The organism is Streptomyces sp. NPDC005266, assembly GCF_040607655.1.
Taxonomy (GTDB): Bacteria; Actinomycetota; Actinomycetes; order Streptomycetales; family Streptomycetaceae; genus Streptomyces.
The window spans coordinates 57,672-114,148 of record NZ_JBEXHC010000015.1; the positions used below are offsets into that span (position 1 = coordinate 57,672).

Genomic DNA, 56,477 nt, shown 5'->3' on the forward strand with positions numbered 1-56,477 from the left:
CCCAAGCCCGCTCACGGTCACCTGCGCCCCAGGCGAACCGCACGCGATATCGGACAGCGTCGGGCGATCATTTCCAAGCACGAAACGATCAATTCCCGTCAACGACGGAGTACTTGATCGCGCCAGTAGCCACTGGCGGTTCACGGAGTATCCAACTCCGCTTGGCGGACGCCGCCCTGACCGTGTTAGATGCGGTTCGAGGTGCATCCGATTCCTGCCCGGAGCGCGATCACCGCAGTAATCCAACCCTCTCGGAGATCATTGAGGAGGCCATGGTGGCCTACCCGTTCGACCCCGCGGCGCAAGGCACCGCGGGGCATCCGCCGATCGTGCTTGAGCTGTACGGATGCAAGATCGGCCGCCGTAATCTGACCCGTATCGCGCGTTACGTGACGCGGCAGTTCGACCCGACCGAGGTCAAGTTCGCGACGGTGCGCAATGTGCCATATCCGCGGCCGTTCGAGGCGGTAACACTGCAAGAACTCCTCAACGACGAGGACGTACGGGACGGTACGCCCGTCGGCGAGCCCGTCGAGCTGGACAATCTGATGATCAAGGGCCAGTCGGTCTCGGGCCGGGCGCTCATCGTGGAGATCACCAGCACCATCGTGACGGTGCGTGTGCGGGGCGGCGACGACGACTGGGAGAGGGGGCGAACCGACGAGCTCCGCAAGGTGCTCACCGAGACCAGGCCCCGGTTCTGCCCGACGTCCGCGCCGTCGCGCACCATCGGGACGATCGCGGGCGCCTTGGGGGGTCTGGGCGCGACAGTTATCACCGGCGTCGGCGTCAACGACCGCACGTTCTGGGGCCTGTTCCTGCTGGCCTGCATCGTCGTCACCTGTCCGCTCGTCGGATGGCTCGTCGCGGATCGCCTCTGCCATCGCATGCAAGTGCGGTTGTACAGCTCGGAGTCGGCTCCGAGCGGCTGGTGGAACCAATGGTCGGTCGCAACCAAAATCACGTTGGTGTCGACCGTCATCTCGCTCCTGGCGCTGGTCGCCTCGGCTGTGAATATCTACGTCTCACACGGGGACGCGGTGCGTAGCCGAGGGCTGCCGGTCACCCACCATCTCATGGAACGTGGTCGTTGATGCCGTCCGGCATGCAGCCTGACCTGGGCCAGGCCGCCGCAGACCTCTTCCGCGGCGGCTCGGGCCTGTCGGAGACGGCCTCGCACTCCGGCGCAGACAACGCAGCTAGCTTCACTGCGTTTTACACGGCGTACTTCGACCGGCTGGTCGCCGAAATGATCGCCCGCACGCGCAGCCGCGAGCGGGCAGAGGAGGCGGTTCAGGACGCCTTCGTGGCCGTCTACCGGGTCTGGGACAACATCGACGCTCCCGACCGGTATGTGCGCACCGTGCTGCGCAACAGCGAGGCGCAGCGGGCCCGCGAGCGGACTGCCTGCATCGTGGTGGGCGACTTCTCCGACCATGGCGGCGTCGAAGGTGATGTAGCCGAGAAGGTCGAGCGGCGGCTCACTGTCGTCGATGCGGTACGGCAACTGCCCGAGCAGCAGCAGCGGGCAATGGCTTTGTACTACTTGGCGGACCGCGACGTCGGAGACGTCGCCGACGAGCTCGGCATTGCCGCGAGCACCGTGCGTGTGCATCTGGCGCAGGCCCGCCGCCGACTGTACGCCCAATTCCGGCCAGAGTCAGTGGCGTCCAGACCTGCCCCCTCTCCCGCATCGGACGATTCGGCGGGCGGCGCCGGCCCACGCCGTTCTCGGGACAACGGGGCTAAGCGGTCCTCGTCGGCTGCCTCAACACGGCCGACGACGAACTTCGATACCGAGCTCTCACGGGCCGACCGATACGATCGGTATAGCGGAGTACTTCGACCGAGGCGACGGCGTGATGGCGGCCCGCGCCACGCGAAAATCCGGACGGATGTCTTGGGCTGCAACGATAGCCACTGCGCAGGGCATTACTTGCAGTCTTCTACGCAAAGAGTGTGGCCCGAAGGATTCCCCGTGCGTGGTGTGTATCGCTGGCCCGATTCAGTAAGCGAAGTACCTAGGTCTTTCGCACATCCCAGATCGCCCCATCCATACCGTGATTCTGGCATGTGGGGTCATCTACGTCTTATGGGTCGGCGCGTGTGCGAGTCTTCACCGGGTACGGGAAGTTCCGGAGGAACCACAATATGTTCTTGTCCCGTCGAGGGCAGGTACGCAACGCATAAGTATCCGTTCCCCTCTCTACGGGAAGTACTGACGCCTGTGAGCCTTGACGGCAGCCACGCGCTGCCGCCGTGTACTGATTGTGTATTCTACGAGCCCCTCCTCGTTTGGTGCGCCGCAGTATTCGGGCCACCAAGAACGCCACGACCTGTCGCCCGGGCCTGCCCAAGATGCACTGCCCTTGCGTCCCGAACAGGGATTGATAAGCGACCTGAGGCTGCCCAGTCACCGCAGACCGGCATCGCCAGGGCTCCCAGCGTTCAACTGATCGCACCAGGCCTCGTTCTCGTGCTGGCGATGCCCGCACTCGATGTTGCCTGCTTCTCCGCTTGCCAGCAGATGTCTGCCAAACCTACTTCTCACGAAGAGCTTGCCGTCGAGCGGGAAGAGTACTGTGCAACCCGCCAGCGCTCCCTGTGGCCGCGGCTGATGTCTGCCTGCTTCTCCAGGTCGCCGCGAGCCCTTTCTGCTCTAGCAGGAGGAGACGCACCATCGCCGTGGCAAGCCCACGAACTGCTCCCGTTCCTGTCAGCGCAAGGCCTGTGGGCCTCAGGTAGTCAGACCAAGCCCTCAACAGGGATCGCCGCTGTCAGCAGCGTAGCCGGGCTTCAGAGCCTGGCTCGATCATGCTGTTGGTTTACCCCGTGGGCATCATCTTGAGGACCATCCCGTGGCCTCGTCACAGCGCTGCGAGGTGAGGGCCGCACAGGCAGCAGGGCAGGGCTGATCAGCCCTGCCCTGCGCACTCAGCCGGTCTGCATCCGATTCTCTTTGCCCGGAGCGCGAATGACAGACCGATCCCTCTAGCGCGCCGCAAAGGCGCACCCGCCAGGCACCCGTTCAAAGGACCTGACGTAGTTAAGAGTACGGGAGAGCCTCAGACGCTTAGTTGGGCCGGAAAATTGTGCTCCGCCTGCGGGTGACATCGCCCGCCAGTGCGAGCATCAGCATCGCCTGGGCCGACAGGCACCGTGCCGCACCCCCGGCATCGCCACAAGACACCTGAGTAGAACGGTGGACCAACGTGCGAGCCATGGACATGCCGTACCGCTTCCACCTGCGCCTCCCGCCCCCAGGCGTTGTACTCAGGGGCAACCTTTCGCGCTTCACAGTGTGATGCGCCGAACAGGCGTCAGGCCCGGTGGAGTGCTGCCCCGCAAACGCCGTTCGCCCACTGTGGACCCACGTCGGAACTGTACTCGGTGGGTGGAGGGGATTTTCGTGTCTGAAGCGACGCCTGGCGATGCCGTGGCCGTGAACGTCGTGGTGGAAAAGAAGCTCGCCGGCAGGAGCGCCGAGATGTTCGTCGAGGTGCAGCGGGCTGACGCGAAGGCGGCGGCGCTGTGCGCAGTCGCAGGCGGCCTGCTGGCCGTCGTCGGCGCCGCGCTGGCAACACTGACACATGGCGCGCATCTGTCGAGTGCCGTCTTGGGGTGCTCCTGCGTTCTCCTCAGCGCGGCACTGGTGACCGCATTGCTGGCCATTCGTCCTGTGCTGCCGCATGGCAGCGCGCTGACGGGGCTGGAGAGGGCGCGCGCCGGGGCAACAGCGGAGGATGTCATGGCGGCATTTCAGGCCATGAGCAGTGGGGATCGCGTGCGGGTTGAAGCGGACCGTCTGTCGTTGCGGGCGAGTCTCGCCCGCAGGAAGTACCGGGCGATCAAGGCCTCTGTGGATCTGCTCATCACAGCCATCATCGTGACCGGAATCGGACTGTTGATCACCTATGCGGAAAGTTGAGAGCATCCCGTCTGTGACGGCCGCCACATGCCAGGGGGGATATGTATCAGCCTCATGCACGCCTCATCGGGGACCAGTTGTGGTCGACGCTACGCGAATTGGCCCCTGAACGCCTGCGCCCGACTAGGAGCATGCTTCTGCGCCAAGGAGACCCGGGCACGCAAGTGATCCTGCTGGCGTCCGGTTCGGCTCTGGTGACCCTGGCCGGCGCGCAAGGGCAGCGGACCCTGCTGGCCGTGCGAGGAGCCGGCGAGTTACTGGGCGAGCTCGCCGTCCTGGACGCGAAACCCCGCACGGCGTCCGTCATCGCCGCCGAACCGTGCCGCGTGCACCTCATCCCGGCTCCCGACTTCCTCGCGTTCGTTGACGAGCACGGGCTTTTGGCTCCACTGCTGCGCCATGCCATCGCCCGGGTCCGTGAGGCGGAGGTGGTCCGGCTCGAACTGGCGACCGCTGCTGTCCCTGTGCGGCTGGCCGCCGCACTGGGCCGGCTGGTTCGCGCAGCGTCCGCCAACGGCCTGCCGTATGCAGTACGGCTAACCCAGGAAGAGCTGTCCCAGCTCATCGGTGCCTCCCGCAACGCCGTGGGCTGCGCCATCAAGCCATGGCGGGAACGGGGCTGGGTCGACACCGAGGCGGGTGGCGGCCTCCTCATCCACGACATGGACTCCATCCAGGCACACGCACACGCCGACGAGCGGAGGTGATGCAGCACACCGTGGTGGTGCCCAGTGCTGGGCACCACCACGAGATCACCCCGGCCAGCATGAGTCGCCCACGGCAACTCATGCTGAACGAAAGGTGACTTCCCCTTGGATACAGCCAATGCTCCTGACGGCTTCGACGTCCCGCCCGAGCACGCTCTCATGGTCGTCGACATGATGCGCTACAGCCAGATCCCCGAAGCGAAGATGGCGGTCGTGCGTTCGGACCTGGACGACATCCTGTCCACCGAGTTCGCCGAAAGCCAGCTGCCCGACCCTCACTCACTAAGCGAGGCATTCAAGGACACCGGCGACGGCGCCATTACCGTCCTGCCCGCCCAGCATCTGGCACGTCTCGTCGACCCGCTGCTCACCAACCTCAACGCCGCCCTCCACCGCTACAACGCGCAGCGTCTGGCCAGCCATCCGGCCATCCGGCTTCGGGCCAGCGTCCACGTCGGACCGCTGACACCCGGGCACCGCGGCGACGCCATCAACGAGGCCTGCCGGCTCGCCGACAGCATCGTCGTGCGCCAGGCCATGGCCGCCGCGGTGGACAACGGCTCCTTCCTCGCCGCGGCCCTCTCGGAAACCGTCTACCGGCGAACGGTCCACGCCGGGCGCACCCGGAACCTCCATCAGCGCCAGTTCCTGCCGACCACGGCGCGGGTAGAGGGCAAGGAAGGTTTCGAGGAAGCCTGCAGGCTCCTCGTCCCCGGCATGGATCCGGTAGCGCTCACGCCCTACCTCACCGATCCGGACAATCAGTCGACCCCGCAGCCACAGAGCCCCGTATTCCAGGAGAACGCCGAGAGGAAGCAGGACGAAAGGCGCCAAGCCGACGTGAGGCAGAAGGGCAAGGCGAGCGGCAAGGCACGGATCGTGCAGGTCGGCGGAAACTACATCACTGGCCCGGAGCGGTCATGACGAGCACCGAGGGCGTCGTGACGATGCCGACCCAGCAGGCGGATGCTTCAGGCAATGCGCGCGTGACGCAGGTGGGCCGTGACTACGTGGAACACGTGCACCGGTACGTGCGCGGACGGGAATACCTGAGCGGAATCAGCATGGACGACCACGAGATGGACCTCGTGGAAAACGCGTTCGTCGATGTCCCCGGCCCCAACGGGCCCGGACAGGTCATACACGCCGTCAGCAAGCTGAAGCGCCCGCACTGTCCGAGCCATGCGCTGGTCCTCCTCGGAGAGACGGGCGCGGGACGACGCACAGCCGCGCTGCGGGTACTGCGCGATGCGGGAGTGCCCAGGGAGCGGATCCGCTGGCTTGTCCTGGACGAGGAACAGCCGCGCACCGAACAGATCCCGCACACAGATGGGCACGGCTTCGTCCTCGACCTGACGAGCTGTTCTGCGCTGCCCGAGGACTTCTACACCGGACTCGCCGACTACCAGAAGGAAGCCGAAGCGGCCGAAGCGTTCCTGATCATCCTGGCGACTCCCAGCACCTGGGATCCACGAACGTTCACCGCCGTGCCCACGGTGCGCTTGGCTCGCCCGCCGGCGAGAGAAATCGCCGAATCCCATCTGCGGCACCTGGCGGACGGCAGGCTGGACTGGCTGACCGGCGCTCCCCTCGACGCACTCCTCGCGGAGACGACCCAGGCATCCGACGCGGCTCGCCTCGCCCGTCTTGTCGCCCAGGCCAACGCAGACGACAAAGATGCGGTCAAACAGGAATTCACCAACTGGCAGGAACACCTGCGCCTTTGGTTCGAGAAACACTCAAAGCCAGAGGACCTGCGCGAGCGCGCGCTCCTGATCACCGCGGCGCTGCTGGAGGCCGCACCGGCCGAGATCGTGCTGGCTGCTGCGGACCAGCTCTTCGCAGAAGTCGGCGGAACCCTGCCGCCGGGCGGCGCGCTGGCTGGCCGGGATCTGAACGCGCGGCTTCGCACCATCCAGGCCGCACGCCTGGACGGCGAGAGCATCTCGCTGGACGCTAAGCGGCACGGACTGGCCCAAGCCGTTCTGAGCTACGTCTGGCAGCAGCGCCCCGCGCTGCGACAGCCGTTGCTGGAGTGGGCCTCGCGCATCACCACACCGCACGGAGTCGCCGTTCGTCATCTGCGACGCATCGCCGATGCCCTCGCTCTGCTGTCCCTGCTGCCCGGCGGCAGGACCGTCTTGGCCGTGGCGACTGACTGGATCGACACCGGCCGGTCAGCGCACCGGGAGCTGGCTGTCGACGTCCTGGAGGCCATGGCGCTCGACCCGGTCACGGGCGCCGGGGTTCGTAAGCAGTTGTACGACTGGGCCCATCAGAAGAGCACAAGCGAAGCGCTCGCCACGGCGGTTGCCGAGATCTGCGCGGGCAAGCTGGGCAAGATGTATCCGCGTGTCGCGCTGACCCGACTGCGCCTGCTGGCCTCACGGGACGACGGCCGAGCCCGCGAAGCGGTGGCCAAAGCGGTACGTGCTTTGGCTAGCATCCCGGAGCAGCGCACGCGGGTGCTGTCGGAGATCGTCGACTGGTCCGAATCCGCCGACGAGACAGTGCGCAGGGCCGGAACGAGCACCTTCCTCGCACTCGCAGAGGACCCGAACAGCACCCCTGCTTCAACAGCCACGGCACAGGAGACAGCCAACGCCTCCGACGAAGCGTTGATCTCGCAGTTCTTCATCCGCGGCTGGCGCGCGGCGCTGCTCGATCGTGCTACAGCCAAGAAGGCCTATGCCCATCTCGCAGGCTGGCTGGACTTCTCGGAGCTGCCAGACGACCAAGTACTCCCGCTCACAGCGGCAATACTGCGCGGGAGCATCGGCCAGGAGGGGCCTGCCGCACTCCTGGTGAGCCACGGGACCGATCTGGGGCGCACTCGACGCAGAACTCTGCTGGACCAACTGTTCGCTGAACAGTCGGCCTCCCTCACCGTCGTCGCCCCGGTCACCGAGCCACGCGGCGATGGCCTGACGACGACAGCGTGAGTCTCCTGCCCCGGCGCCGCAGAGCATCTTCCGTGCCTCCCCGGGCAGGCGGCGAAGGATCGCATCCGCTCGTCGTGAGCGGCGAGCGGATGCCCAGCCACATCGCCAGCGTGTTCTTCACTGTCAGCGTCGACGGTGCATGGCGCCCGACACCCGAGCAGGCACTGGACCACAGCGAACCGGGTGCGATCGCCGGTCATCATCTGCGTCAGCACCTCGCCCCCGTCCTGCGCCGGCACTCCGTCCTCAATCCCGCCGCCGCACGGGACGCCGCCAACACCGCCCTGGCCCGGTGGCTGCCTGCCGTTGCCGGGCTGGAGATCAGCGGGTCGGTACAGCTCACGGTCTCGGCCCGGGACCGCGAACTCGCCCAGGAACACATGCGCCGACAGCAAGCCGCCGATCTCGAACAAGAAGACGAGATGCGTCACCTGGCCCACCTGCAGCGCGTGCTGGCCGATCCAGACCTGCGCCGGGTGTGGTGGATCGCCCAGTACCCCGACCGCCACGAGGACCTCACCCGATTGGCAGACGCGCTAAAAGACCTGCCTCTTCCACAGGAGGCCCGGGACGACGGCATCCGCGGCGACATCCGCCGCTTCACCGACCGGCTCCTCACCACCCTGCACACACCCGAGCAGCGTGAGGTCCTCCTCCAAGCCCTCACCCAAGCCCTGCACACCCTCGGCCACCACGACCTGAAGACCACGGCCACCCACTGGCAGGCCGACAACACCCCCGGGAGCCCACCGGCATGAAGCTGTACACCACACGATGGCTACTGGCGCCCCTGCGGCAACTGCGCACCCGCCGACTCATGGCCCATCACGGACCGACCCTCCCCTACGACACCGCATGGGCCCTCATTACGCTATACACAGCACCCACCGAAACCGACCTCGTGCGAGCCTGGGCCCACGAGAACCCCAGCGCACCGCCGGGAATCCACTACGACCAAGACCACGACCTGGACGATGCGGAACGAGCCCGCCGGCACAGATGGCTACGCCGCCACGGCCACTCCCCCATCCAACTCCTCCACCTCGACACCGAACTGATCAAAGCCGCCGGCATCCACGTCCTCGACTGGGGCCCACCCGCCCACCAGTGACCAGATGCTGGCGCTGGCCGCTTTGGCAGCCGAGAGGGGGCTCCGCCTCGGGCCCGTTCAGGAGCCGGTCACGGGCCGGCCCCAGTCGGGTGTGTGTGGGAGTTGGGCGTGTTCCGTCGTTCCACCGGACGGTGATCTGGTCAGCTCTTGCGCGGGCCCCTCGCTGGAAAGCCCCTGCACTGCGGGGAGACCCTCCCCGCGCGCAACCCTTGGAATTCTCGCGATAGACGCGTGAATCTCAGCAATCAACGGGATTGCAGGTAACAGGACAGAGAGTCTTTGACCAGAGAAATGCCGTCCTCGCCCGAACAGACTCACCCTGGCTGTTCCCCGGAGGCCAGTCCGGCCGCCCGATCAGCGCCTGGGCCATGGGCGAACGGCTCCGCAAACTCGGCATCCGGCTCGCACAGACCCGCTCGACCGCACTCTTCCAGCTCGCCACCGAGCTGCCCGCCGCGGTCCTCGCCCGCACCCTCGGCATCGACATCACCGTCGCCGTCAAATGGCAGCGAGCCGCCGGCGGAGACTGGGCCGCCTACGCCGCCGAGATCAGCAAGCGGAATCAAGGCTGATCCAGGCTTCATCGGCGCCTCGTGGGCAGCACACGAAAGAAGTCTGCCAGCGCACGAATGATCGCTGGCCGTTCGCCGGGAGCCGCACCACGCAGCGTGATCACGAGGCTGATCAGACGGCTCACAGGAGCGATGGCAACGGCAACAAGGAACACGAGCGGATCGATGCTGGAAAGGAAGCCCACAGCAACCCCTTCAGCCTCGTCCAGCTGAAGGGTGAGGAACTCCCTCTGAGCAGGAGCCTCTCGATCTCCAACCGAACCAGGACATGACTGATCGGTTGAAGGTCTCTCCCGCCAGCGATGAGAGCTGACCAGCGGCGCCGGGGAAAGCTACTCAGACCCGTGATGACGACACCGCTGCGAAGGGATACTCCCCTTCCCACATCACGGAAGGTAGCACCACGAGCACACCCTTGGGAGGGTATTCGGACAGTTTCAATACCCGACTCCACCACTACACGTCCAGCAGACCCGCGTCGAGGACGCCTGGGTCGCCGGGACCGAGCGGGCCGCGAAGCGGCTGGAAGGGCTGATCCGATGAGGTGGAACCTGTGGTTGACAGCCGCGAACAAATGTATCTGAAAGGCATCCGAGCTCCAACGCGACCTGGGCGAGCACGGGTTGGTGATCTCGGCCGGGAAGATGTCCGGGCTGTGGTCCGGCCAGCCGGTCTGGCCTCGAGCTCGATGACCTCGACGTCATCTGCGTCGTCCTCGGCTGCGAGATCGGCGACCTGCTGATCCCCGAGCCGGACAAAGTCAGCCATCCAGGCCGGGGCGAGGAGACGGAGCGAGCGGCAGTCGGTGCGGGGACGGCCGCACCAGCTGTGGTCCCCAAGCGCCGGGACGGCCGGTCGCTGCCGCCGGAGTGAGCCGGTGGCACGCTTCCCGAAGGGGTACGTCAAGCCCACTGACTCCTGCGACAGCTGCCTGGCCTGGGGGAACTTCAGCGGCCGCCTCTGCCCGGCGTGCTACATGTTCGGCCGGAGCCATGACACGGCCGCCCGTGCCGGCTGCCGCCGCACCCAGCCGGTCAAGTGGGAATACTGCCGTCTGTGCTGGTGCCAGGCCCGCCTCAGCGCCAAGACCGCCGGCCGGCCGGCGGACGTGTGAAGCTTCTCCTTGTGACTGGACACCTGGAGACTGGGACATGAGGTTCCAGAGGAAGTAGTGCCAGGTGGGTAGTCAGTACTCGAAGCGGTATTCGGAGGAGTTCAAGCGGGACGCGATCGCGTTGGCCCGATCCTCGGACAAGACGATCACGGAGGTTGCGCGGGATCTGGGGGTGAGTGCGGAGAGTCTGTGCGGCTGGGTCGTCAAGCGTCACCGGATCGACCGCGGCGGGGGCATGTCGGGCGAGCTGACCAGTGCCGAGCGCGAGGAGCTCAAGCGGCTGCGCAGGCAGAACGCCGAGCAGCAGAAGACGATCGAGGTGCCGCGTGGCGACATGCCGGAGCCCCGGGGATGTCATGGCGGATTCCCCGGGGCTCTGTGTTGTTTGGCGAGTCAGAGGCGGTGCTGGATCCACCACTCGATCCACCAGAAGCCGAAGCCCACGGCGCCGGTGCCGATGCTGTAACAGGCGCCGCGCAGCACGTGTGCGGCGATGGCGCGTCGGCGTCGGGCGAACCAGCGCACGAGCCGGCCGGTTCGCCGTTTACTTCCCGATGGTTTGGAACTGAAGCTATTCTTCACGGAAGGTGCTCCTCTTTCTGCGGGGGTGCATCGTCGCGAGGGGCCCGTCTCGACCCGTTGGCCTAGGAACCGGGGTCGGTGAGCTGGGCTCCTTGTGCTTTTTTGGGGTGGGTCAGTGGCGGCCGGCGAAGGCGTGGAGCCGGTCGGCGAGCTGCTGGTCGGGGTGGCCTACCAGGCCGCCGTCCCCGTCGCGTTCGGCGAGGCGCTCCACTTCTGCGTCAAGGTCGGCGGTCGGGGCGGTGGTAGCGCCGTCGTGGTGGCGGACGTACTGCTCGAACGTTTTGAAGAACAGGGCGTCCAGGGCCTCGATGTCCTCACTGGTGCTGTCGTCTTGGGTGTTCTGTTCGCGTTCTCGCTTGGCCTGAAGCAGCCAGTGGGCCGCTTCGCGTTCCTCGCCGCGGCTGAGGTGGTGCAGGTGGAGGCAGTAGGCGGCGCCGCGGACGTCGGCGCCGGCGGCCAGTTCCCACCAAAATTGGGCACTTTCAGGATGGCCGGTGAGGTGCAGCAGGCAGGCGAAGACCTGCGCACCATGGACGTCCAGCGGTGCGGTGGTGTCGAGGGGGGTAGGAGCGGTCTCGTCCAGTTCGGTGACGAGCCGGTCGACGTGGGCGGCGGCGTGGGGGCTGGTGAGCCACCAGCGAGCCACGGCGTTCAGCCTCTGTCCGGCCTGCGGCGCTGGCTGTACCTCGATGCCGGGCAGGATGTAGCCGGCCTCCCGCGCCAGGCGCCGTAGTCCGGCGGCCACGTCGAAGCGGTGCTCGCGGACCGGCGGGGCCGCATCGGCCAGCAGCTGGTCAATGGTGGTCATGGGCTACTCCCCCTGGTTCCTGGTCTTGCGCGTGGTCCTGCCGGCCTTCTTCGTCCGGCTGGTCCTGTTGAGCGCCTGGGCCAGGCGCTCGCGGGCCTTGCGGCAGTGATAGTCGACGGTGCTGGTGGTGACGCCCATGTACCAGGCGATGTCCTCGGTGTTCTTGTCCAACCAGCCGCGCAGCACGACGGCGTCGAATTGCTTGGGCGGCAGTTTGGCGAGCGCTTCGTGGACCGGGTGGTCGCTGTTGATGAGCCTGGCCTGGGCGTCGAGGAGGGCCTGGGATATGACGACGCGTCGCATGATGGCCCAGGTCTGCTGCTGAAGGTTGCTCTCCGCCAGCAGCTCGTTCCAGTGCCGCAGGATCTCCAGGAAGGCCCGGTGGACCGCTTCCTCTGCGGCCTCTTCGGTCTTCAGGTGGACCAGCGCGTACTGGTGGTACGCCTCCTGGTTGGTGATGTAGTGCGCCTCGAACTCCAAGGGAAGGGTGAGCGGCGCCCTCACGGACGAGCTCCCGTCCTCGAAATGGTCGTTCACGTGGGTCCTCTTCTTCGAAGACTCGGCGGGGGCGGCGCCCGAACGCCTGGGCGCCGTAGGCCAAAGGGGGCCTGAACACCACCTAAGCCGCATTGACGCGTGGAGACGCATGGGCGAGACAAGAAAAAGCACTACGCGAAACACTACGAATGCGGAAAGTGATATTCGATACCGCTAAGTAACCGCCTGTGAGCTGAGCGTTTGCTTCACGCAAGGTCCAATCCAGAGTCCACGCAGGCACGCCCTGCAGTGGCCCACATCACAGCTTGAGGGGCGCGCACGGTGGCGTACGCGCCCCCTGATACCCCCCGTCCGTGTGATTTTTGCGGCAGCCACCAGCCCTGGGAGGAGCAGCCCGAACGCTAGGGCGAGAGCGGCGGGAGCCCGTGGCCTCTTCGGCCGGCGGTCAAGGGCGCGAACCGCAGGCTCCCTCAGCGCGCCGGACAGTGAGCTCTTTCCATCCTCAGTCTGAGCTGGCCAGGTGCAGGCAGAGGACGGCCTGAACGAGACTCGTGATGCGGGTGGTCGAGCACCGGAGCTTGCGGAGGAGTCGCCAGGACTTGAGGGTGGCGACGGCCTGCTCGACGAGGGCCCGGATCTTTGCGTGGGACCGGTTGACGGCCTGCTGGCCGGTGGAAAGCGTCTCCCACCTGCCGCGGTAGGGAACGCAAACCGTGCCTCCGGCGCCCTGGTAGCCCTTGTCGGCCCAGCAGGGGACGCCGGCCTGGGCCAGCGCGTCGACGATGCCGTGCTCGCGGGCCGCGCGGACATCGTGGATGGCCCCGGGCAGGGCCGGAGATGCCCACAGCAGGCGGCCGAAGGGGTCGGCGATGACCTGCACGTTCATTCCGTGTTTCTTGTGCTTGCCGGAGTAGAAGGGCCGGTCGGCCGCGATCCGGTCGATGGGCAGCAGCGTGCCGTCGAGCAGGACGAACGCCTTCATCGAGGCCATCCGGACCGCCTCGGCGAGTGTCGGAGCGAGGTCGGCCAGGAGGCCGACGGCCTCGGTGATGTAGCGGTAGGCGGTGGCGATCCCGATGCCGAACCCGGCAGCGAGCCGTGCGTAGGTGTCGCCGCAGCGCAGATGCGCAAGAACCAGGAGCGCCTGGCGTCCCGGCGCCAGGCGCCGCCAGCGCGAGCCGATCTCCCGGCGGTGGGCTCTCAGTTGACGAGTGAGGTAGCACAGGTGCGTGTTGGACAGACCGATCGCCGACGGGTAGACAAGCACGCGAAGCTCCTGATGAGCATGGGGGATCGTGGTCGTGAACCCGTCTATAAGGAGCTCCGCTGTTGAGCGTGACCAGGATCAATGAAGAGTCGGCAGGTTGGCAGAAGCTCGCTGTGCCAGCCACTTTGGGATAGGAGCTTCGATGACGGTCTCACGCACTGCGATGCTCACCTTCGCTGTGCTCACCGTCGGAATGGTCGGCTTTTGAACGCCCGCCGGTGGATCGCCGCCGGCTGGGCGGGCTTGTGTCTGGCCGGCGTCGCCGCCACCTCCGCCCTCAACGCTGGGACGCACACGGACAAGCCGGGATCTCGCACCGAGGAGCCGGTACCGACGGGCACGTACGTCGTCGACTGCCAGGCGCTCGCCGACGACATCGAACAAGCCCGAGCCGAGGCGGAGCGGGAGCGGCAGGAAGAGCCCTTGAAGGGCAGAGCCACCTTCAAGGCCGTCTGGGTACCAGAGGAGTGCGCAGACGAACTCGAAGACCGTGGCCTGAAGACACGCTGAGGGTGGCACTTCCCACGACCGTGCGTCCTGGCGCCTCCTGCGCAAGCCACGATGCAGCACCAACCAGATCGCAGACCCGGTCAAAGCCGCCCTCACGCTGCACCCCTGTCAGGTTCAGCGTGAGGTTGGAAAAGGCTCAGTGCTGAGGCAGGCCGCGGCGGCAACCAGGTCGCGTTCCAGCGCCAGGCCGCCCACCAGTCGGCGTCCGCGAACGGCCCAGCCCGGTCTTTGATCATGGCGAGCACCTGGGTGCGGGCGAGTTCCACCGCCTGGTGCCCGGGGTCGATGGCGTACTCATCTTCGTGCTCCACGTGAGGGTGCTCATGTCGGGCACGTGAGGGTGCTCAGGTCGGGGCCGATGACCAGGTCAGGTCGAAGGTGTCCAACCCAACCTTGGTGGCGGCGGGTGGGGTGCTTGAAAATGACGTACCAGTTCCGCAGCCCGGCGGGCGTGTAGAAGGCGTTGATGCTGAACCACGCCACCGGCGGCTTCCATAGCAGCAGCTCGGTGTCCTGCCACGCCGCGGGCGCGAGCTCCCACTCCCCCGTCGCCATCGCGTCGAACGCCTCGGTGTGCACCGCGCAGTCGTCGTCAGCGCGGGCCTTGGCGTACAGCGACGGCCACCGTGCCTCCGCGCCTGGTCGGCAGGTGGTCGCCAGCGCAGCGTCGGTGTCGGCGATGACGCGCAGCGCCTGCTCGCTCTACACCCGGCCGCGGTACATGTCCCGCCGCACGACCGTCTCGCCGATGGTCGAACACCCTCACCTGGTATCCAGCATTACGTGCTCCAAGGAGGCGGGGTCACAGGGGCAGGGCATAGCGGCGGAGCAGGGCGACGTCGGTGGTCATTTCGACGGACCAACCCGCGGTGATGGCTCAGTGCCGATGGCCGCGGTTCCCAGCTTCGTGAGGGGGCCGGTGTCCTCCCGGGCCCGATGACGGCCCAGAGGATTTCGCCGTGCGAAAGGATGCGGTGGACTCGGTCGTGGAGAGCTGGCTGTTGTCCAATCATCGCTAGTCCAGGCGGCAGGTGACGGTCGCGTACGCAGGCTCCGGCAGTTGGCGGAGGTCGTCGCTGGTGAGATCCATCGGCCGCCAAGCCGGAGTGGAATCCGCCTCGGTATCCGGGGCGACCGTGAGGGCGACGGCATGGGGAGCGCACTCGACGCCGGTGGCGCGGCACCCGAGCTAGTCCCGTCCTACGCACTTCACTCCTGCGAGTGAAGATCCGCTGTCCTGATTATCTTGATCTGGCTAGAGTCGAGAAGTCCGCATGCTGAGATTCGATCTCGTTGGCCGCCGGACTTCGATCTCTGCGCCCATGTGCGAAGTATCCGGCTAGTGGCGGTGGAGGTAGCGAGCGAGGGCGCCGCCGCCACTGCCAATGTTGACGGCCGACGTTGAGCAGTCGTTCGCGTTCCTCGAGCGCTAAGAGTGGTCGTCCGTGGCGTCCAGATAGGATCCAAGGGGCTGGAGGGGTGTCCACATCTGCTCAAAATTTGCAGCGAAGTAGGACATGAAGGTACGGTCCTCAACGCTGAAACCGTTCAGTTTCTGGCGGGCACCTCCGGAGAAGGCTAGGAAGACAACACTGTCGTCGATCAGCGCCATATTCAGCCCGTCGGCGGCAACCGGCCACCGCAGGATGCTCGCCTCGTAGTTGAGAATGTCAGCGGTGTCGCTCCGGTGCTGCCGAGCCCACGCGAGCACATCCCTGTCCGGGACACCGTTTGCCTCCGGAATCCCGATGATGCGGCGGACGCTGCGCTGTTCCTCGGTGTCTTCACGCGCCCAGTCCAGGATGGCTGCGAAGTAGTCGGCAGACGCCCTGGTCGTGTACTGGTCGGGCGGGTAGCGGCGAGTATAGGTGACCCTGATCTCCGATCTCGCCGTCCGGACGCGCTTCGCCGCCGCATCGTAGAACTCGGGGTTGCTGCGGTACCAAGTCGCGGCGAGTGTCGCGTGTCTCCCGGCTCCAGGCAGTACCACAGGGCTCGGGCTCCCTGCCTGGTCGGCTGGCCCCCTCCGCAGAGCATCGAGTTGGCGCTTCACATCGCGCCACCGGTCCAGCCAGTCCCTTGGATCTTCTCCGCACGCAGTCACGAATGCCGAGGTCAACTCCCACGTGGGGAATCGCCGTCCGTTCAGCATCGCTGATACCGAGCTGCGCCCGCACTGCATCTGGGCTGCGAGGCTGGCCTCCGTGGGCTCGAAACATCGCAGTCGCAACTCGCGTAACTGTTCCGCGAACACCCGCACAGGCTCTGGTACTGGTGAAGAGGCAGCGTGGTCGGTCAATGGATCATCCTCCCCCGAGACTGACGGCGCGCGACGATGACACAAAAGTCTACCGCTTGTCCGTCATTGTCTTTCTATGTCACCAGTGTTCGCTAGTGCTCGCATGCGCTGTTGTCGTGCTCGCGGATTCCTGCGCTTGTTTCCGTTCCATTGGCCCAGGTCAGGTGAGGGGCAACACTCTCAGTGCGGGGTTCCCCGCAGCGAGAGGTCGTGAGAGGAGAACGCCATGTGAACCACTGACCGCCGCGACCGGGCGGGCTGAGTCGAGCCCGTACCGCCATCGACAAAAGCCAAGGCCGCTCCCTGGTGCTTCTGGCGGAAGCAGGGAACGGCCTTCTGCTCAAACACAAGGAGACCTCATGTTCGTCGACTTCAGGATAGCCCTGCGATGTACGGGCATCGCCTTCGTGGCCGTGCTCGTCGTGGGCATCACGCTGGTGATGCCCACTCCCGTCCGCTCACTCCTCCAGCAGGATGCCGCCTCGATCCTCCTCTTGGCCTTGACGGCCATGTCAGCTGCCCTGCGGGGTGGAACCGGGCGGGAACGTTGACAAGCTCGCCCGTTGGCACGGTTGCGGCGTGTCATCGGTATGGAAAGTCCGCCGCGCACCTGCGCACCTTCACTAGTCCCGTCGTCGACTGCGGCGGCCACTTGCTGATCGTTACCTCCGTGGTCTGCGCGTGCGGCGACACCCTGGTCGGCCTCCGAGTCACCCGTACGGGCACATGCCTTCCCGGCCAATCTCTCACCTCGCACTGACTGTCCGTGGTCAGTCAGTGCTCGGGTTGCCCAACACATCGTTGGGCAACCCGAGCGTAGCTTCGCCGCGTTACTGACGACACACTCCATCGGGTGACGTACTGGCTGAAGTACCGCGAGGGCGCATATCCACGGGCTATCAAGGCCCTTGAGTTGTTACTCAGCGTGGAGCCCGGCGGATCTGACAGAACGCGGTGCCGGTGCCCCGCTCGTCGGAGGGAGTACATCCGTGCCAGTTCCTCGATCGATCGTATCCGCCATCGGCACTCTCGCTCTCATCTCAACAGCACTGCTGGCCCCTGCCCTCTCCGCCGAGGCAACAGCGCTGGCGTGCCGTGGGTCCTCCTGCGCGGGGAAGAACCCTCAAGCGCAAGGCTGCAGCTCCGGTGCGCGGGTCATCGGTCGGGTCCGCCCGGCCGGTGGCGGCCCGCAGGTCGAACTGCGTAATTCCACGCGGTGCAGCGCTGCTTGGGCTCGGATCGAGAAAGCAAACTCCAACTGGCGCTTCAAGATCCAGGTGAGAGGCGGCACCTCGTACGTTGCGAACGCTTCGATGTCGTACGCCGCCTACACGCGAATGGTCGGCTCCAGCAGCGCGTACCGCGCATGCGTCGAGATCTACGACGGGCACGGCGGCAGCTGGTCCTGTACCGGATGGCACTAAAAGACCCTAGCGGGATGAGAACGTCGAAGAGGGTTGAGGCAGGGGATGTCCGCGAAGAAGACAGCCAGGAAGAGGTCGGCCTCCTGACCACAGCGTCCGCCGCCCCCATGCTCAGGGGGCGGCGGGCGCCTGCTCAGGGGCCGTAGCCGTAGCGCGGCCAGTGGTCGAAGAAGTGGTGCTGGAGCTGGATGGGGCAGGAATCTCGGCATGGAGTCGTGTCCTTCCCGCGTTCAGGAACGGCCAGCGGGAGAACACCGCCGTCAAGCACAAGTGGCATCCCCTTCCGGTGTCTCGGCCGCGCTCACGTGAACCGCCCCGGCTCGAATGGAGACTCGATTTCATGAAAGGATCGAGTCATGGCACGACCTTCCCGTTATGCCCTTGAGCTCCGCCGCCGTGCGGTGCGCATGGTCGCCGAGGTGCGCGACGACCACCCGAACGAGACGGCCGCTTTGCCGCATCCCTCCGAGCCGAGCCCGGCAAGGGCCTCGACCGCGCCGACCGGTGGGGCATCTTCATCGGCGAATGGACGCCCACCTTCTTCGACCTCGGTGTCGCCCTCTCCCACTACGAGCAGTCCGAAGGGACGCTCCTCGAGAAGCCCAGGGGCAATGTCAAGCAGCTTCGGGAGAAGGCGAGCCGGGGAACTGCGGCAGGCTGAACCCCTGGCCGCACGGCGCCCCGCCTCGGAGAGAGACGGGGCGCCGAAATCGCTCCGGTCAACACATCTTGGAGTCGGCCCGGGTCGAGTTATATGAGCAGGAGTCGCGGAAGGCGCCGCTCGCCGTGCGCAGTGTCACCGTGTCGCGGTCGTTGTTCCACACGTAGGAGCCGCGGCCCCAGTAGACGTGCCCGGCGCTCTGTGAGCCGCGACCGGTGTGAACCTTGACGGTCTTCCCGGCGCTGATCCGGTACGACGGGAACGTGAACTTGTAGCCCGTCTTGTCGCGCAGCGTGTAGCCCTTGAGCTGCACCGAGCTGCTGGTGCTGTTCTTGATCTGCACCCACTCGCTGTTCAGGCTCGAGTTGGAGCGGGTGTCGCTGCCGGGCGAATCGTAGTACACGCGGTAGAGGTGCACGGAGCCGGCGGCCTGCGCCTGCGACGGGAGCAGAGCGACCGTGGAAGCCGCGGCCGTAGCGACAGCAGCGGCAAGCATGCGGGTACGAAGCAAGAGTCGTCCTCAGATCATGCCGGGCGCCCCCTGGCCCCGGCGAGGACGATCACACTAGGGGCGGAATGACTGGTACCGGTCGTCGGTTACCGATCCGGGACACAGGGTGCGAGGTGTTCGAAAGTCACTCCCGACAATGGGCCAACACCGCATCGGTATAGTCCCCGATCTTGTGCCCTTCCTCCTGCATGCGGTTGATGTGCAGCATCCACGCTCGGAAGTCCTCGTCCATGCCGGAGGGCATCTCGTTCTTCTCGACGGCGTCTTGGTACCAGACCATCAGCCAGCCGCCATAGTCAGTTGCCTGGGCAACCTCCTCGCGAGAGTGTGTGGTGTCCCTCCAGCGGTAGTACTGAAGGTTCGTCGCCTTCCTGATCCAGGGGGCCGCGTAACACCAGTCACCCATGTTCGGGGTTCCTCCCTCTCCCCCAAGCCCTCCTCGCGGACCTCAAGCGCCCCATCCTGTCGCAGGAAGTGGTGTTGCGCACGAGGCGCAGTAGGCAGCGCTGGGCCGCACTCTGGACAGCAAGGTGGACATCGCGCTATTGGAGCGCGGGCCCGGGCCGTCCACCGTGCCTCTACGGCCGACTACCTCACCGAGCTCGGTGGCCTCGCCGCCGAAGCCGGGCAACTGGGCCCACCTCATTCGTTAGACCACCCTCCAGGAGCGGTTCGACCAGGCCAGCGAGCTACCGCTGCTTGTCCTCGGCATGCACCTGGCCCACCGGCCGCACACGCGTGGGCTGAGCCTGACACCAGGCGTAGTTCTGGTCGATGTCTGGGGAGGCACGGGCAACGGCGGCACGGGCTCGGGAAGGCAATTCTGGTGGCCGTCCGCCCGCCTGCCCGGCATCCTTCGAGGACGAATACTCGCTCCGACCTGCTCCCTGTCGTCTATGTCGACGAGTCCTCGAACTCCGGGCAGAACCTTCTCGATCCCTATCAGCCGGTGTTCACGCTGGCTGGGGTGCATCTGCACGATGAGCTGGCCGCTTCGATCGTAGATGACGTGCGGTCCCAGCTTCCTGCCACCCAGGGTGAGCCCAAGTACGGTTCGTTGGCCCGGTCGTCGGCGGGCCGGAGGGCTTTGAAGCGGGCCTTTGAGAGCCTGCCCCAGGGAAGCGTTCACAGTTACCTGATGGACAAGCGGTTCATGGTGGTCACCAAGGAGCAATCGTCAAGACCTGTGGATCATGCCACGGCCTTTTAGAGCCCGACACAATGAGGCTGGCGTTCTCGGTCGTTGGCGCGTGCTCAGTGGAGTGCTAGGCGTAACTCGCGCTCGGCCACTTCCACCCAGTCACCCCGCCTGGTGCCCACGGTGACGCCGAGTAGAGCTGTGATCCGCTCCGGCTCCGAGGGCGCGTCCCGGCGTCGATGGCCGACCAGCCACGAGGTGCCGCGTTCCTGTAGCAGGGCAGCCACGTACATAGACAACGACTTGAACGCTCGGTACTGCCGGAACTCCAACATCTCCGGCTGACACCTTGAGAACCAGCGCAACTCCTCGCCTTCACGGATTCGCTCACGCAGGCACTGGTAAGCCTCGCGGAAGGAGCCCAGCAGCTGAATGTCCCTATCTGTCAGACGCCGCTCCGAAACAACCTTGACCAGGATCCCCTCGAAGTCACCTTCCACTACTGCGGCCCGCTCTAGGCACTGCCATTGCACGTCATCCGGCGCTACCCCGGGTCCGAGGTTACGGTGGTGTGTGTTCCACAGGCGCCAGGTCTGCAAGAAGGCGCCGTAGCACCGGTAGAACTCGCTCACGGCGGCGAGATCGAGATCCCGCCGCCGCTTTACTTCGTCCCACCTATACGTGATCTGCGTGCCCAAGACCCACGCGAGGACCGACGTCACTATCACCGTTAGCAGTTGATCGATCACGTTATTTCCTCCAATGGAGGGCAGGGAGCGATTGTCATAGTTGTGGATAAGTTCGCTTCTTGATCGTGCTTCGGGGTGGCTTCCAGTTGTCGGCGTTGGCGCCTTATTTCGGCGATGAGGCGAGGGACGTTGTCGCGTGCCGCGGCGATGAAGTGCGCGTTCTCGTCCCAGCGCTCGTCGGCGGTGTCGACATATCGGGGCTGCTAAACAAGGGTTGCGGCCACGATCTCGCCGTGGTCGAAGCCCGGCCACCGCTCGCCGAGGGCCGCTGTCGGGGAAGGTGCTCACGGCAACGAGGTTCATCGCATCGGTGTCGTGAGAGCGCCGAACCACGGGCCCGGCGTCGCGGCGGTCGCAAGCTCGTCTAGTTCGTCCAGTTCCTCGTCGGTGTGTGGTTCGGGGGTGGTCATCAGCCCGCCAGCTCCTCGCGCTCGACCATGACGCCGTTCTAGGTGCGCGCGAACGCCTCGATCGCCTTCTCGGCGTGGGCGCGATCCTCGGCGTTGTAGATCTCCTGCATCGCCTTCGTCGCGCCTGGCTGGGCGGACTTCGGCAGGGAGTTCGTGACGTTGCGAGCCTTGTGGACCCAGCACCGCTGGTGCCGCGCGGCTGGGAACACAAGCCCATCGGGCCGTCGCCGACCACCAACTCGGGGTCGCGCATGCCGCGTCGGCGGCAGTCGCGCAACAGGTCGGCCCACGACTCGGTCGACTCCCGCAGTCCCTCCGCCAGGGCGATCAGCTCCTTCGTGCCGTCGACGCGCACACCGAGCAGGACCAGGACGCACGAGTGAGCCTGCCCCAGCCTCACCTTGGGGTGCACCCCGTCGGCCCACACGTAGACGAAGTCTCGGTCGGAGAGGTCGCGGGCCTGGAAGGCGGCATGGTCTTCGCCCCACTGCTTCGTCAGCCGCGTCACCGTCGCCGACGACAGCCCGGCCGTCGAGCCGAGGAACTGCTCCAGCGCGGGCACGAAGTCCCCGGACGACAGACCGTGCAGGTAGAGCAGCGGCAGCACCTCGCTGACCTTGGGCGACTTTCGGCACCACGGCGCCAGGATCTTCGAGGAGAACCGCTTGCGCTCGCCGGTCGTCTTGTCCACCCCGCTTGTCATTCACGCGAGGAGCCCGCACCTCGACCGGACCGGCGGCCGTGGTCACGGTCCGCGGCAGGTGGTGGCCGTTGCGGACTACCAGACGGCCACGTTCGTCCGTCTCGGCTGCCAACTCGGCTATGTACTGGTTGACTTCCGCTTCCAGGGCCGCGGCGAGCATGCGGCGGGCGCCCTCGCGGACGATCTCGTCGATCAGGGAGCCGGACTGGGTGGAACCGTCGTCGGTGACTACGCTGAGCACGGGACGTACCTTCCCGACCCGCGCTGAAACGCGGGCCTACTCGGTGACCATCACAGGATCAGTCGGGAAGGTAGCCCTCCGCGTGCCCTCCCGGAGTCAATCCACAGGTCTTGAGCATTGCTCGATCGAGATGGATCTCAGCGACAAGCACGGTTCCACTGATCACCGCATCGGATTCCCAGAAAGTTCGTGTGAACCAGTCCGCGCGTCGAAGGCCTTACCGGGGTGAAGGCAGAACGACAAGCTGAGGGAGCGGGCATGGTGGTTCAGATGGTCCGAGCGGCGCTGTCGCTCGCAGGCGGTACCCGGAAAGGAAGGGAAGGCGGCATGTGGCACACGATCCGGAGCTGGGTCGAGGGCAAGAACGCGGCAACGTTCGAACGGGAGCGGCGTACGACTCTGCTCACGGCGCCGCTGGCGATTCAGCAAGGCGGCAGGATCTACGACCAGCGGGCCGACGGAAGCATCCTGGAAATCACAGTCCCCGCGCAGGAGCGGATGGACGTCATCGTCGGTGAGTCCGTCCGCCGTGATCGAGCTGTATCGGCGCCCTCAGAACTACTCCCTGGTCGTCAGCACGCTCTCACCACTGCTGAGGAGAAGTGATCAATGTCCCCGCCCATCTCAACTCCGCCAGCGCGGCCGTTGACGGCTCGGCGCGCTGAGCTGCCGACAGACACCTGGCTGTACAGGGTCCACAACAAGCGCGTCTCTTCGACAGCATTCAACCCCCGCCCAGCGCATATCTTCGGGGGCGGCCGCTTTGACGGCACGCCGGAGGATCCGTATCCCTATCTCTACGCGGCACAGACTCCTGAGGCGGCCGTCGCAAACACACTGCTGAAGGCGACAACGTTCAACCCTGATGGGTCGCGGCTAGTGCCACCGGCAGCGGTTGTGGACCGTCAGCTCACTCGGGTGCGGACCACAGATCCTCTTCTGCTTATTGACCTGACGACGGCGGAGTCCCTCCACGCCGTCGGGGCTGACTCGGAACTCGTACTCTCCGAGGACTTCGTTCACGCACGGGCCTGGTCCTCGGTGCTACGCCAGCACAATCCCTGGGCCCAGGGGCTTTTGTGGCCCTCCCGCTACGGCCGCGGAGAATACCTGGTGGTGCTCTTCGGGGATCGCTGCGCCCAGCGCACCCTCAACGAGCACACCAGCTGGCCCCTGGCGGCGCGTGTCAACGAGCTTCTGGCCGGATTGAGAGCCGCGGTTGCGCTCCCACGCCCACCGGCCATGGACTTCGAAGTCTTCTTCAAGGCCCATTTCCTACAGATCTGCCGGATCCTCAACGCTCGACAGAACGACTGGGAGCTCGCGCAGGAGGCAGCCAGCCGGGCCTTCGAGATCGCCTACCGAAAGTGGGCGGAAGTGAGTGAACATCCCAATCCCGTCGCCTGGGTGGCTTTCACAGGCCGGCGCATCCTGAATCGGGCGTATCAGAAACTGGCATCCCGCCCCGAGCGTCCCTTCAACGACTCGGATACGGGCATGCCATGCGACGGCCTCGATGATTCATCAACGACGGTGGACAGGATCGCGTTGTACACCGCGATTGGAAGCCTAACTCGAGACAAGCGCGAGTGCCTTGTCATGCATCATGTGTACGGGTACCCCGTCAACGAGATCGCCGAAGTGCTGAATATCGCCCCTGGCACAGTGAAGAGCAGGCTCAGCGCGGCCCGCAAGGGTCTCAAGGACTCACTCGGCTACGACTTCCGTGAGGGAGGCATGCGATGAAGCACGATGCCGAACTCCACGTTGACGGCTTCGACCAGACCTTGTCCGACGAAGAGGTATTCAGCCACCTGGCTGAGCTCCGGCACCGCGTCACCTCGCGCACGCCGATCCTCGACGATGACGACTACGAGGCGGCCATCGAGGAGGCGGCTGACGAGATCACCGGGCTCTTCAGCTGAGAACACGGCCTAAACGTGTGGGTGGAAGCTGTCGAGGTCGAAGACGTCGCGGGCGGCGGTCGGGGTCCGGAGCCGCTCGCGGACATCTTCGATGCGGTCAGCGGCTAGTACTCCAGTGCGGTTTTGTGATCTATCCAGTCGGTTCGTCGTCGGAGCGTCGTCGGTAACGGCTGCGGTGCGCTGTTTCCTGGTGTTGTCGCCGTCAGTTGGACCAGTGCAGCAGCTTCGCCGCTGACACGCCCGGTGGGTTGAGGACGGTGGCGAAGAGGTGTCGGATCTCCGGGTTACTGAACGCGATCGCCCACTGGGGAGTCACATACCCGGATCCGCTTCGTGCAGAGGGCACCCGCCGACGCAGCGCGGTTCCCGGACTTCGTGCGCTTTGTTCCCGGCGACGGGTGCTCTTCGAGTGTCGGCCGGCAGGGCGGCATGCAGAGCATCACCCTGGGCCCCGACTGCACGGCCGGCAAGGCCATTCACGAGGTCGGCCACACCGTGGGTTTGTGGCATGAGCAAAGCCGTGAGGACAGTGACCAGTTCGTCACCATCGTGTTCACCAACATCGATCCGGAGTTGCAGCACAACTTCGTTCAGCACATTTCCGACGGCGATGACCTGGGAGCGTACGACTACGCCTCGATCATGCACTACTCACCGAATGCGTTCTCCATCAACGGCGAAGCCACCATCGTCGCCCGGCAAACGCTGCCCGCCGGTGTGGTGATGGGCCAGCGCGAGGCGCTCTCCCAGGGGGACATCGACGCAGTCCATGCGCTGTATCCGTTGTCCGTTTTCACGATCAAGGAGGTGGTGCACGACCCCACGGTCAAGGAAGGCCCCAAGGATCCGGTCCAGGACGGCACGATCAAGGAGGTGGTACACGAGTCCACGATTAAGGGAGTCGCTAAGGATCCAGTGTCCGACCAGGCGCACGTCAAGCCGAGCGGCCTGGATCTCCAGCACCCCGGGTTCGGCAACCCGTTCGTGCTTGCCACTCCGCATCAGTCACCAGCTCTGGGACAGCACCGGGGTACCGGCGACTTCCGTCCCAGCTCCACCGCCGGGCTGACGACGGCGAGGCGCGGCAGCCCCGGCCGACGCGCAACCGGCTGAGCGCGCCCCGATCCCCGGCCGCGGCCGCGCCGCCCATCCCGCCCATCCCTCCGCGAGTGGGATCGGTCAAGATCATCCGGACAGTGCAGGTAGCCGCGCTCCCGCTGTCCGGGACAGTCCGGGACAGCTCGAAAGCTGGCGGTGGCCCTCCGTCTCCTTGCAGGCTCACCTGCACAACCCGGGTTGCGAGGCCGAGCAAAGGCTCTCGGCAGCAGCTTGGGAAGAAGGGGGACATCGCTTTGCTGCTCAGATTCAGACGAGGGCCGCTCGCCCTCACAGTTCTGGCGTTAGTTTCCGCCCTGGCCGTGGCGGGGCAAGTGAGCACCGCGTCCGCGTCCGAGGTGCCGACGCAAGGTTTGCGGCACGAAGTCGGCATGACCCCGGTGACCGGGGGCCAGCCGGACGGCGGCGCATTCACCTCGGCCGCGCTCAACAAGTCGGGCGCGGGCGCCTCTGCGGCAGACGGGCGGAAGCGCGCGATCGCGGCAGGGGTCAAGGGCGACTTCGACGCGGCCGCGGCCGCGGAGGAAGGAGCCGGGGCTCTGGCGGGACGGCCCGCGCCGCGCAAGCCCAAGGACGCGTTCGTCAAGAACTGCGACAAGTACCACGGGCCGAGCACGCCCCATGGATACATCGAGGCCCGCTTCGCCTGGTGCACCAAATGGGTCGCCTGGAAGGAGACCCGCGACAGGCGCGGCCGCCTCATCGCCTACCACGCAGTGCACTACTACCAGATCGGCTACGGTCGGGACGACGGACAGCGGTCCGTACGCATCTATCTGAAGCCGTACAAGGTCATCGCGAGGGGACGCGCGGCATCGCTCAGTACGCCGTTCGGATTCGTACCGGTCTGCAAGCAGGCGTCCTCTACTCCGGGCTGCGCCGTTGACAAGCCCATGGTCACCAAGTCACTGGCACAGTGGAAAGCCCAGGACCTGGCCAACAAGTGGACCACCTGGACCATCAGCTCGGACGAGAATCAGTCGTCCGCCACGGACAAGGTCTCCTTCCACCGCTTCACCTTCCAGTTCTCCACCGGAGTGCAGACGACCCCCCAATCCGCCGACTACATGCTGCGCTGCGACTCCGCGCAGATCGGTGCACGGACGAAGGCATGCGTGTTCCACGACATCGTGCCGAACCTGAAGTACGCCCTCTACAAAGCCAACGGAAGCCGTACGACGGTCCACGAGGTCGCCCGGCACGTCAAGGATGCCTTCCAGCACCCGGACGCGGCCAACATGTACCCCAAGGAGAACCACCCCAAGAAGATCCCCGGGCGCTACACGGGGTCGGTCGACCCCGACACACCCGACTGGCTGGAGCGCGTCCCCTACAACGGGACTGACTACAAGGCCAACTCGAACACCAAGAATCACGCCTGCCACCGCACCGGCCCATACAGGCTCACCGGCCTGCCGAGCCCGCCCGGCAGCGGTCAGCAGTGTGACGAGTACCCCTTCGCCTCCACCAAGCAGGGCGCGGCCAACCCCACGTGGGACTTCTCCGTCCGGGCGGTCTCGAAAGACGACAACCACGCCGCAGGCCAGGCGCTGAAGAAGTTCTACCGGCAGTGGCGCATCCTGTATCTCGACAACGACTTCTTCTACGTCGACGTCGTCAACAAGATGCCCAGGTAACAGCCCACCAACGGCCGGCCTCCCAACGCGGCTCGTACCTGTCCCAGGTGCGAGCCGCGTCCTCCCGTGCGTCCTGTGCGGCCATGAACTTCTGCAGCGCGACGCCCACCCGTGGACCGGGGCAAACCGGGTTCCAAGATGCACGTCCTGTCGGACGCGAACGGACTGCCCCTACGCGTCGGAGTCTTCGCAGCCAACACCCACGACAGCCTCGGCCTGAAGCCGATGCCACGTAGGACACGAATCCCAACAGCGACCATTCCAAGCCCCAACGGCTGCACGCCGACAAGGCTTACGATCTTCATGACCTGCGACACGACTGGGCGCCCGAAGGTGGGTGATCGAGCGCACGATCTCCTGGCTCACCGGCTACCGCGGACTGTCACCCCGTTACGAGCGTCACCCACGCAACTACCTCGCCTTCCTCGACCTCGCCGCCGCCCTCTGCTGCTACAAACGCCTCCTCAAACTGACCATGTAGGACACGGTGTAAGTTCACGCACCAGTTCCGCGGCCGGTGTGCGCCGCTGTCTTCATCGCGTCACGGCGGGCTGGGGCTGCCTCCAGCCGCCGCGTGATGCACGGGGACTGTAAATCGTTCGGCCCTGTCTCACATTCGGTGGTAGCGGAGGGTGACACTAGCCCCGTACTTCGCAGGTCGCTGATTCAGACGACCAGGGCCGCCACTCCCACCACCGCGAACCAGACACCGGCCAACAGAAGCGGGCTGAGCAGCAGGATGAGTACCGCACCGAACACCAGCCATCCCGTCGTACCACGACCGACTTGGGCGGTCTCGGGGTCAGCGGGGTCGTACGTGATCTCGGCCCGCTCGGCGCCACCGTCCGAGCTCGTGAGCTCACGTTGTTCGCCCTGGTTGTCGACGTATGCGTACGTGTACTGCTCAACGCCGTTGTACCAGTGGGACCGCTGCAGCCGTCCCTCCACCGTGATGCCCCGGGTACGCATTCCCCAGGCTTCCCGGACAATCTTCCACCCGATGTGGACGCCGAACCCCCCGCCGCCGATCGCCTCAGGAGCCACCACCCAGAGCAGCGCCGGAACCACCCCGGCGCGTGTAACCACCAGCAGGACCAACACCAGCACATAGGCGCCCCCCAGGCCCCACCACAGCTGTCGGACCCGGTTCGGCGTCGCCCGCTCCAGCGGCGCCTCGGTCACCAACCCCGCCCCGTCCAGTCGCGGCTCGTCGGTGTCCCGTAGGGGCAGTGCACGCTGGACGGCCTGCGCGAACTCGTGCACGGCGGGGGCGCTGCGACACCTGAGGTGGTATGCCACGGGCTCGTCGCCCGTCAGTACGACGGCCAGCCGTCGGCCCTTGGGGCCGTGGACGTCGATCCGTTCTATCGCCGCCACCGGTATCCGGCGCTGTACGCCGTCCGCCGCCAGCAGTACCACCCCGTCCCGTAGGCGGATGGACGCACGGCGTCTGCCGTGCAGTATCAGCGAGGACGTCTCTGTTGAGGTCACGCGGGCACATTAAGCGAGCCCGGGCCCGCAGAGGACTGTTCAACCGCAGCGCATGTTCCAGCATCCACGGCCCTGGTCACGTCTCTCTCCTCTGGTGATGACTCGCACCATGCTGGCACAGTCCCACGAAGAAGGCGGCGGAACGGGGTGCCGTGGAGGCGTCGCCCCGGGAAGGACGGAAAATCCTCTATGCCGCCTCAGGTGTGCAACACGGCTGTGCCGCCGCCCCCGAGTCGTGCGAGCGCCTGTGGATGTGGCCCGGTTGTACAGAAGACAACCTGCGGAGCGGGCCAGCTGTGCAGCAGTGAGTGACTCATCCCCTGCGCCGGAATCGTCTGCGAGACACCGATGAACTGCCCCCCCGTCAGCCTGCCTGGCTCCTCCACCGGCATCCCATCGCAAGTGTGCACTGACCATCACCAGACTTCGAATCCGCTGCGCCTAGCGTCCCACGACAGAGCAAACCACATGCCCTTTCCGTACTATCACTACGACATTGCTCCTGCACACGTGGCAGCATGCCCTGACAGCACACGCATGAGATTCGCAAACGCTGCGAGCTTCACCGGCCGTGGCACCCGGAAAGGGATGTAAACACATGTCGAAAACCACTGCGCCGCCCACCCAGTTGACCTCGGAGTACAGCACGAAGGTGGCGGATGACCTCAAGCTCAACCGTAAGGAACAGGAACGAATCAGCGGTGAAATCGAAGCGCTGAAGGCACAGTTGGTCGCTCTGGAGCAGGACCACACCGTCCTGGTGAACGTCCAGCAGGCCCTCGGGGCGTCGGCAGCACCCGCTGTATCCGAGTCCACTACAGCAGCGCGCGCACCCCGCAAGAAGAAGACTGCCGCGTCGAAGGCCGACAAGCAGCCGCAGGCAAAGAAGGCCGCCACCCCAGCTCCCAAGCAGTCCCGCAAGAAGAACACGCCCAAGGCATCCGCCGTAGCGTCGGCCCAGCCCACCCTCGTCGATCTGGTCCGCGAGCACCTGACAGGCCAGAGCGAGCCGCGCTCCGCAGCCGAAATCACCGCCGCGCTCGACAAGCAGCACCCCGAGCGCAACGTCAAAACTACCGTCGTGCGCACCACGCTCGAAAACCTCGTGGCCAAGAACCAGGCCCAGCGCACCAAGCAGGGCGCGTCCGTCTTCTACACTGCCCCAGAGGCCGCAGGAACTGCCGCACAGAAGGAGTCGGCAGAGCAGCAGTCTGCGGCATCGGACCGCTGAACCACGGTGACTGTGTCGTCGTCGATATCGAGCAGGTCGGCCGCGTTACGGTCGGGGCCGGTGGCTCCCGGGTCATATCTTGTGGGCAGCGGCCCTGCTGCTGCTCAACGGCACCACACCGACGTGATGTCGCCCCGTGGATTCCCGAACGACTGGTCGACGCACGTCTGGAGATCAGAGGGGCGTGTTGTGACCATCGCGGCCGAACATCCGTAGCAGGTCGTAGGCCGCGCCCGCTCTGTCGCCAGGGAGCCGGTCACACACAGCGTCTCCGGCCAGTGCGTGATCAGTCCTTCTCCGTGGCTTGCGACGGTGCTGATGAGGTCGCTGTTGCTCAGCGCGGCCTGTGCCAGGCGTTTTACGGCTGCGGGGGCCAGGGCGTCGTGTGCCTCGGACACCGCGGCCAGGGCCCATGTCCGCGCCCGTAACGTGGTGAAGTGAGCGGGAGCCGCGGCTGGGGTGTCGGCCAGGGAAGCTGCCTGCTGCGCCTGGGCCGACGTGGCTGCGGGGGCGAGTTTGGCAATGGTGCCCCATGCCGCGTCGGCGGGTGTGGTGGTATAGGCCTGGCGGGTGGCGGGAGTGGCGACTTCGTGAAGGGCGGCGTCGATCCACGCCCCGGCGGAGGTGTCCGTGAGTGCGTCGGCCATACGTTCAGCGATGGCGAAGCCGCAGGTACGTTCCCACATCGGGCGGTTGACCAGATCGTGGGGCGGAGGCCAGTGCAGTGCCTGGGCAGGCAGGTCCGGGATGAAGCGGCGAACGTCCTTGGCGGTGCTGGCGGCTCCAGAATTCATGAGGTAGTTCATCGCCATCCTGGTGTCCCCGACCTTCAGGTGCAGGCGGGCCAATAGCTGTTCCGCTTCGAACTGGTGTCCCCAGCTACCCATGGCCACGGCACGCCGGCGGTATTGCAGCAGGCCTTGGCGGGCGTCGTGGAACTTTTCGTCCGCGGCATCCACGAGGCCATCGTCACCGCCTTCGGCCAGCAGCCCTCCCACCTCGGCTCCCGTCTCACCGCACAGACCGGCCTGGCCCTGGCCGCCGAACGCGAGGAACGCGGACGCACCCCCGTCCTCGTCCTGGACGAAGCCCACCTGCTGTCCTACGAACAGCTCGAAGCCATCCGGATGCTGACCAACACCGCCATGGACCAGGACTCGCCGCTGTCCTGCCTGCTCGTGGGCCAGCCCACCCTGCGGCGCACGATGAAATCGCCGTCCTGGCCGCCCTCGAACAGCGGACCGCCCTGCGCTACACGATGCCGGGCATGACCTCCACCGAGACCGCCAGCTACATCAAGCACCACCTCGGCCTCGCCGGCTGCAGCGACCAGCTGTTCACCGACGACGCCGTCACCCTCATCCACACCACCTCACGCGGCTTCCCCCGCGCGGTCAACAACCTCTGCCTGCAATCCCTCGTCGCCACGTTCGCCGCAGGCAAGTCCCTCATCGACGAGAAAGCCGCCCAGTCCGCCGTCACCGAAGTCCTCGACTAGGACTTGCCCAGGCGATCTCTGCCGCTTCGGACCTTGACCTCAAGTTCACTTGAGGTCCCAGAGTGATCTGCATGAACACCGAAACCGCAGACATCAAAGCCATCGAACAGGTCGTGGCCGCCGTCGAGCGCGCCCAGCGCGCCAAGGATGTGGAGGGTTTCCTCGCGCTGTTCCATCCCGATGCCCTCTGGACGACCGCCCACGGCAAGGTCCTCATCGGCTTCGACGCGATCGCCGAGTTCACCCGCACCGTGCTGCCCACCGCGAGCTGGGACGGTGAGGTCACCTACGAAGCAGTGCACACGCAGTTCTTGCGGCCCGACGTGGCAGCCGTCAAGGTCCGCCAGGTCTACCACTCGACAGAGGGCGATACAGAAGGCGCTCCGCTCTACGTCATGACCAAGCAGGACGACGGGAAGTGGCTGATGCACGCAGGCCAGAACACCGAAGTGCGGGTCGGTTAAGGCTTGCCCGAGCGCTCATGTGACTGGCGCGTCTTCGGGCCGTGGAAGACGGCCTCAACCTCGCGGCCGAGTACACCTAGAACCTCCGGCACCTTGCCGACCACCGCGACACCTCGCCGACGATCGCCCCGCTGGGACCTCCTCAGCGGGGCGATCCCGTGCCCACTCATCGGCACCCTCAGTGCCGGACCCGTCGGCATTTTCAGCGTCGCCCAACATCCTGGTGCAGCCCGAGGTGGGCTACCGGGCCGCGCAGCAGCGCCTGTGCGTTTGGCCCTTCGTTCGCATCTGCGGGTGAGAGGACCGGGGCTGCGGGTGCAGGGCAGAACAGCTGTGTCGTGGCGGCCCCGAAGAACGCGGTCACGATGTCCGGGTGCGGTTGTAGCAGGTCCGACAGTCGTTTGCGGTTCCACAACTCGATCTGCAGATCCGGGTACGCGCCTTGCAGTTCGAACAGCCTCTCGCTGATCTCCGTGCGGTTCGCGTCATGGGTGGTGACCACGACCAGTCGGCGTGCCCCGAACGGCCGCTTGCCTCGCGCATAGCGGTCCACCGCCTGTTCGAGGTCCCGCCGGGTGAATTCCTTCAGCCGTTTGGCCTGGAAGACCGCCGCGTCCCGACCCGTCACGCCAACGACGTCGATGCCATGCTGGTTCTGTCCCCGCTCCCCATAGAGCCAGGTCTCCTCCCAACCCTCCACCCGTCGCGCCAGCCACGCCACCAGGTGTGCGACACTCTCCCACTCAAGATCTGCGGTGTTGAGCAGATGCGGCGCCGATACCGTCAGGGGCCGCGTCGTCGCTGAGGGAGCCGCCAGCAGCGTGTGGTCCACCTCCATCCTGTGGACGGGCAGCCCGCCGTGCACCGCTTCGCCTTCAGCCATGATGCGACCCTACGACTCGCCGCTGACAACGGTCTGGCCCGCGGGGCTCGGTCGCGGCTGTCTCCAGTGGCGGGTGATGTGGAGCAGCTCGTCCAACAGGGCTTCGTCGTGCACGGTGGCCTGCAGCCAGTCGACTTCAGTGGGAGGCCGCAGGCGTCGCGGTCCGTCGCGTGTGAGCGTCTTCAGCAAGGGTTCGGCGTGTTCCTCACAGGCAGCCGGCGCCGTTCTTGCGCAACTCCTCGGATGGCTCTCCATGCCGCCGTCTCCACCTCCGGCCGACCTGCCCCGGCCGATCACCAGCAGACTGCAGGGTCAGACACGCCGCCCGGACGACGGCGGCATAACGCAGCATTCTGAGCTTGCCGTGCAGGCTGGCCCGTGTCATCCGTGCTTCTCGTGCCGGTGGTGGTGTACGGCCTCAGGCCGTTGTCGTCAGCCCGGCGGCTCATGTGCCCGGCGGTTTGGAGCGCCCTCGGCTGGGCGTTCCAAACCGCCAGGCTGTCAGCCCTGAGTGACGGTGAGAGTTCGCTGGTCAAGGTCGAGGTGGACAGCGCCCCCGTCGTGCTCGCGAAGCTGGCGCCAGGCGGCGTAGCCGGTGAGGATGGCGTGCTCCCAGTCTGCGGCCCGGCAGATGCTGACTTCGAGGTGGGCGGTCATGTGGCCGATGGTGGCGAGGAGTTCGTGGTCAATGTGTTTGATGTCGTGGAGGTAGCGGTGGCGGGCGGCGTAGGAGAAGACGAGTGCTGAGATGCCTTCTTCGATGGCGATGGCGCGGCCGCCGTCTTCGGCTTCGTCGGTGCGGGGGTCGCTTTTGCGTTTGCGGCCGAGGAGGAAGCGGGTGACGGGGGACCAGCCGAGGACGGTGGCGTGGGCGAGGTGGAAGATGTCGTGGAAGCGGTAGTCGTCTTCGATGTGGGAGGCGCTGGTCAGGGGATCGCCAGCGGGGGTTCCGTCTTCCCGGGTGAGGATGACGACGGTGCGGCCGTCGTCGGCCTTGGTGGGTGTGAAGGTGAGTGTGGTCTTGCGGGGCAGTTGTTCATGGGCGGGGAAGCCGGTGTCGAAGGGGGCGTGCTCGTCGTGGGGGGTGGTGCGCCAGCGGTCTTTGGTCTTCTCCAGGTTGGCGGCGGCTACGTCGTCGAGGTCGAGTCCGAAGCGGTGGGTGAGAGCGGCGATGTACCACAACACGTCGCCGAGTTCTTCGCGTAACTGGTGCTTGCTCTGCTCGAAGGCGGGGCCGTCGCGCAGGATCTTCTTGTAGGCGGTGGTGAGGGAGCCGACTTCGCCGGCGAGGCCGAGGAGGGGGACCAGAACGGGGTCGGTGCCCTCCGCGGTGGACTGGAGGGTTTTGACGGCCGCTTGTTGGTAGCGCTTGAAGTCCACTCTCACACCTGTCCGATCTTGGGACGACTCTGTTGGATTCCCCGACAGCATGTCGTATGCTACGACAGTGCCGTTGGAAATGCAGACGATTGGGGAGAGTTGTCGAGCAGCAGCACACCGAGCATGGACGACATCACCTCAGTCGTCATCGACTTTCTCGCAGAGCACGAGGGCATCCCTCCCGACCAGCTCCGGGCCGAACTGGAGCAAGGCGGACGAGAGCTGCCCGTGGACTCTCTTCTGGTGGTCGAGATCCTCACGCACGTTGAGGAGCGCTACCACGTCGCCATTCCCGCCGACCGGGAAGCGGCCCAGGCCACACGCTCGGTGCGGGCATTCGCCGCGGCGGTACTGGACGCCATCGTTGAAAGGCAGCAATTATGACCCCTCCCCCGGACAGCCGTGACCGTGACCCTGAGCTGGTGCGGCTCGGTGAACGGCTGAAGAAGACCCGCGACTACCTGAACATGTCCCAGCAGTTCGTCTCGGACTCCACCGGCATCCCCCGCTCGGCCATGAGCGACATCGAGCGGGGCGAGCGACGTGTGGACAGCCTGGAGCTGAAGAAGCTGGCGCGCCTGTACCGGCAGCCGGTCGCCTATTTCCTGGCCGAGGAGAAGGACGCCGACGCCAGTGAGTACTCGCTGGCCGGTCTGCCGCGAGCACTGGCCCAGCTCACCGACGGGGACGCCAGGACCGTGCTGGAGTTCGCCGAATACCTCTCACTCAGGCGTGCGGCAGAACGCGAGGCGCAGGACGCCGGCGATGGGAGTCCGACGGCGTGAACTGGGCCTTAGCACACCGGATCGCCTCGATTGCAGCCGTCCAAGCGCACCGCGACCTCGGCATCGACCGCACGCAGTACGTTCACGTGCACCGGGCGCTGGGAGCGGCGAAGGTGATCGGGATGGCGCAGCCGATGCCCCGCCTGTTCGGGGTGTACCTCTCCCCCGCCGACAACGGACCGGCCGTGCTGCTGAATGCCTCGCTGAACGCGGTCACCCAGCGGCACACGGCCGCGCACGAGCTGGGCCATCACCGGCTGGGCCATCGCACCGCGGCCGATGAAGAGCTCGATCCCGCGCTGCGCTGGGGCAACGGCAGCTGGCCCGAGGATGAGAAGACTGCTGAGGCGTTCGCGGCGTGGTTCCTGATGCCCCTGCCGGCGGTGCGGGCGGCCCTGAAGAGGATCTGTGGCGGCCGGCCGTCCCGTCCCGAGCATGCCTACCGGGTGGCGCGCGAGCTGGGCACGTCATACGCCGGGACAGTGCGCCACCTGGTGAACCTCCGGCTACTGGACTCCAGCCGGGCCAGTCAGTGGACCAAGATCCCTCCGGTCGACCTGCGCAGCTCGCTGGCGGGAGGAGCCTCGCTTCCCGCGCAGGCCCAGGTGCACGTGATCACGGCCGCATCCGAGGGGCATACGGTGTACGTCGACGCGGATGATGTCCTGGTATTGCACCTGGAAAGCGCTGTCTTCGACGTCCTGCCCAAAGGACTGGAGCCGTGGACCAGCGATGGCGCGGTGCCTCTGGCGAGCGCCGTGGTGACCGACAAACTCCAGCCGGGCGAACAGGGTCTGGTCGAGGTCACTGTGACCTCCCACGGCCATGCGCTGCGGCTGACGGTAGTGCGCGAAGCCCCACGTGCCGGGGTCGACGAGACCTGGCCCGCCTGAGGGCGGGCTTAAGGATCACACCGTATGTGTCAGGAGGACTGATGCACACCTTCACCGTGGCCGAACGCGACGTCACCCAGGCCTGGATCGCCGCCTGCAACAAGCTGGACCGCAAGGACAACCCGGGCCGGACCGGCCTGCACACGGTGGTGCGCATCGCCGAGCCGACGCGTGACGACGCGGCCTTTCGCGCCGAACTGGACCGGTTGCGCACCGCGCACGGGCTCTGGCCGCTGGAGACCGTGGCCAGCACCCTGTTTCCCGCGACCCTGGCGGCACGGAGCGCAAGCCCGGGTGACCTCGCCGAGCGCTACCGGCGGATGTATCCGGTGGTCAAGCGGTACCCGGGCAACCACCGCGGCACCTACTTCGGCCGCCTGGTGTCGTACCCCGCGGCGTCGAAGAGCGGTGTCGACCAGCTCGGCACCGTCATCAGCCGCCTGCGGGCACAGGCCACGGGCACCAAGATTGCCGCCGCGTACGAGATCGATCTCGCCGCAACCGCGGACGCGGAAGAGGAGACGGGCGCGGACCTCCTGGTCCACACGGCCGGGAAGGACAACAGCTACATCGGCTTCCCCTGCCTGAGCCACATCTCCCTCCAGCTGGACCGCGACCTGCGAGTGCACGCCGCAGCCCTGTATCGCAGCCACTTCATGTTCGAGCGCGCCTACGGCAACTACCTCGGCCTGGGCCGCCTGCTGGCCTACATCGCCGAGCAGGCCGAACTGGCCTGTGGAACCCTGACCGTGGTGGCCGGCCATGCCCGGCTGGACGGGCCCATCACCCAGCTGCGTCCGCTGCTGACTGGCACCGGCCGTCTGGCAGCGTGAAGACTGCCGCCGGGCGGGCGTCGCGACACCTTCCGTGTCAGCCGGGGACGTTGAGCTGCCACTTGGGCGGGAACCAGGCAGGCATTGCATCGGCGTGCTGCCGGTAGGTCTGCTTGATACGGCTGCGGCCACTGATCCCGGCGATGTCCGGGTGGGCGACCCGGGCGTACTTGTCGACCTCGCAGAACAGGTTCTGGCAGTCGATCAGCTGCAGTGGGCGCCCACGCAGTCCCGCAAAGGCAAGGCCCAGCCGGGCGAAGTGCTCGTCCTGAGTGTCGGCCATGGAGCGGATGACGTCCGCCTCGATGCCGTCGGCCGCCGCTCCGAAGCACTTGCGGATCCCATCGCGCGCCCCGGGCCCGGCGACGACGAAATCCATCTCCGAAAACGGCATCTCAGCCGCATAGTTGAGGTCGATCACGAACTGGTAGGCCAGGAACGGCCCGATCGCCGGGAAGCCCAGCAGCACCTGGTAGGCGCCCTGCAGCGTCGGCGCGGACAGCACCCGCTGCGGCGCGTCCGCCTGCATCATCATCTCCAGCAGCCGCAGGTGGTTCTGGTGCTTGCGCTGCTCGCCGAGCTGCGGCGGGGGCACGATGTAGGCGGCCGAGTACAACCGCTGCCCTTGCGTGAAAGCCTGTGAGAGCACCCGGTCAAAGGCTTGGTAGTCGTAGACGTCCCACCGCACCTCTCCCAGCGCGCCGTTCAGCAACCGCCATGTCGAGGTCTTGTTGAAGATCTTGAACAACAGGGTCCGGAAGAAGACTTCCTCCCACACCTGGTCGCCCCGGTAGATCACGTCACCGATCAGGTCCTGACTGACCCGGTCGGCGGCCCTGAAGCAGTTGGTGAAGCGGTGTCGCTGCAGGATCGGATCGTCCGTGAAAGGCCCCGCTCCCCCGGCAAGTCGCGCCTCGTAGACCTTCTGGCGCGCCGCCGCGAAGCGCCAGTAGGTATCGAACACCGGCGTCGGACTCAGCGTGCGGCCTGCCACACGGATCTTTCTCGAAGGAGCGCGATCTAAGACCCCGTGTGCCGAGCGCTCTTGCACCACCATCACCATGGGCTCAATATATATTCAATATAGACATGTGTCAGCGAGGGGGACGTGTGGAATTGCTGTGGCAGCGTCCGCGGCGTAAGACGCTGGTCGACTGGCCGGAGGACGTGGACAAACGGCTGGAGGTCCTTGTCCGGGCCGCGGCGGCAGCCGGCGAACAGACATCCCGTTCACAGATCCTGGCCGCACTCGTAACGGCGGCCGAGGTCCGTCCCACCTTCATGGCTGAGCTCCTCCACACCTACCGCCAGATGCCCGCCGATGCTCTGGAGGAGGACAACAGGCGTGAGGACCTGCCATCCGTGCGCTCCCCCGGGCGAACCCGTAGCAGGAGGTGACCAAGAACCAGCCCCGGCTTCCGCGCACCGGCCCCTGCGACGATTCAGTCAACGCGGCAGACGCAGTAAGGTCACGGCCTGCTACGTCATCCGTTCGCTGAGGCTTGTGCCGAAACGATCTTCGGCGGGTGTGAGCGTCGTAGGCCAGCAGACTCGCTCGTCATATGAACCCCCCGGCATGCGGCTTCCCCTCGGGGGTGAACAGCACACCATCCACGATCGCGCCGGCCGCCGCTCCACGGGGAAGACCGTGGGCCATAGGCTCCGGGAATGCCTCTGCCGTTAGTCGGTCTGGGCTCCAGGGGGTCGGCAGTCGAGGATTCGGGCGTGAACCGCGGCATTGTGCTGGGCAGCCTGATGTTCTTGCTCCCTCTCGATCTGGCGCCGGGTGTGGCGGGTCGAGCAGCGCGGCCGTTGCGGTGAGTGCCATTGATCGCAGTCGAAGAAGCCGACCAGGTAGATGCCGGCGGTGCGGGGTCGGCGCAGGTAGCGGGCTACCAGCTGATCGGACAGCGCGGTGGACAGTTCCCGATTCCAGCAGCCCTTACATTCGATGACCACGGTGAAGGGTTCGGCGTCTTGGGACTGGTCGGCCGCCTGGATGTGGATGTCCGTGCGGCTTCCCCCGACGCCTGGGCGGTCGACTTGGACTTCGCGGTTGAGGATGATGCGTCGCCCGCCAAGGTGGATCTTCAGCAAGCCCATGACGAGGTCGCTGAAGTCCTCCTCCCACATCGGCCACATTGCGCTGCCGCCGCCCGAGGCGGCACGATTCCATAGCAGGATGGCCATTCCGTTAGGGCCCGAGAGCGCTTCCTGGACTCGATCGAGTGCCTCCATGACGACGTCGAGGAGTTGGGCCTCGTCTGTGATCACGCGCAGGCTGTGATCGGCCGCTAGTTTCCTCAGCTGGTGAGCGGGCAGCGGCTGACTCTGGCGCTGGGCCGCCTGGCGGGCGGCATGGAGCGCCAGGCGGCGCAGACGGTCCGGGTGGTGGGAAGTTGATGCGGCCAGACGGTTGAGGTGATCGGCCGCCTGAGGTGTGCTTTTGCGGGCGATCAGCTGAGGCAGGGCGTCTGCCAGCTCGTGAAGAGTCTCCTGCGTAGTGATCTGATAGGCGACACCCGGCTCGTGTTCAGGCCGGGGATGGCAAAGTTCTTCCCTCTCACACAGGCGCATGTAGAGGTCGGCGAGATCGGCTTCGTCGAGTTCCCCAACGCCTGCGGGCCATTGGCCGGGACCGATGGTGATCATGCGGTCGATCACGGCACGAAACAGGCTGGGATCGTCGAAGGCTCGTCGGATGTGCCGCCAGCTCTCGGGCAGGTCGCTGGAGGACAGGAGGGTTTGTGCTGCGGTGATCCAGCGTTCGGGGTCTGGGCCCGGCTGGTGGTGGGGCGGGTCGGCTGCCACGACGTGCTTCAACTGAGCCCGGGAGGCACTGTCTCCGAGGTCGGCAAGAGTGCCCATCACGGCGGCCCAGGCTGTGTCACTGCGGCAGGGCGCAGCGGCCCAGTTCTGCATGAGGCCGACGGTGTCGGCAGCGCCCGTCTCGTTCAGGAAACGTACCAATCGGGTGAGCTGGTAGGAGTCGAGGCGGTCCAGGACGGCCACGAGCGCAGTCTCGAACGCGGCTCCTGCGTGGCAGGTGCATCGCTCGAACAGGCTGTGGTGCAACTCCTGGTCCTCGGCCAGGGGCGTCATCGTTGCCAGCGCCAGTGCCCAGCCAGCCCACCGGTCGGCGTCTGCATCTCCTACTGCGGGCCTCCCAAGCGCTCGCAGGCAGGTATGCGGCCGCGGCCAGCTCGGGTACATCGGTCCACTCGGTGCCCCAGGACATGACATCCTGCGCGCTCCACGCGGGAGCGGTGGCCAGGGCGTGCAGGGCGGCCGCAGACAGCTCCGCGCGCAGAGCGCTGCTCTCGGGTGGGTATGACGGTGCTGCGGTGACCGCGCCGAGACGTGCGGACTGTTCGACGGGCTGGCCGTCGCTGGTCCGGTGGAGGTGGCCAAGGACCGTCAGCCAGGCCGCGCGCACCTGCCCTGGCGCTGCCGTCTGCACCGTATCTAGCGCGGCGGTGAACTGGCGCTCGTCGAAGGTGTTGCGGCGCCGCTGTTCTTCTTCGCGTTCCCGCATACGGCGCTGCCACTTATTGGGCGGAGCATCCCACCAGGTGGTGGCGTCCTTGAGTTCCTGGTCCACCTGCCGGGCCGATTCGAGCGCCTCCTGCAGCCGTTCATCGTCCGGCCGCGGCCGACGGCTGAAAAGAGGCTGCGCAGTGCGACGCACCTCCTGGGGAAGGTCCGTCCATTGCTCGGCCCAATACAGCAGGTCCTCAGCCGGGAACAGGCCCACGTCCGAGGTAAAGGCCAGTTCCAGGACATGATCTTGGCTGCCGTGGTGCAGGACGTAGCCGGCGAGCTGGCGGCGCAGAGAAGGCACGGTGACCAAGGCGTCGCGCAGATGTTCGAACACGGTGCGCGACTCGAGGGTGTGGGACAGTTCGGGGTGGGCCGCCAGTGCTACAAGCGCCTGCCCCGCCTGCTTCCAACGGGCGTCTGGGTTCTCGGGTTTTTGCTGGCCTATGAGGCGGATGCATCGGCCCAGCAGCGCTGTGGCAATCAATGCTTTGGGGTGCTGGGCTTGGAGGGTCTTGATCGACCAGTCCAGGGCGTCGTCGAGATGCTCTGAAGTGACCATCTCCAAACGCGTCTCCAGCGTCGCCCGAAAGGTCCACGACTGCCGGTCAGGAAGCAAGTCGAAGTACTCGGCCACAGACAAGTGCTGTGGCCACAGGTGGGCCAACGCCGCCTCTGCTACACCGCGTTTCGCATCGGCGGCCAGGCCTTGCAGTCGCGCGAGTGCCTCATCGTCCTTCACCGGCTCCTCCCCCAGTGCGTGCAGGGCGAAGGAGCGAAGACGTGTCTGCAGTTTGGTGTCCTCCGCCACCGAAAGCAGGGCTGGTATAAGGCGGGCCGGGCGGCACTTTGCGGCGATCCACAAGGCCAGGTACATCTGGTTCGGATTCGTCTCACGGGCCAGGAAGGGCTCCAATTGCTCGGCGAGAGCGGGGCGGTCCAGCCGCTCCAGGAGAGTGACATCGAAGCGTTCAAATCCCTCGTCAGGCGCCGCATCCAGGAGAGCCTGGGCGGTCCGCTTCCGGTGCCGGGCAGGCAGGGCAGGAAGATCGGCCAGCAGCAGGACCCAGGGATCGTGGAGGAGGAGCTTCTCAAACAGACCCGGATCGTTGACTGCCAGACGGGCCGCGATCTCCTCGTGCTCCGGCAGGACGTGACGTGCCGGGCCGCTCCCCGCCCACAGCAGCTCTTCCCGCACGGCGGGAGCGATGTGGGCATAAAGATATTGAGCCGCCAGGTGTTCCTGGTAGCTGCGGTGTGCGAACACCCAGCGGCGCTGGCCCACTGGTGTCAGCAGGCCGGACTCGGTCAGGTGCAGCAGTTCGTGGCGGCGGCACGGCAGTTCCGGGACGTGCCCGGGGATGCCGGGGCCGGACAGATTGTCGATGTGCAGGTCCCCCTTCAGTACCGACTCCCGGTCCGTGAGGGCCGGGCTACGGCTGATCTGTAGGGCGGCTGCAGCCCAGCGGGCCACCTCAAGCAGGTGGTCCGCCGCCGGCCGTTCCTGGCGTCGGGCAAACCCTTGCGACCAGGTTTCCGTACACAGCGTGCGGCAGGCCTGCTCGTAGGCTTCGGCCACCGTCTTAGGCAGCTCTTCGCCCCGTGCCTGGGCTTCCAGTAGGGGGATCAGCGTGACGGGTTGCTGAGCCAGGGCTTCCAGGCTTCGGCCGGTCGCCTGCTCGGCAAATGCGGCCACGTCCAGGCCGCGTTGCTCGGCTGCACTCTGCACGTCCTGCCGTGTCAGCGGCGCGAGGGTCATTAACGCCACCTGGTCTGGGCCCGGCCATAGCTTTCGCAGTCCGTCTTCCAACGCCTCGGGCCAGCGCGTGGTGCGGCAGGTGATCCGCAGCCGCAGCCCCTGCCTTTGACGCGGATCCATCGCCCGCAGCTGGTGCAGGAGGAGTTTGTCGAGGCCAGGGATGTCATTCAGGCCCTCGTCCAGCCCGTCCAGCAACACATGCTGGGCCTCTTTTCCATCTCCGTGCAGGTGCTGCTGCAGTGTGCTGCCCGCTGAGCCCGTATCGAAGACGTCCCGGCCCAGATGCAGCAGGGGCGCTACGCTGGCACCCCCCACGCTGAGAAGGGCATGCTCCTGTTCCAGGGCCACGGACTTGCCCGCGCCGCGCTCCCCCAGCACCACGACGACCGGCAGATCTCGCAGCTCGTCCAGCCCCACCAGGCCGTCGGCATCAAGCACGCCGTGAAATGGATCAGGTCTGTCACCGTTGTCGATTGGCAGGGGCCGTAAGACCCGTCGCCATGGGTATCGCATGAGCCCATTCTCGCTCCCGGCGCCGACCCGCCGTCGGGATAGTCCTCATGCGCGCTGAGAGCGACGCCTGGTTTGAGAGAATACAGGCGAGACTGGTCCCGACTTCGGACATCTCAAAAGGCTCGCTGGCCGCCTCGCTGCGATCGGTGGGTGCCCGAGCCCGTGTCCTGGGAGTGGGCCGAGCATGTGGCCCCGCGACTGGCAAGCCGTCAACTGATATCCACAGGCACAGACAGGGCAAAGCCTGAAACCCTGTGCCCATGGGACACCACTCCTACTTCGAGATCGTCGGCCACTCCTTCCTGTACTGCCGTGAGTCCTATATCCCGGACGTAGCAGTCCTATTCACGGAGGAGGACCGGCTTCCGATAGTGGACCACGTGCACGACAACGGCCAGCCCTGGTCCGAATTCACCTATGCGGCCACCGTGACAGCGCTTCGGGAGAGGCTTCAGGTCCAGGGGTTCACGAAACCACGAGCGCAGAAGGCCCTCGCCGCAGCCCTCGCCCAGATGAATGACGAAGGCGCTGGCTCACTCCCGGACCCTCAGGTATTCGAGGACGGCATCCGCCAACTCCTCGCCGCAGAACCCGTGCTCTTACCATCCGAGAAGGATGATGTCAGCCAGGCCTCGGACGAGGTCTTGGACGAGCTCTCCAGGTGGAGGGGCAGCCGCGACTTCGTCCGGCTCCTCCTGGACTGCGCCCCCGAAACAGAAGGCGCGGCGAGCCTGGACTTAACCCAGCTCACCGGGTGCTGCGTGGAGCTGGGTCCCTCCCGGCGGATTGCCGAACAGGCGCGCGCGAAACAGCTCGTCGAGATCACCCAGACCACGCCGCTCCTCGTGCTCACCGAGGGAACAGCTGACGCCCAGCTCCTGTCGGCGGGCATGAGCGTGACCCACCCCCACCTGAAGGGTTTCGTGACCTTTTTCGACTACGTCTCAAGCGGTACGGAGGGCGGGGTCGCCCAACTGGCACGCAACGTTGCATCGTTCGTTGCAGCCGGTGTCGCCACTGGAACCGTGCAGGCGCGGCTGCGCGACCTGCCTTCCCGCGTGGTCGTTTACCTGCTGCTCGCCGCGTGCCTGTTCCCGGAGACCGGCTATCCGGGGGTGTGGCGCAAGCTCACCGGCGCGCTGGCCGGCCTGTCGGTCGCCGTGCCCTCGGCGAGCGCGCTGGCCCAGGCCCGCCGCCGGATCGGCGCCGCGCCCCTGCGGTGGCTGTTCGACTTGCTGAAGGGCCCCGGGGCCGACGTGCGGGCACGGGGGACACGATGGCGCGGCCTGCTGGTGGTCGCGCTGGACGGCACCACGCTGACTGTGCCCGACAGCCCCGCGGTCCTGACCAGGTTCACCAAGCAGGCCGGCAACCACGGCGGCACCGGCTACCCGCAGGTCCGCCTCCTGGCCCTGGTCGCCTGCGGCACCCGCACTCTCATCGACGCGGTATTCGGCCCCACCACCGCGGGCGAGACCACCTACGCCCCACGACTGCTGCCCAGCCTGCGCCCCGGGATGATCCTGCTCGCAGACCGCAACTTCGCCACCCACAAACTCGTGGCCGGTATCGCGGCCACCAAAGCCGATGTCCTGGTCCGGCTCTAGAGCGGCCGCAAAATGCCCGTCCTGACCCGCTTCCGGGACGGCTCCTACCTCTCGACACTCGGCCCGGTCGCGGTCCGCGTCGTCGACTGCCAGATCACCATCACCACGGCCGCAGGACGGCACACCGGCTTCTACCGGCTCGCCACAACTCTGCTCGATCACCGCCGCTACCCGGCAGCCGAGCCGGTCCGCCTCTATCACCAGCGCTGGGAGATCGAAACGGCCTACCTGGAACTGAAGTCCACCATCCTCGGCGGCCGGGTCCTGCGGGCCCGCACCCCCGAAGGCATCGACCAGGAGATCCACGCCCTGCTGGTGCTCTACCAGCTGCTACGCACCGCGGTGGCGGATGCGACCAGCACGCAAGCGGGCATCGACCCCGATCGGGCCAGCTTCAGCGTCGCATGGCAGACCGCCCGCGACCAGCTCGTCCTGGCCGCGGGCGTCATCACCGACACCGTCATCGATCTTGTCGGCACCATCGGCCGGCACGTCCTGGCCAGCCTGCTGCCCCAGCGCCGGCTACGGGTCAGCCCACGCATCGTCAAACGCGCCATCTCCAAGTACCAGGCCCGAGGCCCCCGCATCGACCGAACCAGCTACAAAGCCACCACCGGCATCGAAATCCTCGCACCCGCAGGCCCTTGACAACCTGACCCACCCGCAAACTTCACGGCCTTGACGCTAGTCCTGGACGCGAGGCCGTCACCACGTAATTCCCGAGTGGGCGCAGGAAGCCTCGGACGTGTCGTGCAGTCCGGGGCCTTTCCCTGCTCCAGGTCGCGCCTGTTGGACTGTGGTGCAGGGAGTGCCTCTACTCCGGCCCGGGATCGCGCAGCGGGTTGCGGTGCCCGCAGTCCCAGCACCTCACAGTCGCTGGCAGGTTCTCGAATCGCGAGCGGAGACGCCGAAAGAGCCGTCAATACGGAAGCCTTCGCAGCCCTGGCACGGGCTGAACCGGACGAACGTCGATGCGGTGCACACCGGGACCGCGGCCAAGAGCGGCCGGTGCCGTCCGGCGACCCCGGCAGCAGGCCATCGAGGCACTGCGCCAGCAGGTCCCCGCGTGCGTCCACTGCCGCCCGGACACTGCCCTGGGCATCCTCGACTAGCTGGACTGCGTGACCAGGATTCCAGGTAAGCGGGCTTGCCCGCAGGCTGGGCACTGCGTGGAGCGGGCGTGCCAGACGGTGCGCTAGGGTGCCTGCGGCTGGACGCGCACCGCCGCCCGCCGCAGGTCGACGCCCACGCCGTCGTCCCGCGATCGGCCAAGGTCCTACGGGGCCCGCGACGCCCTAACGTTGCATCTCTTCGTCGATGGGCGGCGTGGGCATGCCCGTCGAGCCGGAGAAGACCGATGCCACGTAACCAGAGCACTGCTGGCTCAGCGCGCCCGTGCGGCGCAGCGCGCGAGAGGCGGCAAGTACACCGCCGCACTCCGTGAGGCCACCGCGGCCGGCACCTCGCCGACCGTGTTCTCCCTGCAGGAACTGCTCGCCGAGTGCACAACCTCCCCCGAGTGGACCGGAGAACACCCCGAGGTCGACGCCGAGTGGGCACCGCGCATGTTCGACTCGGCGCTGCTGGGTGGTCCCGTGCCGCACAAGTCGATCCTGCGGCTGACCGGCTACCTCGCAGCGGCGGGGCTGTCCGCCCAGATGACGGTGGAGTCGCGCGACGGCTTCAACGACATGGTGGTGGCGTGCGGCGGCCGCCGCTTCCAGGTCCTGCTGTCCCAGGACGACTGGGTCGCCGAGCTATGCCTCATCCCGCGATGCGACCGCTACCCGGTTGCCGAGGCCCTGATCCCGTACTGCGAGCACCGGCATCTCGCCCAACGCTCCGGAGCAGAGCTGGTCAAGATGGCCTGGGATTGGGGACACTACCGGCACCAGGAGTTGGAGAGGACTCCGGCCGCCGCGCATGCAGGAGACCAGGGCAACGCACTGATCGAGGCCGCCGTAGTTCAGGGCGCCTTCTGCAAGGTCGCAGCCAAACTGGTCGAGGGCTGCTTCGAGGACCCCGATCTGATCGACGACGTGTACTTCAACGACGCAGAAGCCACGGCCGTCCGGCATGCGATGGACAACGAGCACCTCCTCCTTAAGCAGAGGGCCCGGTCCGCCGCCGCCCATATCCGCAAGCTGGCCGGCGACCTGTGCACGTGCGGGAAACGTCTGTACCTCGGACCCGAGGCCGATGTGCCCGCCCGGTACTGCTCCACCCAGTGCGCCTCAGCAGCGCACCAGCAATGATCGACTTACGGGAGCGGTATGGCCCGGCTGCCGGGTGAGCGGGACCTTGCTCGCCAGGCGGCCGGTGGCCAGCGGGGAAGGCATGACGGCATGACGTGGGCGTTGCCGCAGCCGATGCTGACTGTGGCCGTGGACAGCCCGGCCCTGCCCGGCGCCACCCCGCCCCGCGTGCCGCTGGCGCGCCGGGCCGCTGCCGAACTGGTCGGCACCGCCGCCGCGGCGTACTGGTTCACATCCTCCACGTCCTTCGCCAACCCGGCGGTGACGATCGGCCGCACCTTCACTGACACCTTCGCCAGCCTCGCCCCTGGTTCGGTGGCGCGCTTCATCGCGGCACAACTCCTTGGCGCGGTAGTCGGCCTGGCCGCGGTCGCCTCGTCTTCCCGGTGCCGAAGGCGGCCGCCGCTGCGGCGTAGTCAGGCGCCGGTGAGGACCTCGACGCCGGTGGTTGCGGCCCAGGCGGCGATGGTCTCGTGGTAACGGCGGCCCCAGGCGAGCAGGTTGATCTGCCCGTCGTGGGTGAGCTGTTCGGCTTCCACGACTCCGAAGTGCTGGTAGCAGTCGGCCAGTAGGGAGGCGGCGGCCTGCACGAGGAGGCTGCCGTCGTGGGCGGCCTCCAGGAGGAGTCCGGCCTGACCGGTGGCCAACTGCTGCTCGGTGGCGCTGAAGACGATGTGGGCGCTGCTGCCGCGGTCGCTGGCGATCCCGCAGGCCGGCTGGTTGCCGACGTCCAGGGTCAGGCGGGCGGTTGCGGTGCCGGCGGCGGCCGCGCGACTGGCGCGGTGGCGGGCCAGGTGCTGCAGGATGGCCAGGACGTTCATCACCACATGGTCGCTGTGCCAGCTCCTTGCGTGCTGGGGAAATGCCTCGTCGCCGGCACCGAAGGCGGCGACCTGCGGGCCTTCGGTGACCCAGGCCGCGGTGCCGTCGGCGTGGAAGTGCGCGACGTGGCGGCTGCGGGACTCCCCGGTCGAGGCGATGAAGCGGCGCGGCCCCACCCCGAAGGACCTGAACACGTCGCGGCCGTAGAAGGGCAGGTCGGCGTCCGCCAGCTCCTGGCGGAAGGCGTGGAAGCCAGCGGCCTCGATCGGGAAGGCGCCGGGCAGGTCGGGGGTGAGGGTCAGCAGGAGCTTGGGCCCGGGCCGGCCCCGGCCGTCAGTGGCGATGGCCCGGTGGGCGGCGTCCAGGACATCGTGGCGGCCGGCGGCCATGCTGGCCGAGGCGGCGATGGCGCGTTTGACCTGGGTGAGGTTCATGTAGGAGGTGGTGTTGTCGTTGCGGTAGGGGAAGCGCAGGGTGCCGTCGCGGACGTCCTTGAGGCCGGCGACCGCGTGCGGGCCGCGGGCGCTGGGCGGCACCGAGATCACCACCAGGCCTCGCGGCGCCGGGTCTGCCGGGTCCTCGGCGATGAAGGCGATGTCGCACTCGGCAGGTGGGTCCATGCGCCAGGCCAGGGCCTCGCGGTAAGTCTTGCGGAGCTGGTCGGTCAGCGGCTCGGGGTTGGCTCTGACCGGTATGGAGGTCGCGCGGTCCTCCTCCAGGCCGAGGATCAGCGTTCCGCCGGCGGTGTTGGCCAGCGCGGCGACGTCCTTGGCCAGTTCGCCCTGCCACTCCGGCTTGCGCTCGTACTGTCGGCCCTTGTAGTCCAGGTCCGTGCTCTCCGCCGCGTTCGGATTGCCGATCAGGGCAAGGTACTGGGCCCAGCTAGCTTTACGGGGAGCGGCAGCGCTGAGCAGGGTGCGCAGGCGGGCGTCGAACATGCCCCGACGGTAGCGCCACTTGCTCACCGGCGCCGCCGGATTGACGCACGGCCCCCTGCCTCGGGCGGTGTCAGCGCTTCAGATCGAGCATGGCGGACATGCCCGCCACCACCGAGGGGGCCACCGTGTAGTACACCTAGTAGTGCTTGGTCAGGTCGGTTGTGGTGATGCGTGTCCTGCTGGCCCGGTGTGGCGTTGAGAGTGTGTGACTCCGGACGAGATTGCTGCGGTGCGTGGTGAGTTGGAGACGTTCGCGGCGGAGGTGTTCGAGCCCTTCGCACGCAAGGACCAGCGCCGGTGGGGGCAGGTCTATCTGCGGGGGCTGCTGACCGACGGGCAGCGTAAGTCAGTCGAGCCGATGGCTGCCCGGCTCGGGGAGGACGGCAATCGTCAGGCACTGGCCAACTTCATCACCACCAGCCCTTGGGACCCGGCGCATATCCGGGCCCAGCTCGCCTGGCGGATGGAGGAGGCGATCGGGCCGGACGCCCTGGTCTTCGACGACACGGGGTTCCTCAAGGACGGGGCTGCCTCGGCCTGCGTGTCGCGGCAGTACACCGCGCTCGGAGGTCAGGAGCCCGGCCTCGCGCAGCTTGGCTAGGAAAAAGTGGCGGACACCGAACAGGCTGTGCAGTTGGAGCAGCTGTCCCTCGTGGCCACCGTCACCCACGGCATCCACGTCCTGACCGTGGCCGGAGAGATCGACCATCACACCGGTGACGTGCTCAGCCAGGCCCTGGATCTCTCTGGCACGCCCCGCCCCCGTGTCGTGGTGGACCTGCGGCAGGTGGCGTTCATGGACTCCAGCGGCATCAACATCTTCATCGCCGCCCACCGCGCCCTCAGCGAGGCCAGTGGCTGGCTCCGCCTGGCAAGCCCGACAGATGCGGTGCTGCGCACCCTGCAACTCGTCGGTCTCGACACCGTCATCGACTGCCGCGAACCCCTCGACGACGCGCTGCCCGGCTGACCTCGACAGCGCCGCGTACGGGGCAGGCAGACGACGGGGGACGTACCTGCCTGCCCCCTGTACGCGGTCGCTCGCTCAAACGGGGGATAGCGAGCGCCACGGGACCCCTGGATCCCTGGGGCCACCCCCTACAGCGCCAAGAGGACCGGTGGTGTCACAGCCCCGCAGAAAAGGAGCTTGGGCATAGTACGCGGACGCCGACCAGCCGCTGGAACACCTCGAGCTGCGCGGTGTCCCGAAGGTGGCTGCGGCGCAGCGGCGGTGGGCGGGGGTGGCGCGCCGTGCGGGGCGTGCTCGGGCGGAGGGCGGGGAGGTGTTCGCCCTGGAGCAGGCGGTCGTGGCCCGGTGGTGGGATGAGGCCCTGCACCGGGAGCGGGAGGAGATCTGGCCGCAGCGCCTGCACCGGGTGGCGGGCGGCAACGCGGGGACGGATCTGGAGCGGGGGCGGATCGTGGGGCGGGACGCGGTCGTCTTCCCGGAGGTGGTGGCCGTGGCCGACGCGCTGCTGGACCCGGTCATGACGGAGGTGGTGTGGGCGGACAGCGGCGCCGGTCAGCCACGGCCGCTGCCTGCCGACGGGGCGTTCTGCCGTCGGCTGGGAGAGCGGGTGGGACGCACTTGGCTGGGGCCGCTGTCCGCGGTGGACTACGGCGGGCCGCTGATCGCCTGGATGGGCGCGGTCATCCGCCGGCGCCGCGGCGAAGGCGGGCCGCCCGGGTACGACAACAGCAGTCGGCACCGGAGCGCACACGCGCGCCCTCGTGCCTCTCAACGAGGCGATCGGCTCGGCACGCAGGCCCCATGGGCCGCGCCCTTTCCAGGGCTCCCGTTCGACTGTGACGGCCCTGAGGAGCACGAGCGCAGGGGGTACCCGGTGGACGTTCAAACCGAGCATGGGTCAGCGTTTGATGCGTCCGCGGATGGCGAGGACACCGAGGGCGAGGAGGGTGGGTTCGAAGGCCATCTCGATGTAGGTGCCGACGGTGGTGAGGTTCTGTCCGCTGGAGCGGAAGACGACCGAGTTGACGGCGACGCCGGTGGCTTTCTCCGCGCGGGCGAAGGTCATGCGCTGGGTCCAGCCGCCGTGCAGGGCAGGGTCGGGCGTGCTGGTCTTGAGGCTGATCCTGCTGCCGTTCAGGGTCCCGGTGGTGGCGGGGTCGGGGTCGTGAGTGGGCAGGCCGACGCCTATGAGGAGCAGCACGGTCACGGTCATGGCGCCGAGCAGCCAGGTGAAGGCGCGAGAGGCGCGCAGGCCGTAGCCGGACAGCAGCCAGTACCCCCACAGTAGGCGGCGTTCACCCTTGGCGGTGCCGTTCGTGTCATGGCGGCGCATCTCGCATTCGCCGTAGTAGAAGTCGGCCGCGCCGGGTTCGTTCTTGCCGTCCTCGAACGCTTTGCGCAGTTGTCGGTACAGCGCGGCGACGTCTTCCGGGTCGGGGGTGCGGGCGGGGTCGGCGTGGTGCGGTCCGGGACGCCACCAACGGGGATCCAGTGCCACGCCGGTGGGAGGAACGGGCTGGTCGGCGGCGTGGGCGCGCCAGTGGTGTTCCTCGGCAAGGACACGTCGGCGGGTGAAGTGGATCGGCCGGATGCCGCGGCGGTGCCAGCCGGTGGGGGCGTCGGCGAAGGTGGTGCGGCCTTCCAAGCGGATCTGGTCGAGGTGGAAGGCCCCGGAGAACAGGCAGTCGGTCAGGTCGATGTCGGTCAGCACCAGGTGCGCGGCATCCACGCCCTGTACCGAGACGACCCGCACCCGGTCGGTTACGCGCGACTGCTGGCCGGGGCCGGCCAGCAGGTCCTCGCTCACGGCACTGCCGTCGTGGCTGAAGGGGGTGGGGTGGGCGATGACCGCGGCGGGGGCGGCCAGGACCGAGTGACTGAGGTCCACCGCCGCATACCGCACCCGCACGGTCGCCGTCGACTCCCACCGCGTCCGCGCACACACCACCTCGGCCGCGGCCATCTCCAAGGTCGCCGGCAGCACAAACACCGCCCCTGACAAGAGCACCGCCTGCGCACACACCAACGGCCCGAACACCGACACACCCTCAAACCGCGCCTCGTTGAACGCGGCGACGCCCGAGAATCGAGATCCGCCGAACTTGGCAGAGCTGGAGAACCGCGCCCCCTCGAAAGAGGCGCGCCCGGAGAACAGCGCCTCGTCGAACCCTGCGAGGTCGGAGAACTGTGCTCCGCCGAAGTCGGCGGGGCCGGCGAACTGCGCCCCGCCGAACCCTGCGGGGCCGAAAAACCGAGTCCCGCCGAAGTTGGCGGGGCCGACGAACTGCGCCCTGCCGAACCCGGCGATGCTGGCGAACTCCGCTCCGCCGAAGTCGGCGTGGTCGGAGAACTGCGCTTCGTTGAATCCAGCAGGGCTGGAGAACTGCGCTCCGCCGAAGTCGGCGCGGCTGGTGAACTGCGCCTCCTCGAACAGGGCGCGGCTGGTGAACTGCGCCTCCTCGAAGTTGGCGGGGCCAGCGAACTGCGCCCTGCCGAACCCTGCGGGTCCGGAGAACTGTGCCTCGCTGAACCCGGCCTGGTGGGAGAACTGCGCCTCGTTGAACCCGGCGAGGCTGGAGAACTGCGCTCCGTCGAACCCAGCGGGTCCGGAGAACTGCGCCTCGTCGAACCAGGCGGGTCCGGAGAACTGTGCTCCGCCGAACCCGGCGTGGCCAAGGTGGGGTTTGCCGGTGGTGGGGTCCTTGAGGGCGTTGAGAAGGGCCTCCAGCAGCTCTTGCGTGAAGGGAGTGCCGCGGTGCTCGATGTCGGCGCCGGGGGCCAGACTTGCCAGGTAGGCGGTGCGGTCGGTGTCGGTGAGGTGGGCCAGACACGCGGTGTGGCCGGAGACGTGAATGCCCCGGCAGCCGACCGGGTCGCTGGCTGGGTCCGCGCCGTGCCCGCAGTACGGCCACGAAGGCGGTATGGGTGTGTTCATGGTGGGGCGGCTCCACGTGTGAGGCTCGGGTGCCGATATGGACGCTCTGGGGAACCTGGCCGGTTCAAGGCATGCCGTGACGGCAGCGTCGCCGTCGAGTCCCGCCACTGCCGTGTGCGGCGTTTCGGCAGCTGGCCGTCGGGCCAGCTCCGGCAGTACCGGCGACGCCCTCGCCTCCGCCATCCTGACCGCAGCCGCACCCACCCGGATGACCGTCTACGACCGCCGCGTCCAACATGCCCTCGACACCCTCGGCCTCACCCTCACCCCCTACACCAGGACGCTACGGCCGCTACCTCCAGCTCCTCGACGACCTCCTCCAATACGGCGGAACACGCGCCGACGACTGGACCGGCGCCACCCCCGACCACCCAGCAAGCCCCTAGCGAGTAGCCGGGAGGGATCTCACCTCCCGGCTCTCTCAGAACCGTGCGTGAACCTCTCGATTCACACGGCTCCCATCACCCGGTCGTTCGAGGCCGGAGGATTCGCCAGTGGGCGAAGAGCCCCGAGTAGAGCTTGGCTGTCCTCTCCAAGCCCTGCCACGCCCGGCTCCGGCGACGCCGGAGCCGCTTGTACTTCTGCGTGGCCCATCGCATCAGGTACTGATCGATGCCCTTCAGGCTCGGGACCAACGCGGACGGATAGAACCGGCCATAGTAGTTGATCCATCCCCGCACGATGGGATTGATCTCCCGTGCGAGGTCTGCCAGGGACGATCCACTGCGCTGGTGCAGCCGCCATCGGCGGATCTGCGCCCGGATGCGCTTGGCCGCCTCGTCGCTGATCGCCGGGTTGAAGCCGAAGAAGTAGCTCCCCGTCTTCGACCGGACTTTCCGCGAGCGGAACGTGTATCCGAGGAAGGTGAACGAGACGTGCTCGTACGAACCACGCCTCTTGCCGTCCTTGCAGTACACGATGCGGGTCTTGTCGGGATGCAGCCGCAAGCCCCCGCACTCGGCCAGCCGCTGGCCGATCGCCTGACGCACCTGGTGCGCCTCGGCCTCGGTGCGGCAGTGAACCACCATGTCATCGCAGTAGCGTTCGAACCGGATGCCCGGGAAGACCCGGTCCATCCAGGTGTCGAACGCGTAGTGCATGAACAGGTTCGCCAACAGGGGCGAGATCGCCGAGCCCTGGGGACTCCCGCGATCTCGCGCGACCAGCTCGCCACTCCTGTGCTGCAGCGGGGCTTTCAGCCAGCGCTCCACATACAGCAGAATCCACCGCTGGTCGGTGTGATGGGCCACCGCTTTGAGGACCAGGTCATGGTCGAGGTTGTCGAAGAATCCCTGGATGTCGATGTCGACCGTCCAGTCGGTCCTCCAGCACCGTTCCCGGCAGGCCGCGACCGCGTCCAGCGCGCTTCGGCGGGGCCGGTATCCATAGGAATCAGGGTGGAACAGCGGTTCCACCTCCGGTTCCAGGACCATGGTCGCCGCTGTCTGCGCGATTCTGTCCGCGACTGTCGGCACTCCGAGAACCCTGACCTTGCCTGCTCCCCCGGGCTTGGGGATCTCCACCATCCGCACCGGCGGCGGGAAGTAGCTGCCCGACGACATCCGATTCCACAGTTTGTAGAGGTTGCCCTGCAGGTCAGCCTCGAACTGCTCGATCGACTCGCCGTCGACCCCGGCCGCTCCCCGGTTCGCCTTGACCCTGAGATACGCCTCCCAGACCACATGCTTCGAAATCTCGAACGGCTTTGGCCCGCTCACCCGGCTCCTCCCGGGAACTCCGGTTGACCGCCAAGCAGACCTGGATGATCCGTCCCCTTCGCTCCACCCGCATTACTGGGCTTCCTCACTACTACGAGACGGTCTGCCCCCGTGCCCCGCATCGGTACTCGGTCCCTCGCGGTGTTGGCCGCTTGGGGATCTCCCTCTCGCCGCCGGCCTCGCAGGCCAGCAGCAGTATCGGGGCGACAGGTTCTCACGTTCCGCGCAAGAGCCCAGGTCAGGCTCGCGCCGCCTACATGCCGGACGCCATCCGGGCAGTCAGCAGGCTCCCCCCCCGGACTTGTCCCAGAGCCCTGGTCTCGCCCTGGTTTCGACGCCATTGAAGTTTGTTACGACACGTCATCAGCGGTTCGCTCTCGCTCGCCTTCCTGACCCACACCTGACGCGATCATCGCCGCGCCTTTTCCCGCAGCGCTCACCACGAACGGCACTTAACCGACGCAGCCTGCGGTGGTTTGGAGCCTCCCCCTGCAGGGCGACCCCGGAGGACCTACCTCCATCTCCTGCACAGCACCGCTTCCGGAAGCTCCTACATCGACGCCTCCTTCAGCGTTCGTGACACACGACCAGCACAAACGCACTCCGGTCCTTTAGATACCGGACACCATCACCAACACCACACCACCGTTATCAACGAATCCCTAACAACCCCAGATCAAAAGCATCGTCACCACCACCAAAGCACTCCGGAAGCGTCCACTTCCTTCTCAGAAAACTGCGAACATCAGAGCTCACACCCCACCCCCCATGCCAACCACGAACCTCGCAATCACACCAACCACCCTGCGCAGAAATCGGCACCACGCTCAGCTCACTGCGCAGCACAAACAGCCAGCTCAGCCCACATGTCACCCGCCGCCAACGCCTCGGCACCGCGTAAGCCTCCCCCGCAGAACAGAAATACCACTCAGTAAAACTGAGCAACAGCAGGTCAGGATCAAGATCAATAAGCAAGCGCGACAACTACGCCACACGCGCAGCCGCGGCCGCCGCACCGGCCGGCGACTGGCAAATTCGGGCCAGGCCCGACGGCGTTTACCAAGCCGCACCGGGCCGCCGGTGGCCCGGATACGCCACTTACTGGCGGCAGACCACCGCCCAACGTCGATGACCCTCTTTGCCATGCCGGGTCGTAACCGTTCGGTGCATCCGCCTACGCCTCCTGCACCCGGCCCGCGTCCAACAGGCGGGTACCCTCTCAGACGATGGCCGAGTAGAGACCGTCCGTCTCCAGCTGGCGGATGCGCTGGTAGTCCTCGTGTACCTGGTCGGCTTCGGGGTGGACCAGGTAAGCCGAACCGAACGAAGTGAGGAGGTCGCGGGTCTTGCGGACTGGTCCGACCGCCGCCCGCAGGCGCACCGAATGGAACGACGGCAGCTGCCGGATGGTGGTCAGGTCGAGTTCTTCGGTCAGCATCCCGTCGCGCGGGCAGTGCAGAGCCGTTTGCGCCAGGGTCGCCCGGTGCGGCAGGGGCTGTTCGGTGGAGGTCAGGAAGTGATCCGGCGCGGTGTACGCGGCGGCGGTCAGCAGAGCCAGATTGGCGCCGTAGACCGGCAGCGTGATCGCTGGGGCGATGCCGCCGTGCAACCGGGCGCCCAGTTCGATCAGCACCGGTCCGGTCGGAGTCATCATCACCTCCGCGTGAACCGGACCCCAGGCGATGGCGAACGCGTCGAGCACGGCGAAGATGTAGTCGCTGAGCGCCATGCCGACCGGGTCGGTCGGCGGCAGCAGGAGACTGAGGTCGTAGACGCGGGAGCCGTCGATCACCCGCTTGTCCGCACGCCACACCTCCGCGACCCGGTGGTGGCCCGCGGCCGAGATGGTGTCGACCATGTATTCCTCACCCACGAGAAATTCCTGGGCGAGGAAACTCGTGTTGACGTTTCCCCACATGTCCACGCTGCCGACGTTCTTGGAGAAGTAGGCCAGGGCGTCGTCATCCGAGTGCGCGACCTGCACGCCGAGGGTTCCTGCGCCCTGCAGCGGCTTGAGCACGATCGGGTACCCGTCGCCGCGCGCTGCGAACGCCATCGCCTCTGCCGCCGTCGTGACCCGCTGCGAACGGGCGTGCCGGAGTCCCGCCGTCTGCAAAGTGTCCACCATCAAGGCCTTGTGCCGCTTGGCTTCCGTCTGTTCGGTCCCGTTGCAGGTGGGCAGCCCCAGCCGCTGAGCGAGGTGATCCGCCACCCCCACACCGCTTTCCAAGCCAGCCAGGACGTAAGTGACGTCGTAGGCGGAGAGCCGGGACCGCACGTCGTCGAAGTCACCGTGAAAGTCGACGACATCGATCACTCCCGGTGGCTGCTCTCCGCCGGCGTACGGCGCATACTCCTCGACGCGGTTCCGCACGTGCACGACCGGATATCCCCGGGCCGAGAAGGCGGCTGGCAAGAACGCGCCGCTGCTGTACGCGTCCACGACGACGCAGACCGTCTGCTTGCTACCCATACTTGTTCTCCTCTGTGCCTTGGATCCGGACTCAGGTGCCAGGACCGAACGGGATGCCCAGTAGGTACCAGGCGGTGAAGAAGCTGATCCATACGAGCCAGACGGCTCCCGCGAGCGGCAACGTGAAGGAGGCCAGTGTGCCGATGCCCGCCGACTTGCGGTGGGTCTGGATGAACCGCAGCGCCATGAGGAAGTAAGGACTCATCGGTGTGATGCAGTTGGTCGCCGAATCGGCTACCCGGTAGACGGCTTGCGTGGCCTCCGGGCTGATCCCGAGCAACATGAGCATGGGCACAAATACCGGTGCCACCAATGACCACAGCGCTGACCCGCTGGTGACCAGCAGATTCATCACGCTGACCACGACGGCGATGCCCACGAGCACCTGCCAACCCTGTGTCCGGACCCCTTGCAGCGTTTCCGCTCCGCTGACAGCGAGAATCTCGCCGATCTTGGTCCACTTGAAGTAGGCCAGGAACTGCGAGATAGCGAAGAACAACACCAGCGTCGGCGCGAGCGAGCGGACCCCGTCGGTCATCGCCGCGACGACGTCGCCAGCGCGCGTGAACGTGCCCGCGAGGCGCCAGTAGACGACTCCGAGCACTGCGAAGAACAGGCCGAGCACCGGCGCCATCCCGG

Annotated in this window: 53 protein-coding genes and 8 pseudogenes (1 of these 61 only partly in view); 38 read left to right on the forward strand and 23 right to left on the reverse strand. The window is 66.9% G+C overall.

Going from position 1 to position 56,477, the window contains the following annotated elements; all coding sequences use genetic code 11:
- Positions 1-161 precede the first annotated feature (161 nt).
- The 9 genes from ABZU99_RS24085 to ABZU99_RS24125 all read left to right on the forward strand — a co-directional run bounded on the left by ABZU99_RS24085 (position 162) and on the right by ABZU99_RS24125 (position 9,260).
- Positions 162-1,094 carry a hypothetical protein gene (locus tag ABZU99_RS24085; protein WP_356046523.1) on the forward strand — a complete coding sequence of 311 codons (933 nt, stop codon included), beginning with the start codon at positions 162-164 and terminating at the stop codon, positions 1,092-1,094.
- A gap of 11 nt (positions 1,095-1,105) precedes the next feature.
- Positions 1,106-2,848, forward strand: coding sequence for a sigma-70 family RNA polymerase sigma factor (locus tag ABZU99_RS24090; RefSeq protein WP_356227990.1), 1,743 nt, complete (start codon positions 1,106-1,108; stop codon positions 2,846-2,848).
- A 561-nt stretch (positions 2,849-3,409) separates the two neighbouring features.
- Positions 3,410-3,928, forward strand: a complete 519-nt coding sequence (locus ABZU99_RS24095) for a Pycsar system effector family protein (protein ID WP_356046519.1) — start codon at positions 3,410-3,412, stop codon at positions 3,926-3,928.
- A 131-nt stretch (positions 3,929-4,059) separates the two neighbouring features.
- On the forward strand, positions 4,060-4,635 hold the full coding sequence (locus ABZU99_RS24100) for a Crp/Fnr family transcriptional regulator (protein WP_355860259.1): 576 nt from the start codon (positions 4,060-4,062) through the stop codon (positions 4,633-4,635).
- Positions 4,636-4,794: 159 nt separating this feature from the next.
- Positions 4,795-5,559, forward strand: a complete 765-nt coding sequence (locus ABZU99_RS24105; RefSeq protein ID WP_356046515.1) for a hypothetical protein — start codon at positions 4,795-4,797, stop codon at positions 5,557-5,559.
- Positions 5,556-7,577, forward strand: coding sequence for a hypothetical protein (locus ABZU99_RS24110; protein WP_356046513.1), 2,022 nt, complete (start codon positions 5,556-5,558; stop codon positions 7,575-7,577). The genes ABZU99_RS24105 and ABZU99_RS24110 overlap by 4 nt, the downstream gene beginning before the upstream one ends.
- Positions 7,578-7,651: 74 nt before the next feature.
- On the forward strand, positions 7,652-8,335 hold the full coding sequence (locus ABZU99_RS24115) for a hypothetical protein (protein WP_356046511.1): 684 nt from the start codon (positions 7,652-7,654) through the stop codon (positions 8,333-8,335).
- Entirely contained in the window at positions 8,332-8,688 is a 357-nt protein-coding gene (locus ABZU99_RS24120) for a hypothetical protein (RefSeq protein ID WP_355860267.1), read from the forward strand. The genes ABZU99_RS24115 and ABZU99_RS24120 overlap by 4 nt, the downstream gene beginning before the upstream one ends.
- A gap of 368 nt (positions 8,689-9,056) precedes the next feature.
- Entirely contained in the window at positions 9,057-9,260 is a 204-nt protein-coding gene (locus tag ABZU99_RS24125) for a hypothetical protein (RefSeq protein ID WP_356046509.1), read from the forward strand.
- Positions 9,261-9,268: 8 nt separating this feature from the next.
- On the opposite strand, the gene ABZU99_RS24130 is transcribed toward ABZU99_RS24125, so the two are convergent.
- Complete coding sequence (locus ABZU99_RS24130; protein WP_356046507.1) at positions 9,269-9,445, reverse strand: hypothetical protein; 177 nt, start codon at positions 9,443-9,445, stop codon at positions 9,269-9,271.
- 354 nt (positions 9,446-9,799) lie between these two features.
- Here ABZU99_RS24130 and ABZU99_RS24135 point away from each other — a divergent pair.
- From ABZU99_RS24135 to ABZU99_RS24145, 3 genes and pseudogenes are all read left to right on the forward strand, one after another.
- A pseudogene (locus ABZU99_RS24135) lies at positions 9,800-10,133 on the forward strand (helix-turn-helix transcriptional regulator).
- A gap of 4 nt (positions 10,134-10,137) precedes the next feature.
- Entirely contained in the window at positions 10,138-10,374 is a 237-nt protein-coding gene (locus ABZU99_RS24140; protein ID WP_356046505.1) for a hypothetical protein, read from the forward strand.
- Positions 10,375-10,438: 64 nt separating this feature from the next.
- Complete coding sequence (locus tag ABZU99_RS24145; RefSeq protein ID WP_356046503.1) at positions 10,439-10,840, forward strand: transposase; 402 nt, start codon at positions 10,439-10,441, stop codon at positions 10,838-10,840.
- 228 nt (positions 10,841-11,068) lie between these two features.
- Here the strand turns inward: ABZU99_RS24145 and ABZU99_RS24150 are convergent, their stop codons facing one another.
- From ABZU99_RS24150 to ABZU99_RS24160, 3 genes are all read right to left on the reverse strand, one after another.
- Positions 11,069-11,764 (reverse strand): hypothetical protein, encoded by a 696-nt coding sequence (locus ABZU99_RS24150; protein WP_356046501.1) that lies wholly within the window; start codon positions 11,762-11,764, stop codon positions 11,069-11,071.
- A 3-nt stretch (positions 11,765-11,767) separates the two neighbouring features.
- Positions 11,768-12,301, reverse strand: coding sequence for a sigma-70 family RNA polymerase sigma factor (locus ABZU99_RS24155; RefSeq protein WP_356046499.1), 534 nt, complete (start codon positions 12,299-12,301; stop codon positions 11,768-11,770).
- 463 nt (positions 12,302-12,764) lie between these two features.
- Positions 12,765-13,529, reverse strand: coding sequence for a transposase family protein (locus ABZU99_RS24160; RefSeq protein WP_356046497.1), 765 nt, complete (start codon positions 13,527-13,529; stop codon positions 12,765-12,767).
- 204 nt (positions 13,530-13,733) lie between these two features.
- Here ABZU99_RS24160 and ABZU99_RS24165 point away from each other — a divergent pair, with 204 nt between their 5' ends.
- Positions 13,734-14,039 (forward strand): hypothetical protein, encoded by a 306-nt coding sequence (locus ABZU99_RS24165; RefSeq protein WP_356046495.1) that lies wholly within the window; start codon positions 13,734-13,736, stop codon positions 14,037-14,039.
- Between the two features lie 92 nt (positions 14,040-14,131).
- Here the strand turns inward: ABZU99_RS24165 and ABZU99_RS24170 are convergent, their stop codons facing one another.
- The 4 genes and pseudogenes from ABZU99_RS24170 to ABZU99_RS24185 all read right to left on the reverse strand — a co-directional run.
- Positions 14,132-14,350, reverse strand: a complete 219-nt coding sequence (locus ABZU99_RS24170) for a hypothetical protein (RefSeq protein WP_356046493.1) — start codon at positions 14,348-14,350, stop codon at positions 14,132-14,134.
- A 10-nt stretch (positions 14,351-14,360) separates the two neighbouring features.
- The gene (locus ABZU99_RS24175; RefSeq protein WP_356046491.1) at positions 14,361-14,618 is read right to left on the reverse strand and encodes a hypothetical protein; all 258 of its coding nucleotides are present in this window, start codon (positions 14,616-14,618) and stop codon (positions 14,361-14,363) included.
- A gap of 850 nt (positions 14,619-15,468) precedes the next feature.
- Complete coding sequence (locus ABZU99_RS24180; protein WP_356046614.1) at positions 15,469-16,092, reverse strand: hypothetical protein; 624 nt, start codon at positions 16,090-16,092, stop codon at positions 15,469-15,471.
- A 36-nt stretch (positions 16,093-16,128) separates the two neighbouring features.
- Positions 16,129-16,299: pseudogene (locus tag ABZU99_RS24185) on the reverse strand (helix-turn-helix domain-containing protein); the annotation flags it as partial.
- A gap of 398 nt (positions 16,300-16,697) precedes the next feature.
- Here ABZU99_RS24185 and ABZU99_RS24190 point away from each other — a divergent pair.
- From ABZU99_RS24190 to ABZU99_RS24200, 3 genes and pseudogenes are all read left to right on the forward strand, one after another.
- Positions 16,698-16,889: a hypothetical protein gene (locus ABZU99_RS24190; protein WP_356046489.1), complete on the forward strand. Its 192-nt coding sequence runs from the start codon at positions 16,698-16,700 to the stop codon at positions 16,887-16,889.
- Between the two features lie 438 nt (positions 16,890-17,327).
- Positions 17,328-17,762 carry a DUF2690 domain-containing protein gene (locus ABZU99_RS24195; RefSeq protein ID WP_356046487.1) on the forward strand — a complete coding sequence of 145 codons (435 nt, stop codon included), beginning with the start codon at positions 17,328-17,330 and terminating at the stop codon, positions 17,760-17,762.
- A gap of 457 nt (positions 17,763-18,219) precedes the next feature.
- Positions 18,220-18,423, forward strand: a pseudogene (locus ABZU99_RS24200) (hypothetical protein); the annotation flags it as partial.
- A gap of 58 nt (positions 18,424-18,481) precedes the next feature.
- On the opposite strand, the gene ABZU99_RS24205 reads toward ABZU99_RS24200, so the two are convergent.
- Both ABZU99_RS24205 and ABZU99_RS24210 read right to left on the reverse strand, forming a co-directional pair.
- Positions 18,482-18,919 carry a lamin tail domain-containing protein gene (locus ABZU99_RS24205; protein ID WP_356046486.1) on the reverse strand — a complete coding sequence of 146 codons (438 nt, stop codon included), beginning with the start codon at positions 18,917-18,919 and terminating at the stop codon, positions 18,482-18,484.
- A 139-nt stretch (positions 18,920-19,058) separates the two neighbouring features.
- Positions 19,059-19,340 carry a hypothetical protein gene (locus tag ABZU99_RS24210; RefSeq protein ID WP_356046484.1) on the reverse strand — a complete coding sequence of 94 codons (282 nt, stop codon included), beginning with the start codon at positions 19,338-19,340 and terminating at the stop codon, positions 19,059-19,061.
- A gap of 420 nt (positions 19,341-19,760) precedes the next feature.
- On the opposite strand from ABZU99_RS24210, the gene ABZU99_RS24215 reads away from it, so the two are divergent.
- Positions 19,761-20,144 (forward strand): DUF3800 domain-containing protein, encoded by a 384-nt coding sequence (locus ABZU99_RS24215; RefSeq protein WP_356046482.1) that lies wholly within the window; start codon positions 19,761-19,763, stop codon positions 20,142-20,144.
- Between the two features lie 44 nt (positions 20,145-20,188).
- Here ABZU99_RS24215 and ABZU99_RS24220 read toward each other — a convergent pair whose 3' ends face one another.
- On the reverse strand, positions 20,189-20,821 hold the full coding sequence (locus tag ABZU99_RS24220; RefSeq protein WP_356046480.1) for a hypothetical protein: 633 nt from the start codon (positions 20,819-20,821) through the stop codon (positions 20,189-20,191).
- 460 nt (positions 20,822-21,281) lie between these two features.
- Positions 21,282-22,175 (reverse strand): annotated as a pseudogene (locus ABZU99_RS24225) (IS256 family transposase); the annotation flags it as partial.
- 327 nt (positions 22,176-22,502) lie between these two features.
- Between ABZU99_RS24225 and ABZU99_RS24230 the strand changes: the two are divergent.
- The 6 genes and pseudogenes from ABZU99_RS24230 to ABZU99_RS24255 all read left to right on the forward strand — a co-directional run.
- Complete coding sequence (locus tag ABZU99_RS24230) at positions 22,503-22,781, forward strand: hypothetical protein (protein ID WP_356046479.1); 279 nt, start codon at positions 22,503-22,505, stop codon at positions 22,779-22,781.
- Between the two features lie 3 nt (positions 22,782-22,784).
- A complete protein-coding gene (locus ABZU99_RS24235; protein ID WP_356046477.1) occupies positions 22,785-23,921 on the forward strand; it encodes a sigma-70 family RNA polymerase sigma factor in 1,137 nt (378 codons plus the stop codon).
- Positions 23,918-24,100 carry a hypothetical protein gene (locus ABZU99_RS24240; RefSeq protein ID WP_356046475.1) on the forward strand — a complete coding sequence of 61 codons (183 nt, stop codon included), beginning with the start codon at positions 23,918-23,920 and terminating at the stop codon, positions 24,098-24,100. Before ABZU99_RS24235 ends, ABZU99_RS24240 begins: the two co-directional genes overlap by 4 nt.
- Positions 24,101-24,433: 333 nt before the next feature.
- Positions 24,434-25,213 (forward strand): M12 family metallopeptidase, encoded by a 780-nt coding sequence (locus ABZU99_RS24245; protein ID WP_356046473.1) that lies wholly within the window; start codon positions 24,434-24,436, stop codon positions 25,211-25,213.
- A 374-nt stretch (positions 25,214-25,587) separates the two neighbouring features.
- On the forward strand, positions 25,588-26,853 hold the full coding sequence (locus ABZU99_RS24250; protein ID WP_356046471.1) for a NucA/NucB deoxyribonuclease domain-containing protein: 1,266 nt from the start codon (positions 25,588-25,590) through the stop codon (positions 26,851-26,853).
- Positions 26,854-26,961: 108 nt separating this feature from the next.
- Positions 26,962-27,334: pseudogene (locus ABZU99_RS24255) on the forward strand (transposase); the annotation flags it as partial.
- A gap of 185 nt (positions 27,335-27,519) precedes the next feature.
- Here the strand turns inward: ABZU99_RS24255 and ABZU99_RS24260 are convergent.
- The gene (locus ABZU99_RS24260; RefSeq protein WP_356046469.1) at positions 27,520-28,344 is read right to left on the reverse strand and encodes a hypothetical protein; all 825 of its coding nucleotides are present in this window, start codon (positions 28,342-28,344) and stop codon (positions 27,520-27,522) included.
- Between the two features lie 598 nt (positions 28,345-28,942).
- On the opposite strand from ABZU99_RS24260, the gene ABZU99_RS24265 reads away from it, so the two are divergent.
- Entirely contained in the window at positions 28,943-29,575 is a 633-nt protein-coding gene (locus ABZU99_RS24265; RefSeq protein WP_356046467.1) for a hypothetical protein, read from the forward strand.
- A gap of 104 nt (positions 29,576-29,679) precedes the next feature.
- On the opposite strand, the gene ABZU99_RS24270 is transcribed toward ABZU99_RS24265, so the two are convergent.
- Complete coding sequence (locus ABZU99_RS24270; RefSeq protein WP_356046465.1) at positions 29,680-30,534, reverse strand: hypothetical protein; 855 nt, start codon at positions 30,532-30,534, stop codon at positions 29,680-29,682.
- Here ABZU99_RS24270 and ABZU99_RS24275 point away from each other — a divergent pair.
- The 3 genes from ABZU99_RS24275 (at position 30,508) to ABZU99_RS24285 (ending at position 31,537) form a co-directional block, all read left to right on the forward strand.
- On the forward strand, positions 30,508-30,846 hold the full coding sequence (locus tag ABZU99_RS24275) for an AAA family ATPase (protein WP_356046463.1): 339 nt from the start codon (positions 30,508-30,510) through the stop codon (positions 30,844-30,846). The genes ABZU99_RS24270 and ABZU99_RS24275 overlap by 27 nt on opposite strands.
- Positions 30,843-31,073 (forward strand): hypothetical protein, encoded by a 231-nt coding sequence (locus ABZU99_RS24280; RefSeq protein ID WP_356046461.1) that lies wholly within the window; start codon positions 30,843-30,845, stop codon positions 31,071-31,073. Before ABZU99_RS24275 ends, ABZU99_RS24280 begins: the two co-directional genes overlap by 4 nt.
- Before the next feature lie 71 nt (positions 31,074-31,144).
- Positions 31,145-31,537, forward strand: a complete 393-nt coding sequence (locus ABZU99_RS24285; RefSeq protein ID WP_356046459.1) for an SgcJ/EcaC family oxidoreductase — start codon at positions 31,145-31,147, stop codon at positions 31,535-31,537.
- Between the two features lie 202 nt (positions 31,538-31,739).
- Here the strand turns inward: ABZU99_RS24285 and ABZU99_RS24290 are convergent, their stop codons facing one another.
- Positions 31,740-32,420, reverse strand: coding sequence for a restriction endonuclease (locus tag ABZU99_RS24290; RefSeq protein ID WP_356046457.1), 681 nt, complete (start codon positions 32,418-32,420; stop codon positions 31,740-31,742).
- Between the two features lie 501 nt (positions 32,421-32,921).
- A complete protein-coding gene (locus ABZU99_RS24295) occupies positions 32,922-33,800 on the reverse strand; it encodes a nucleoside triphosphate pyrophosphohydrolase family protein (protein ID WP_356046455.1) in 879 nt (292 codons plus the stop codon).
- 123 nt (positions 33,801-33,923) lie between these two features.
- On the opposite strand from ABZU99_RS24295, the gene ABZU99_RS24300 reads away from it, so the two are divergent.
- The 4 genes from ABZU99_RS24300 to ABZU99_RS24315 all read left to right on the forward strand — a co-directional run bounded on the left by ABZU99_RS24300 (position 33,924) and on the right by ABZU99_RS24315 (position 36,311).
- On the forward strand, positions 33,924-34,184 hold the full coding sequence (locus ABZU99_RS24300; RefSeq protein WP_356046453.1) for a phosphopantetheine-binding protein: 261 nt from the start codon (positions 33,924-33,926) through the stop codon (positions 34,182-34,184).
- Positions 34,181-34,585 (forward strand): helix-turn-helix transcriptional regulator, encoded by a 405-nt coding sequence (locus tag ABZU99_RS24305; RefSeq protein WP_356046451.1) that lies wholly within the window; start codon positions 34,181-34,183, stop codon positions 34,583-34,585. The genes ABZU99_RS24300 and ABZU99_RS24305 overlap by 4 nt, the downstream gene beginning before the upstream one ends.
- A gap of 122 nt (positions 34,586-34,707) precedes the next feature.
- The gene (locus ABZU99_RS24310; RefSeq protein WP_356046449.1) at positions 34,708-35,478 is read left to right on the forward strand and encodes an ImmA/IrrE family metallo-endopeptidase; all 771 of its coding nucleotides are present in this window, start codon (positions 34,708-34,710) and stop codon (positions 35,476-35,478) included.
- A 41-nt stretch (positions 35,479-35,519) separates the two neighbouring features.
- On the forward strand, positions 35,520-36,311 hold the full coding sequence (locus tag ABZU99_RS24315; RefSeq protein WP_356046447.1) for a hypothetical protein: 792 nt from the start codon (positions 35,520-35,522) through the stop codon (positions 36,309-36,311).
- A 37-nt stretch (positions 36,312-36,348) separates the two neighbouring features.
- Here the strand turns inward: ABZU99_RS24315 and ABZU99_RS24320 are convergent, their stop codons facing one another.
- Entirely contained in the window at positions 36,349-37,374 is a 1,026-nt protein-coding gene (locus ABZU99_RS24320; protein WP_356046445.1) for a nucleotide kinase domain-containing protein, read from the reverse strand.
- A 47-nt stretch (positions 37,375-37,421) separates the two neighbouring features.
- Here ABZU99_RS24320 and ABZU99_RS24325 point away from each other — a divergent pair, with 47 nt between their 5' ends.
- Entirely contained in the window at positions 37,422-37,709 is a 288-nt protein-coding gene (locus tag ABZU99_RS24325) for a hypothetical protein (protein ID WP_356046443.1), read from the forward strand.
- A 1,489-nt stretch (positions 37,710-39,198) separates the two neighbouring features.
- Here the strand turns inward: ABZU99_RS24325 and ABZU99_RS24330 are convergent.
- Positions 39,199-42,045, reverse strand: a complete 2,847-nt coding sequence (locus ABZU99_RS24330) for a HEAT repeat domain-containing protein (protein WP_356046441.1) — start codon at positions 42,043-42,045, stop codon at positions 39,199-39,201.
- 335 nt (positions 42,046-42,380) lie between these two features.
- On the opposite strand from ABZU99_RS24330, the pseudogene ABZU99_RS24335 reads away from it, so the two are divergent.
- The 4 genes and pseudogenes from ABZU99_RS24335 to ABZU99_RS24350 all read left to right on the forward strand — a co-directional run.
- A pseudogene (locus ABZU99_RS24335) lies at positions 42,381-44,375 on the forward strand (IS4 family transposase).
- Between the two features lie 323 nt (positions 44,376-44,698).
- Positions 44,699-44,839 (forward strand): DUF6233 domain-containing protein, encoded by a 141-nt coding sequence (locus ABZU99_RS24340; protein ID WP_356046439.1) that lies wholly within the window; start codon positions 44,699-44,701, stop codon positions 44,837-44,839.
- A 360-nt stretch (positions 44,840-45,199) separates the two neighbouring features.
- Complete coding sequence (locus ABZU99_RS24345; protein ID WP_356046437.1) at positions 45,200-45,982, forward strand: hypothetical protein; 783 nt, start codon at positions 45,200-45,202, stop codon at positions 45,980-45,982.
- 216 nt (positions 45,983-46,198) lie between these two features.
- Positions 46,199-46,462: pseudogene (locus ABZU99_RS24350) on the forward strand (hypothetical protein); the annotation flags it as partial.
- On the opposite strand, the gene ABZU99_RS24355 reads toward ABZU99_RS24350, so the two are convergent.
- A complete protein-coding gene (locus ABZU99_RS24355) occupies positions 46,399-47,742 on the reverse strand; it encodes an ATP-binding protein (protein WP_356046435.1) in 1,344 nt (447 codons plus the stop codon). The pseudogene ABZU99_RS24350 and the gene ABZU99_RS24355 sit on opposite strands and share 64 nt — an antisense overlap.
- Positions 47,743-47,947: 205 nt before the next feature.
- On the opposite strand from ABZU99_RS24355, the pseudogene ABZU99_RS24360 reads away from it, so the two are divergent.
- Positions 47,948-48,310: pseudogene (locus tag ABZU99_RS24360) on the forward strand (transposase); the annotation flags it as partial.
- Positions 48,311-48,349: 39 nt separating this feature from the next.
- Positions 48,350-48,712 (forward strand): STAS domain-containing protein, encoded by a 363-nt coding sequence (locus ABZU99_RS24365; protein WP_356046433.1) that lies wholly within the window; start codon positions 48,350-48,352, stop codon positions 48,710-48,712.
- A gap of 898 nt (positions 48,713-49,610) precedes the next feature.
- Here the strand turns inward: ABZU99_RS24365 and ABZU99_RS24370 are convergent.
- The 4 genes from ABZU99_RS24370 to ABZU99_RS24385 form a co-directional block, all read right to left on the reverse strand.
- Positions 49,611-51,647 (reverse strand): pentapeptide repeat-containing protein, encoded by a 2,037-nt coding sequence (locus tag ABZU99_RS24370; protein ID WP_356046431.1) that lies wholly within the window; start codon positions 51,645-51,647, stop codon positions 49,611-49,613.
- Positions 51,648-52,108: 461 nt separating this feature from the next.
- Positions 52,109-53,365 carry a group II intron reverse transcriptase/maturase gene (ltrA, locus tag ABZU99_RS24375; protein WP_356046429.1) on the reverse strand — a complete coding sequence of 419 codons (1,257 nt, stop codon included), beginning with the start codon at positions 53,363-53,365 and terminating at the stop codon, positions 52,109-52,111.
- Between the two features lie 1,219 nt (positions 53,366-54,584).
- The gene (locus ABZU99_RS24380) at positions 54,585-55,838 is read right to left on the reverse strand and encodes an ATP-grasp domain-containing protein (protein WP_356046427.1); all 1,254 of its coding nucleotides are present in this window, start codon (positions 55,836-55,838) and stop codon (positions 54,585-54,587) included.
- Between the two features lie 31 nt (positions 55,839-55,869).
- Positions 55,870-56,477 carry the 3' end of an AbgT family transporter gene (locus ABZU99_RS24385; protein ID WP_356046425.1) on the reverse strand. Its footprint extends 925 nt past the window's final position, so the window shows 608 of its 1,533 coding nt (coding positions 926-1,533); the start codon falls outside the window, past its right edge — the gene reads right to left on this strand; its stop codon occupies positions 55,870-55,872.

Excerpts from the sequence above, each read along its gene's own strand:
- ABZU99_RS24205 (WP_356046486.1), bottom strand. The coding sequence starts at position 18,919 with ATGCTTGCCGCTGCTGTCGCTACGGCCGCGGCTTCCACGGTCGCTCTG.
- ABZU99_RS24230 (WP_356046479.1), top strand. The coding sequence starts at position 22,503 with ATGTGGCACACGATCCGGAGCTGGGTCGAGGGCAAGAACGCGGCAACG.
- ABZU99_RS24090 (WP_356227990.1), top strand. The coding sequence starts at position 1,106 with ATGCAGCCTGACCTGGGCCAGGCCGCCGCAGACCTCTTCCGCGGCGGC.
- ABZU99_RS24315 (WP_356046447.1), top strand. The coding sequence starts at position 35,520 with ATGCACACCTTCACCGTGGCCGAACGCGACGTCACCCAGGCCTGGATC.
- ABZU99_RS24150 (WP_356046501.1), bottom strand. The coding sequence starts at position 11,764 with ATGACCACCATTGACCAGCTGCTGGCCGATGCGGCCCCGCCGGTCCGC.
- ABZU99_RS24285 (WP_356046459.1), top strand. The coding sequence starts at position 31,145 with ATGAACACCGAAACCGCAGACATCAAAGCCATCGAACAGGTCGTGGCC.
- ABZU99_RS24355 (WP_356046435.1), bottom strand. The coding sequence starts at position 47,742 with ATGTTCGACGCCCGCCTGCGCACCCTGCTCAGCGCTGCCGCTCCCCGT.
- ABZU99_RS24235 (WP_356046477.1), top strand. The coding sequence starts at position 22,785 with ATGTCCCCGCCCATCTCAACTCCGCCAGCGCGGCCGTTGACGGCTCGG.
- ABZU99_RS24120 (WP_355860267.1), top strand. The coding sequence starts at position 8,332 with ATGAAGCTGTACACCACACGATGGCTACTGGCGCCCCTGCGGCAACTG.
- ABZU99_RS24310 (WP_356046449.1), top strand. The coding sequence starts at position 34,708 with ATGGCGCAGCCGATGCCCCGCCTGTTCGGGGTGTACCTCTCCCCCGCC.
- ABZU99_RS24250 (WP_356046471.1), top strand. The coding sequence starts at position 25,588 with ATGACCCCGGTGACCGGGGGCCAGCCGGACGGCGGCGCATTCACCTCG.
- ABZU99_RS24320 (WP_356046445.1), bottom strand. The coding sequence starts at position 37,374 with ATGGTGATGGTGGTGCAAGAGCGCTCGGCACACGGGGTCTTAGATCGC.
- ABZU99_RS24190 (WP_356046489.1), top strand. The coding sequence starts at position 16,698 with ATGTTCGTCGACTTCAGGATAGCCCTGCGATGTACGGGCATCGCCTTC.
- ABZU99_RS24290 (WP_356046457.1), bottom strand. The coding sequence starts at position 32,420 with ATGGCTGAAGGCGAAGCGGTGCACGGCGGGCTGCCCGTCCACAGGATG.
- ABZU99_RS24210 (WP_356046484.1), bottom strand. The coding sequence starts at position 19,340 with ATGGGTGACTGGTGTTACGCGGCCCCCTGGATCAGGAAGGCGACGAAC.
- ABZU99_RS24305 (WP_356046451.1), top strand. The coding sequence starts at position 34,181 with ATGACCCCTCCCCCGGACAGCCGTGACCGTGACCCTGAGCTGGTGCGG.
- ABZU99_RS24280 (WP_356046461.1), top strand. The coding sequence starts at position 30,843 with ATGACCTCCACCGAGACCGCCAGCTACATCAAGCACCACCTCGGCCTC.
- ABZU99_RS24125 (WP_356046509.1), top strand. The coding sequence starts at position 9,057 with ATGGGCGAACGGCTCCGCAAACTCGGCATCCGGCTCGCACAGACCCGC.
- ABZU99_RS24380 (WP_356046427.1), bottom strand. The coding sequence starts at position 55,838 with ATGGGTAGCAAGCAGACGGTCTGCGTCGTCGTGGACGCGTACAGCAGC.
- ABZU99_RS24300 (WP_356046453.1), top strand. The coding sequence starts at position 33,924 with ATGGACGACATCACCTCAGTCGTCATCGACTTTCTCGCAGAGCACGAG.
- ABZU99_RS24240 (WP_356046475.1), top strand. The coding sequence starts at position 23,918 with ATGAAGCACGATGCCGAACTCCACGTTGACGGCTTCGACCAGACCTTG.
- ABZU99_RS24100 (WP_355860259.1), top strand. The coding sequence starts at position 4,060 with ATGCTTCTGCGCCAAGGAGACCCGGGCACGCAAGTGATCCTGCTGGCG.
- ABZU99_RS24370 (WP_356046431.1), bottom strand. The coding sequence starts at position 51,647 with ATGAACACACCCATACCGCCTTCGTGGCCGTACTGCGGGCACGGCGCG.
- ABZU99_RS24110 (WP_356046513.1), top strand. The coding sequence starts at position 5,556 with ATGACGAGCACCGAGGGCGTCGTGACGATGCCGACCCAGCAGGCGGAT.
- ABZU99_RS24265 (WP_356046467.1), top strand. The coding sequence starts at position 28,943 with ATGTCGAAAACCACTGCGCCGCCCACCCAGTTGACCTCGGAGTACAGC.
- ABZU99_RS24340 (WP_356046439.1), top strand. The coding sequence starts at position 44,699 with ATGCGGTGCACACCGGGACCGCGGCCAAGAGCGGCCGGTGCCGTCCGG.
- ABZU99_RS24105 (WP_356046515.1), top strand. The coding sequence starts at position 4,795 with ATGGTCGTCGACATGATGCGCTACAGCCAGATCCCCGAAGCGAAGATG.